The organism is Wenzhouxiangella sediminis (genome assembly GCF_003410055.1).
GTDB classification, from domain to species: domain Bacteria; phylum Pseudomonadota; class Gammaproteobacteria; order Xanthomonadales; family Wenzhouxiangellaceae; genus Wenzhouxiangella; species Wenzhouxiangella sediminis.
In genome coordinates this window covers 1-57,525 of record NZ_QUZK01000016.1, presented here as the reverse complement: position 1 = coordinate 57,525, position 57,525 = coordinate 1, and the positions used below count along the sequence as shown (strand labels likewise).

The window sequence follows — 57,525 nt, the reverse complement described above, 5'->3', positions numbered from 1 at the left end:
CCGCCGGCCGGGCCCATTTCGATCACCCACAGCTGCCCGTCGGCATCGAAGGCCATCCCGAGGGGATTGCGGTGGCCCAGGGTCCAGATCTCGTCGTAGGGTCCGACGCCGTCGACCAGGGGTTCTTCTTCGATGTAGTTCACGAAGGGATTGTCTGCCGGAATCGAACCGTCTTCATTGAGGCGCAGGATTTTTCCCATGTTGCTCTGCATGTCCTGCGCCGGCGTGAACTTCTGCCGGTCGCCCGACGAGATCCACAGATAGCCTTCGTCGTCGAAGGCCAGGCGATGGCCGTAGTGGCCATCGTCGAGTACCTTCGGGTACTGGCGCCAGATGACTTGCGCGTCGGAGAGCCGGCCGCCGCGCTCGCCGAGATCGAGTACGGCGCGCATGACCGCCGCACCCCGGGTGTCGCCGACGCCGCTCTCGGCGTAGCTCAGGTAGATGACGCCGTTGTCGGCATAGTCCGGGTGCAGGATCACGTCGCCCAGGCCGCCCTGGCCGCGGTAGTCGACGTCCGGCAGGCCTTCGATCGGACCCGACTGGGTCCCTTCCTGGGTGACCACCCGGAGATTGCCCTTCTTTTCGGTGACCAGCATCCGGCCGTCCGGCAGGAAGGTGAGCGTCCAGGGCTCGTCGAAGGAGGTGACGGGCTCCACCGAGAACGGCCGCTCGTCCTGGGCCTGGACGGTGAAGGCGAGCAGGAGTGCGAACAGTGCGGGCAGTGCGGATCGTTTGTGCATGGGGAGCCTGTCCTTGGTGGATGAATGTCCCACTCTAGCGGATCGGTGTGCACATGGAAAAAAGGCGGAAAACCTCATCCACGGATTGCGCGTAGTTCCAAGGCCCGTATTGGTTCTGAGGGTCGACCCAACCAATGGCACTGTCGGAGCCTGCGGCGTGGCGTTATTGTCGGACTCCCTGTTCATCGTAGTGAGAAAACCATGAAAGTGACGAAAAGGCAGAGACTTTGCGCGTTCGGCGTAGTGCTTGCATTCGGATTGACCGGGGCCGTCGCCCAGGCCGGTTCGGACGACGCGCTTCGTGACGAGATCCTGGCCAGGGATTCGGAGATGTTTACCGCTTTCAATGAGCGGGATGTGGCGGCCATGGGGGAGTTCTTCTCTGCCGATCTGGAGTTCTATCACGACAAGACGGGATTGACGGGCCGGGAGTACTCTCTCAACTCTCTCCGTTCGCTCGCGGAATCCGGCAGCGACCTGACCCGCGAGTTGCTCTCGACCGAGGTGTATCCCGTTCCGGAATTCGGCGCGATACAGACCGGGGAACACCGGTTCTGTCACACGGAAGGCGGCGAGCAGGACTGCGGGGTGTTCAAGTTCACCCACATCTGGCGGCAGGACGACCAGGGATGGAAAATCACTCGCGTGATCAGCTACGACCACTGAAGGACCGACGCGATGGCTGCAGCCCCTGGTTTTCGGTTAGCATGCTCGTAGAGCAGACAGTCGTCTTCACAACCCGTCATGACAGCCGTCCGGAGCGCGCAGCCGGGACCCAGCCAAGCCGCGACGGCTGGTAAGGATCCGCTTCCGCTACGCGCCAGGCCGATTCAGGTCCCTTCGGTAACTTACCCTCGCGACCGGGGCGTTGCGGCAGCGGCGGGGCGGTTTCCACGTCCATGACATCAGTCCACCGCGGTCGGTCCGACTGCGCAGCAGAGAGTTTCGCCAATGCATTTCAAGAACGTCGTCGTCCAGTCAGTGGCGGCCGTGGATCCGCCGATCAGCCTGAGTTCGAAGGAGATATCGCAGCGCCTCAAGCCCACCATGGATCGCCTGGGCGTTCGGGAAGACCTGCTGGAGGAAATTTCGGGCATCAAGTCCCGGAAGCTGTGGAAAGAGGGCACCCGGGTGTCCGATGCCGCCACGCTGGCGGCGGAGAAGGCCATCGAGGAAAGCGGCGTCGACCGATCGCGCATCGGTCTGGTCGTCAGCACCTCCGTGTCGCGCGATTTTCTCGAGCCTTCCACGGCCTGTGTCGTCCACTCCAACCTGGGCCTGGCGTCCGACTGCCTGAACTACGACGTGGCCAACGCCTGCCTGGGCTTTCTCAATGCCATGGACATCGCGGCGGGCATGCTCGAGCGCGAAGAGCTGGATTACGCCCTCATCGTCGATGGCGAATCCAGCAGGCAGCTCATCGACGCGACCTGCGAACGACTGCTGGGTCCCTCTGTGGATCAGCAGCAGTTCCGCGCCGAGTTCGCTTCCCTGACCCTCGGTTCGGGCGCTGCTGCCATGGTCATGTCGCGCGCCGACCTGGAACCGCAGGCTCACGGTTATCGGGGTAGCGTGACCCGCGCGGCGACCGCGTTCAATGAGCTCTGCCGGGGCGATATGGACCGCATGTTCACGGACACGCGCAGCCTGATGAGCGCGGGCCTGGAGCTTGCGACGAAGACCTTCGAGGCGGCCCGTTCCGCGTTCGGTTGGGATGCCAGCGAGTTGGATCAGTTCATCATTCACCAGGTCAGCAAGGTGCACACCGAGTCCCTGGTCCAGGTGCTGGGGCTCGATCCCGAAAAAGTCCATGTGATCTACCCGGAGATGGGGAATGTCGGCCCGGCTTCGGCGCCTATTGCGCTGGCCAAGGCGGCAGAAGAAGGGAAGCTCGGCAAGGGCGATCGGGTGGCCCTCCTGGGTATCGGTTCGGGGCTGAACTGCTCGATGGCCGAGGTGGTCTGGTAGCGGCCCATCGCCGGGAGAGAGAAGCAGGCTTGATTCCCGGTTGATTATTCCGGTGGCCGTGTCGTTGGGCGCCGGGAGGAGTCGCTCGGTCCCCGGCGCCTGGGAACAGCACCGGAATGCCATGTGCGAATGGTGTGGCCCGCCCACGCGGGCGGGCGCAGCATCAGTCGCAACCGTGTTAGTCCTGCGCTTCCATGGGCGAGGACTGGCAATCGATGATCTCGGCAGTTCGGCGGTTGGCGCTGGACAGGCCGTAGAAGACGATCGCGCCCCAGTCGTCATGATCGTGCAGGTTCGAGATCGTCGAGAAACACGCGTTATTGCCGTTGGGATTGATATCGGCCGTTACGCCGGTCTGGATCTGGCCGTCTTCGTTCCAGTCGATGGGCACATCGCCACAGATACCGGCATTTTCGTCCAGATTGCTTTCGTCCAGCGTAATGTAGGCGCCGCTGGAGTAATCCAGTACGCCGTCGCCGGCGACGGTGCAATTATCATCCACGCCTGGGAACTGATACCGGTAGTTCATGACCGAGTTGTAGTTGGGTTTGTAGTTACAGCTCACATTGCCACCGTGGAGCAAGCCGAGGTTGTGGCCCAACTCGTGCACGATGGTGTTGGAGATATACGTCACATTGTCGTAGTACTCGTACAGGGAAACGATCATGTCGTCGCCGATCAGTTCCGCCTGGCCTGAGCTGTTGCTATCGGTGTTGTATCGGTGCGGTAGAAGAACATAGTGAAAATATCCCCGGCGGTTGGTGGCAAAGTGATTGGACTTGTAGTCCTGGAACTCTGAATCAAGGACGCCTCCGACCAGTACCCCGTCGGAGTCGTCGATGAGGTTGCCTCCGGTAAAGACGCCGCCCTGGCCAAAATCCTGAATGACCACGATGCCCGTTGACCCGTCAGGGTTGGTGACCGGTGCTGCAGCAAATGCGGCCGCGACCTGATCGATCATTGCCTGGGTTGGTCGGTGCGCGTGGAGAGGCACGTCCAGGTCGTCTTCAAACCAGTCGTATTCGAGGAGGATGTTCTTCACCAGGGGATCGGCTCCCAGCGCGGGCAAGTCCAGTCCGTCCAGCGTACCCAGCACCTCATCGCCGTCGTTGATGGAATCGCCGTCGGTGTCGGCCAGAAACGGATCGGTGCCCAGTGCCCGCTCCAGACAGGCATCCAGGCGATCATTGTCCACATCGAGGCCCACCTCGCAGGGGTCGAATCCATCCTGGTAGATGATTCCCGTCGATCCGGCAGCGAAAGCGAGCCATGGGGTAAGCACAAAGGCGGCTAGTGCGAGACCGGATGCCAGAGATCGGTGTGATGCATTCATGAACAGTTCCAGAAGTGATTGAGGTACAGCAAAAGAGGCAGGCGGACGGTAGTCGAATGCCGGATAGTGTGTCGAAGGTCGGGCGAACGGGATGTCAAGCGTCTCATTGTGGAGCTCGCTCGCGAGGCGGGCAAGCCGAGTCCTTGGCATTTTGTGTCAGTGTGATGACCGGATGTTGCAATCCGCGCCTCAAAGCGCTCTCGCGCTTGAGTCTCCAGCATTCATGATCGTATCGTCGGCCGCCTCAATCTTTCCAGAAAGGGAGCAACGGAATGTTCAGGAACTGGATGCTGAAGGGGCTGCCGGCAATGCTGCTCACGGGTCTGCTGGCCGCGAATGCCGCTGCGCAGACGCTGACCTTCGATGCGCTGTCCACAGGCCAGCTCGCCGAGGGAGTCGTCAATAGCGAGGCCGGCTTCGAGTTCGAGAATATCAGTGGTGGCGCCTGGGGTATCGATGCGCAGGGCAACCCCGACCAGGCCCTTTGGGTCGGCTGGCAGGTCGCCATCGCGGTTGGTGACGAGTTCTCGATTCGCCGGGCCGACGGGGAACCGTTCTTCTTCGTCAGCGTGGACCACCGTTCCTCGGGTGCTGAAAGTGACGCCGTCGACCTGATCGGGTTGAACGGGGGTGCCGAGGTCGGTTCGGTCACCGGCTTGAGCCGGAGCGATCTGACCTGGCAGACCCTGGAACCCGGCTTCGGAGGGCCGATCGACGAGCTTCGCATCGTTGGTGCATCGGTCGGCAGCGCGGCGCTGGTGCTCGACAATTTCGTGTTTCGTCCAGCCACTGATGAGGTGTTCGGCGACCGGTTTGAAACACCCTGACTCGTAGTGCGCTTAATCACGCGTCCGGTAATCGCCCAGGTCGTCTGGTTCGGGCGCGTCGTTCAATCTCGCCAGCCGCTCTTTCTCCTCTTCGCGGGCGGCATCGATGATGGCCATTACCTCGTCCAGGTCCACGTCTTGCGTGGAGGGCTGGTAGATGCCCGTCAGCGATGTGTCGGCGTCCAGGGCGCCGCCGGCATAGCGTGACCACATTTCCTTGCCGTACTCGGATTCGAGCAGCTCCGGCTCGAAGCGTCCGAAGAAATGCCGCATTCGGTCCACGTCGCGCACGAGCATCATTGCCGCGCTGTTGTTGGCCGCGGCGTTGACCGCCTGGGGCAGGTCGATGATCACCGGTCCGCCGGCGTCAAGCAGCACGTTGAATTCCGACAGGTCACCGTGAATGAGTCCCGCTGCGAGCATCCTGACGATCTGGGTGATGATCAGGTCGTGATATTCGCGAGCTTCTTCGGCACTGAAGCTCAGTGCATCGAGCCTCGGTGCGACATCGCCTTGCGAATCGACGATCAGCTCCATCAGCAGCACGCCGTCGACGAAGCCGAAAGGTCGGGGAACGCGTACGCCGGCGGCCGACAGGTGATAGAGGGCGTCGACCTCGGCGCTGAGCCAGGCCTTTTCCTGTTCTTTCTGGCCGTACCGGGTGCGCTTGCTCATCGCCCGCGCCCGTCGGCTGTTGCGGACATTGCGGCCTTCCTGGTACTGGGCGGCCTGCTTGAAGCCGCGCAGGTTCGCTTCCTTGAAGACCTTGGCACAGCGCTTCTCGTTCCCGCAGCGCACGACAAAGACATCTGCCTCCTTGCCGCTCTTGAGCGGGCGCAGGACTTCGTCGATCAGGCCGTCTTCGGCCAGGGGTATCAAGCGAGCGGGTATCTTCATGGGCGGCGATTATGCCACTCATCGTGGGGTTTCGCCGGTGGCTCGGTTCAGTGCTCCGTCGACGGGCTGGTGCCCGGACGGTTCCGATCACTCGGAAACTCCGCTAAGGGGAGTGTTACCAGGGACCTGGCGGCTCCCATGGCTTCCAAGGCTCATGCGCAGCCTTTCGGTGGATGCCGCCAGACTCCTTCGTCGTGATTATCGTCCGTGAGTTACTGGCAAGGTTGTTCGACGCCTTTCCTAGCGGGATGAGGGCTTGCCTGCCAGTACGTTGTTGATGCTTTCGACCTTGTACGTGCCCGATCTCTTCGCTGCCTTGTCGGCGCGCTTTTCCTTGAGCGTCTTGATGGGCTTTTTCTTACCTTCCCGGTTCTGGGTGTCTCTGCCTTTGGTCATGGTTGTCTCCACGAGGTGCTGACCCCCCGGGATGAGCGGCCATGGCACCTTGAATTGTTAGACCGCTTGAAAGGGAAATGATTCGTTCGCCGGGCCCTGTTTCCTGCAAATCATGGGTGCGTGAATCTGTCGCTGAGATCCTCCTCCAGGTTCGCTCTCGCCGGCGATAGCGAGCCATACGTCGCGAGTTCTGTACCGTCTGGCCGGGTTTGGCCAGCGCCGCATAGCGTGCCGGTACTTGGGGTGCTAGGCTCGTTACCAACAACAACACGAACCGGCAAGGCGGGGCATCGGGAGTTTCATGCTGCAGCCGTCATTGCATCATGAGGGATTCCCGTGCGCACAATACCGTTTTTGGCCAAAGTGGCCGTCATTCCTACTATCGCCTTTCTAGTTGGTGGTCTCAGTGCCGGTGAAGTTCATGCCCAGGGCGTCGATCTGGTGGTCAACATCACCGGTGACCAGCCCGCCTACATGTCCCAGGACATGCAGTCGTTCACGGTGACCGTTTCCAACAACGGCCCGGATACCGCGACCAATGTTGAATTGGTTATCGAACATCCGATTGCCGACGCGCCGTTCGAAGACAGCGCCACCTGCCTGGCCGTGCCCGGTGCCAACCCGAACGGGCCGGCCGTGTGTCCGCCGGGCTCGGGCACTGCCCCTTCGGGGGCATTCGTGCGCAGCGGTCAGACTTTCAGCGTGACCTTGCCCGCGATTCCCGCCCTCAGCCAGGCGCAGATCGACTTTCAGACGCAGGTGCACTGTCCTTCACCGAATGTCGGTGAACCCGCCTGTTTCGGCGTTCCGACCGGTAATTTCCTCGTTTCCGCCGATGTCACGTCGGCCGAAACCGAAAGCAATGGCGTGACCAACTCCAGCACGACCAACGTCTTCCTCTTTCCGCCGGATGTACAGTTCGCCGTCGATATCGTCGAGGCGCCGACTACGGCAACGCCCGGATCGATGGTCGAATACGAATTCGAGCTCTACAGCTTCGGCCTGCAGCCTTCTGATCTATTGAATCTTGGTGTCGAGATCCGGGGCGAGGCCGGTACCATGTCGCCGCTGAGCGTTTCGAATCATCCCTTCGGTGCCAATGGTTCGACGCTGCCCAACACGGAGCTGTTGAGCATTGACTGTGTATCCGCTTCGCTCGGCAGCTATCCGCTGTCCTCGATTTTTCCGGCCTCGCCGGCGCCCTGGCAGACCTGCCCGACAACCGGGTTGATTCCGGTGCCGACGCCCACGAGTCCAGATAACAGCTCGCCGGTTTCAGGGTTCCCCACCGGTGATTTTCTGGCCAACCTGCCAGGCACGCTCGACGGCCCACCCGGCGGTGGCGTAATGCGTTTCCGGGCCGAGGTGCTCGTCGGCGATCCGGTCTGCGTCAATGCGCCGGAATCCGGTGTGCGCGACCTGGTCTTCGAGTTCAGCGTCCAGGGTCTTCAGGGTACGGATGTCGTGCCGCCGGGCCCGGCCGACAATACGGCGACGGTGACTACCGAAGTGCCCGGCACTTGCGAAGTGGCCGATATCGAATTCACGACCGAGTCGGTTCCGGCCACCCTGGCGCTGGACGGTAACGGCGAGGCCAGCTGGGTGCAAGAGGTCACGGTGACCAATCAGAGCACCGGGCCCTCGGCCGGGACGGCCACCGACGTGGCCTTCGAGTTCGAGCACCACAGCCTGGCATTCGCCCACAGCTTCGGAACGCTTGGCTGCAGTTCTTCGCCGAGCGGGCTTTGTCCTTCGGCCGCGGCGCTCAACAGCGGTATCGTATCGACGAGCAACAGCCACTTTCGTTTTGCATCGCTGATTGATTCACTGCCACCGGGCGCGTCGGTCACCGTTTCCCTGCCGGTCGATATTTCGCGCACGACCTGCTGGGGCAGCAATACCGCCGAGATCGATCTTCGCGGCCAGGCGTCGCCCTCGCCGGCGGTGTACGATCCGATCTACAGTGCGGTCACGCCACCGGAGCCACCACCGTTCGCAACGGGCGCCAGCTCCTTTTTCGGCAACAACGGGCTGCAGACCGTGACACCGGTCACCGGGCTGGACGTTTGCCCGGGCGGTTCACCCCAGTCGTTCATCGAGGTCGAGAAATCCGGTCCGTTTGCCAGTGCTGCCGACGCCGCGGCGGGCACGCCGTTGATCGGCCAGGCGCCGGTCGACTTCATCAGCGACGGCACCGAAGTGTTCTACAAGATCGTGGTGAGCAATCCGAATACGGTCAATGCCGTTCCACTCGGTGATCTCAACGATTTCAACTTCAATCTGCCCGGCCTGGCCGGTTCGCCGCCGAGCGGGTTCGTCCACAGCGGCAGCGACCTGTCGGACTGGGGGATTACCTGTACGCCCGTTCCGGCCGGCGCGGACTGCCACGATCTGGCCAGCACTTTCACGACGACGGGCTACACGAACTCGTTCACGCTCAGCTACGATCCGGGCCTGCACGGCGGTGACAGCGAGGTGCCGCTGGCGCCGGAGGGCAGCCTGACCTACATCGTGCCGTTCACCATGCCGGTCCACCTCGACCGCTGCCACGACCCCGAACTGACCAGCAACAACGTCACGGCGAGCTACGTCAACGCCGCCGGCAACCTGGTTTCGACACCGCAAAGCATCGTCGATCAATACATCGGCATGCCGCCGTGCACGTCGGGTGCCCTGGAAATCGAGAAAGCCATCCTGCCGCCGGCCAGTGGCACCAGTATTCCAGTCAGCGGCGAGATCAGCTGGAGCGTCACGCTGACCAACGCATCGACTACCGAAACCCTGGATATCCCGCGTTTCGTCGATGAGACCTTCGCCTTCGGAGTGAATGCTTCGATCACCAGCGTCGATTGCACGGTCCTTTCCGGCGGCGCCCAGTGTCCGCCCACGCCGGTCATTCCGGGGACGCAGACGCCGGCTTCGGGGCCGACTTCGCCGCTTTCCAATCCGCTGCACATCGACCACGAGTGGGGCGCGGTGGGTAACGATACCTTCCCGCCCGGGGGCAGCATCGAGTTCGTGATCACCGCTCAACTGGCCAACCCGACCAGCATGTTCGGTTGCGTCTTCAACCAGGCGAAGTTCAATGCTCCGAACGACCCCAACGGTTGGATACCGGCGGAAGATTCTGCCACCAGCTGTCCGCCGCCGGCGCCGGAGTTGAGCATCCAGAAGACCGTCTCGCCCCAGATTGCCGAGCCGGGCGATACCGTGACCTACACGGTAACCGTGGTCAATATCGGTTCGGCTTCCGCCGACGGCGCCGTCCTGGTCGACCCCTTGCCGCCCGCGCTGCTGCCCGCCAACCCCGGCGGTTACATCAACGTGAGTTGCACCGACATCAGCGCTTCCGCCTTCATTCCCAATCCGCAGGGCACGGCCGTGTGCCCGCCGATCACCAGTGACCCGACGGGGCTTCAGGCCACGATAGCCACCCTTGGACCCAACACCGCGCTGGAGTTCACCTACCAGGCCGTCATGCCGGCGTCCGTGGTTTCGGTTGACAATCAGGCGACGGTAACGGCGCCGTCCCCCGGTGGATTGAGTTTCGGTGCCGGTACGGCCCAGTCGCAGCAGAATGTCCAGGTCCAGAGCGGGACCACCGGCGAGCCGCCCATCGGGCCGCCCGGCGGCGCTGCGCCGGTTCCCACACTGAGCCCGTGGGCGGTGGTTTTGCTGGCGCTTGTGATGCTCATGGTGGCGAGTTGCGCCAACAGATTGTGGGTGTGGAGGTGATGCCGGAGGGATGTTCGAGACACGCGCGGGTTCCAGCACTGCAGATTCCTCTCGAGTGATCAAGCAGGCGCCCGAAGCGCGACATCTTCGAAGACGTCCGTCATCGATCTCTGGCGCCGATCGGCGGCGTCAAGGGTTAGCGCTTTCAATGCAGCGAGGGCCATCAGGCCAAGACATCCCTGCGCATGTGTCCGTGTCGAGCGCTCCATCGCCCGCTACAAATCTCTGAGATGTGCTGACGAGAAAATTGGGAGAAAATGAGGCTTGGGTGCGGACGAGCCGTGCAGAAACGAGCCACGGGCTGCCCCGACTGTGACAGACTGTTTGCCAGCCTGGGCGCCGAAAGGGACATCGAATGGCCGGAGCAAGCCTACTCAGCCTTCTCGACGACATCGCCACCTTGCTCGACGACGTCTCCGTGATGACCAAGGTTGCCGCCAAGAAGACCGCGACCCTGGTGGCCGACGACCTGGCGGTCAACGCCGATCAGGTCACCGGTATTTCCGCCAAGCGCGAGCTCGGCGTCATCTGGGCGGTCGCCAAGGGCGCAGCCCTCAACAAGGTCATCCTCATCCCGGCCGCGCTTCTGATCAGCGCGTTCATCCCGTGGGCGATTGTTCCCTTGCTGATGCTCGGTGGTTCCTTCCTCTGCTATGAGGGCGCCCATAAGGTCCATGAGAAGCTCTTTCACAGGGAAAGCGACAAGCGGGAGAAGGAAGAGCTGAAGAGGGCGTTTCGGGATCCCAAGGTCGACCTGGTGGCCTTCGAGAAGAAGAAGATCAAGGGGGCCATTCGCACGGACTTCATCCTCTCGGCCGAGATCATCGTCATCGCGCTGGGCGCGGTGGCCACTGCAACCCTGGGCGTGCAACTCGGCGTGCTGATCGCCATCGGCGCGTTGGTTGTCGTGGCCGTTTACGGCCTGGTTGCCGGCATCGTCAAGATCGACGACCTGGGCGTGAAGCTGTCGGAGCATGGCGGCACGGTCGGCCGCTTCGGAGAGTGGCTCATCGACGCCTCGCCGCTGGTGATGAAAGGCCTCGGGATCGTGGGCACGATCGCGATGTTCCTGGTCGGCGGCGGCATCTTCTCGCACAACATTCCTGTCATCGAGCACATCTTCAAGGGCTGGGCGGCACTGACCGGTCCGATCGAGACAGTCACGCTGCTGTTGCTCGACGGCTTTCTCGGTGTGGTGATCGGCGCTATCATCCTGGCGGTCTTGTCACTCGGGGCCATGCTCATAGGCCGGAACAAGCAGTCGGAGGCCGAACACTGAACGATTCGGTTAGACTGATCCACTCGCTTGCTGATCTTTGCGCGCTCAGCGCGGCTTGCGCAATGCTCTTGCGGCGCGCCTTCGGGTAGAATTCAGAAAGCGGGGCAAGATCGCGGGCACTCATGTGATCCGACCTCGCTCGGTGCATCAACTTGTGACGCTCGGATCATCAAAAAGGGAACTTATCGGATGGTATCGACAACGAAGCCGTTCAAAACGGCTGTGATTTCGCTCGTCTTTCTTCTTTCCGCATGGTCGGGTTATGCAGTTGCCCAGGCCGGAGTGAAGGCCACACCTTCGGCGCACGTGGGATCGGCTCTGCAATCGCCGCTTGCGGTCGTCCAGGCGGAGGGCCAACTGCGAGGTGTGGTCCAGGAGTGGCCGAATAATGGGTGGGAATCTCGCACGGTCATGGATTCCGCGCGTTGGGGGCACGCTGTGGTGTCTTACAGTACGGAGAGTGTCCCGGGCTTCGTCTACGTGATCGGAGGCAACAACTCGTCGGGAATCACAGTTAGTAATGTATCACGGTACGACGTGGATGCCGCGACCTGGTCGGATTTGACTCCCATGACCAATGCTGTGCAGCAAGTTTCCGCGGTCCGCATCGGTCAGCGCATTTTCGTGCCCGGTGGGTATACCACATCGTTCTTTCCTACGGCGCTCCTTCAGATCTACGACATCGTTGCGGATACATGGACGACCGGTGCCTCGCTTCCCCAGGCCGTGGGCGACTATGCCATTGGCGTTCATGACGATCGTTACATCTACGTTATCGGCGGGTATACCGGCTCTGCGGATACGGATGCTGTCCAGGTTTACGACACGGAAACCGATACCTGGGTGCAGGCAACGCCCAAACCGGGAACGCTGGTCGCGGGCCTCCGTGGCGGGATCGTCGAAGGGCGAATCGTGGTTACTGGGGGATACAACCAGGCTGGCAGCATCCAGATGAGCGAAACCTGGATTGGCGCGATCGACCCGAACGATCCGACCAGTATCACCTGGACGGCGGGGCCGAACTATCCTGCCGGTCCTGTCGGGCGACACGGCGCGGGAGTGCCATCCACGGTCAGCCCCGGAGGCGAATACTCTTCTCCCAGCGTAGTGGTCTTTACCGGCGGTGATCCGACTGGCGATGGCACCGAGTCACGGACCGAAACCTGGCTTTTCGAGGTGCCGACCGAATCCTGGCACAGTCTTCCGGCAAAACTCACCGCGGCCAGCAATATCAGCAGTTTGGTACCCATTCTTGCCGACGGCAGGGTGCACATGGTGGCACCGGGGGGATATGACGGCTCCAGTTTCCTGGCCGTCAATGAATGGCTGACGCTCCTGGGGCAGAGTGTGTTCAGCGATCGCTTCGAGCAGTAGCGGCGCCGAAGCCGGGGCCACCGATGGCCCCGATTGTTCGAAGCAGCTCCAGATGGGCCGTTGACACGGGTTCGACCGCTTCCATAGCCGGGAGCGGCTGTGTTCAACCCACGGCGTTCACCTCGACTCGATCCCGGCCGCGCCGCTTGGCCAGGAGCAGCGCGGCATCGGCGCGTTCGAACCAGCTGGCGAAATCGTCTTCGGGGACGGATTCGGTCAGCCCGACGCTGGCGGTCAGGTGCACGCCGGGAACGGCGGTGCTGGAGCGGACCTCGTCGAGCAGCGCTTCGAGTCGCTCGCGCGCATCATCGACCGTGGTATCGGGAAAGACGATCACGAACTCGTCGCCGCCGTAGCGCGCGACGACATCGGTGCTGCGGGTTTCCCGGCGCATGATGGTCGCCAGTTCGACCAGGGAGCGGTCGCCGCGGGTGTGGCCGTGGCGGTCGTTGATGTCCTTGAATCGGTCCAGGTCGACGACGGCCAGGCAGCTCGTGGCGCCGCGTCGGGCGCGGGCGAGTTCCTGGCCGGCCTGGAAGTACAGGAGATCGCGTGACGTTGCCCCGGTGAGCCGATCGAACATGAGCCGCTCGCGCAGTTGCTCATTGTCGGAGGCCAGCAGCGGAATGGCGATACCGAAGTAGGCCGTCGTCGCGACGATCGCGATTGCGAACTGGTAGATGAACACGAACTCCGCCAGGTCCAGAACGCCCAGCCACAGGATGATCAGGAAACTGATCGCAGCGAGGCTGACGGCGGTTCCCAGCGGCGACTCCGAGTGGGTCAGCCACATCTGGGGGATGAGCAGGAAGAAGATCAGGAACGCGCTTTCGACGGTTCCGATGGACGCGGTCGCGACCATCGCCGCGGTTCCGACGACTGCGGTGATCAGCAGCTTGAGCCCGAATGCGCCCGTCAGGCTGTCCTGTCTCACGACGTCCAGCGGTTCGATCCAGAACACCGGCGAGCGTTCCAGCTTGAGCAGAAGCGCCCCGCAAAGCGGCCCCAGCACGACCAGCGCGACGAAGTCCCCGATCCAGAAAGCAAGCCAGGTCTCGGCGACGGCCCGGGCCTCTAGCAGGCCGAAGATGACCAGGCTCGAGATGACCGTGATTGTCGCCGCCATGGACGCGCCGGTGGCGATGCCCAGAAAGGCGATGACGATGCGCGGAAGACTGTGCTTCTGTCGATCTGCGATGCGCTGCAGCAATGCTGCTCCGATGCCGTAGCAGCCGATGTGGGCGATGGCGTTGGCTATGCCGCCGGCGACAATTTCCGGCCCGCTCGCGCTGATGTCATAGATCCAGACCGACCAGAGGGTCGCGATGAAATTGGCGACGAACAGGTACGGTACGGAACGGAAACCGATGACCAGCAGGGCGGCAAAGGTCAGCGCGGACGGCGGATACCAGACGCTGGCGTGGGCCGTGAATTCGGCCAGGTGCCCGAGCCCCCAAACCGCCAGCCACGCAACGGCAAGCCCGGTGCCGCTGAGAAGGCGCTGTGTCTGGGTAAGATGGTTCACGGCTCTCTTGGCCCCCTTGGTTCCCTGGGATCAGTCCACCGCGCTAACGCCGGCCCGGATGCCGGCTGGCTCCGTCCGGGGGGAGGCCTTCGAGGTCATGGCTGTTCCGGCTAGGCAGACTCGCTCATTCTAGATTATCACCTTGCTGTCAGCCCGGGGTCGGGCTTCGAGGCCGGCGGTGTTCCAGGCTCAACGGGATGCATCCGGGTGGCCATTCTGATCTGGCTTTCAATGGCCTGGCAAGGCAGGTATGCTGGATAGCGACGAAGGGAAAAGGGAATGCGCGGCTGGGAGGCCGGGCTTTTCCAAGCGCACTTCACGGGCCGGAGCATCATCCGGCTCCCAGCAAGCGAGGGATTCTATGGATATCGGTGTCTGGATCAGTCTCATTGGGTACTTTGTCCTGATGATCGCCATCGGCATTTACGCGATGCGCACATCCACGTCTTCGTCCGAGGACTACATGCTGGGTGGCCGATCGCTCAGCCCGAAGGTGGCCGCACTGTCTGCCGGTGCCTCCGACATGAGTGGATGGCTGCTCCTTGGCCTGCCCGGGGCCGTTTATGCATCCGGTCTGGGGGCTGCCTGGATCGGGATCGGGCTCTTGGTCGGCGCGTTGTTCAACTGGATTCTGGTTGCGCCCCGCCTTCGCGAACAGACGGTTCACTACGGCAATGCCATCACCATCCCCGCTTTCCTTGCCAATCGGTTCCCGACAAGGGCGCTTTCCCTGCGCACCGTGTCTGCGGTGGTGATCGTGGTCTTCTTCGCGGTTTACACCGCTTCCGGCCTGGTTGCCGGCGGCAAGCTTTTCGAAAGCGCGTTTGCCGGGATCTTCAACTTCGGCGGGCTGAGTGATTACTCCACGGGGATCATCATTACACTGGGTGTCGTCCTGATCTATACGGTTGTCGGCGGCTTCCTGGCTGTCAGCATGACGGACTTCGTTCAGGGCTGCATCATGATGCTGGCGCTGGTGATCATGCCGGCCGTTGTTCTATGGGGCGAAGGTGGCGGGGGCTACCAGCAGGCTTCTCAAACGCTCAACGAAGTCGATGCCTCCTTGTTGTCGTGGACCCAGGGGCTGACTTTCATCGGCTGGCTGTCTGCCGTGACCTGGGGCCTTGGCTATTTCGGCCAACCGCATATCATCGTCCGCTTCATGGCGATTCGTACTGTGGAGGATGTTCCGACCGCACGGAACATCGGGATGGGATGGATGACGATCGCGCTGATCGGTGCGATCTCCCTGGGGATCTTCGGCCATGCCTACGTTGTTCGTAACGGCATGACACTGGAAGATCCGGAGACCATCTTCATTATCCTTTCCGACCTGCTGTTCCACCCGTTGGTGACCGGTTTCCTCTACGCGGCGCTGCTTGCGGCCGTCATGAGCACGATTTCCAGTCAACTGCTGGTTTCTTCTTCGTCGCTCACGGAAGACTTCTATCGTCTGTTCCTCCGCAGGGAGGCGTCGGAGGCCGAATGCGTTCTCGTGGGCCGTATCTGCGTCGCGCTTGTCGGCCTGGTTGCGCTGGCGATCGCCTCCGATCCGGATTCGCAGGTTCTGGCCCTGGTCAGCAACGCCTGGGCAGGCTTCGGCGCCGCCTTCGGGCCACTGATCATCCTGTCGCTGATGTGGCCGCGCACAAACGGCGCCGGTGCCATTGCCGGCATGGCGGTGGGTGCGCTGACCGTCATGATCTGGATTGCCATGGGCTGGAACAGCTCGTTCCTGGGTGGCCCCGGCGTCTACGAGATCATCCCGGGCTTCATTCTTTCCTGGGTTGCCATCATGGTGGTCAGCCTGGCCACCAGAGATGCCGGAGAGTATCAGCACATCGAACGCTGAGACGTGTCGCTGCCCCCCTGGTTGTCGCGAACCGGGGGGGTGAGGGTGCCGACATCGATCCATCAGGAAGACAACCGAACGTGCCTGTTGCTCGCGAGCCGGGTCGCCGGCTATCCCGGGGCTGAATCGATTGGTCATCGGTGGCAATGTGTGCTTACTTGAACACAAGCCGCAGGAGAATCGAGTCGATGGATTCCGAGATCAAGGTGATTCAGGGCGTGGCTTTCGGCCAGGTGGAATTGCTTCGGGAAGCGCACGAGGAAGGGCTGGACCTGGATGCCGTGCTAACGAATTCCGAGGGCCGCACGCCGATGACCGAAGCGATACTCGGAGGGATGGGCGAGCCGGAAGCCGTTCGTGCCCTGATCGAGCTGGGCGCCGATCCCAGCCGGCCGGATGATCGGGGCTGTACGCCATGGCTGGCGTGCATTTCGCGGGCCGATGATCGCGTCGTGGCCGAGGAGATGGCCGAGATTCGGGAGATCCTGGAGCAGGCCGGAGCGTCGAAGGCTCAACAGGGCGTGTTCGACCTCTGGGACCGGGCAAGGCGGGGCGATGTCGATGGTGTTCGAGCCATGCTGGATGCCGGCCAGAGTCCCGTCTCCCGTGAGCTCTGTCCGCTGGGAGCGGCCGTGGGAATGGGGCATGCCGAGGTCGCTGCGCTGCTTCTAGAACACGGCGCGCCGCCCGACGGCGCGGCTGTGGAGGACCACGGCACGGGCTGCCTCATGTCTGCCGCCGACAAGGGCCGATTCGACCTGGTGCAACTGCTGGTGCGTCACGGAGCCGATCTCGACCGCACGCAACCGCCGGATCCCGACTGGACGGCCGCTCGCATCGCTCGCGATGCCGGTCACGACGAGATTGCCGACTGGCTGGTCGAACAGGGCGCCGGAGCAGTCAAGGGCGGCATTCCGCCTGAAGCGCGCGAAGGCGGGCCGAAGGCCAAGTACCTGTCCCTCTACCAGAGCGGCGTCGATGCCGCCAATTACGATCTCGATACCGATGCCATCGTCGATCGATTGATGCAATGGGACGATCGATTCGGCATTCACCTGGTGGATGTCCGCACGGATGGGAGTTTCACTGTCCAGTTCGACCGCCTGGACGAGGATCTCGATGCCTTCGCGCGCGAGGTCTACGCGTTCTGCCCCGACATCGTCGACCAGGGCTTCGGGGAGATGACCGAAGCGGCCGAACAGTTCGAAGAGACCGGTCGCGGCCTGCCGGACGACATGAAACAGTTGCTCGACGGACTCGATCCGGACGACGAGGACTTCGGGCTGAAGGTGCTCGGCCGCTGGCTCCGGACCCATCGTGCCCTGGGGCTCTGGTGGGACTGAGGTCCTCGGCCTCAGAAGCCCCCGTACACTTCCACTTCCCGGATTTCCTCGAGTGCGAGCGGGCGGATGTAGAAGCCGCCGACGCCTTCGACGCGGATATGGACGTTGTCGGCATCGACTCTTTCCAGCCGGCCGGCGTAGCTGTCGCCGGAGCGCATCCGGATACGCACGCGGTCATTGCGGTAGGCGTCGAGTTCCGCAGGCTCGACCCTGACCCACCGCGAAGCCGGTTCGGCCGTCGCTTCTTCCGTTGTTCCGGTGTCGGCACTTTCGGCCCGGGCAGGCGTCGTTGCGTCGTCCGGTTTGGACGCCGCGGCCGTGTCTTGCGTATCGGTCGGCGCTTCAGCGGAGGCCGGTATCGGATCCGAGGCCGGTGTTGGAGCGGAGGCGATGCGTTGGCGTGGAGACTCCGGCGCCTTGATGTCCAGCGGCTGCGGGTCGCCGTAGTTAACCACAAGCCGTACGTTCATGCGCTCGAGCAGGCCGGACATGGTGTAGTTTTCGATGCCGTCGAAGGACACGCTGGTTTCGGCGTCGCTTCTCACGCTGATCTGTTTCGGGTCGTTCAGGAAGGATTCGTAGGCGGCGACCAGGTCCGGGCCGGCTTCTGCATTGAAGCGCGCCCACGCTTGCTTCCAGGCCTCGAGGTGATGGGCAAGGTACTCCGATCGGCTCATGTCCATTTCTTCGGCGCAGAAGGCCAGCATGCGTTCGTAGTAGCCGAGGTCCTCGTATTCCAGCGAAAACGAACTCAGTCGTGCGTTTTCCATCGAACGCGCCAGGTCGAGGGTCGACAGCGAGCCCGCCGCCAGGTCGATCGTGGCGTCCAGGTGGATTGCGCTGGCGTCGTAAGTGCGCGCGCTGGCATAGAAGCGCAGGCGATTGCCGTCGTCGATCAGCTGGTAGTGGACCTCGACGTCGGCGCGGATGTCGAAATAGTCCATGTGCATCAGGTCGTTTGCGCTGAACTGCGTGCGCCCGTCGCAGCCCGCGGCGTCGAACGGCACGCCCGAGGCGAATGTCGGCGATGTGCCGCCCGGCATCTGGCGCGACATGCTCGCGAGCGCGCCGTCGAGCGGAAACCGGACATCCTTGACGCTCACGCCCAGCGATTCGGGGAGTCGGCCGCTTTCGAGCTTGCCCTCGAGGGTGAACAGGGCCAGCAGGTTGGCGGTCTGCAGCGAGATTCGGCCCACGTCAACGCCGCCCCGGCCCTGGTGCAATTGAAACGAAAGGTCGTTGATGTTGACCGCGCCGCCCGGCGACAGGCGGACGCTGTCGTATGACAATGTGCCGAACATGCTGACCGCGTTGGCCATTTGATCGAGCTGGTCCCGAACCTGGCGGGTGTAGTACCAGTTGACGCCGACGGCCAGCAGGATCAAGCCGATCACGACGAGCAGCAGCAACCTTTTCATGTATCTCCCCGGGGCATGCTTTTTTTACGGATGGTCTTACCGAGGATAGCGGAGATCGGGCCCGGAAAGAAACCGGCACGTGTGGGTGACACGATTCAGCGGTCGCGGTGCTTCCAGCGGTTGTGGTACCAGAAGTACTGTTCGGGACAGTCCCGGATCGCCTCGCCCAGCGCCTGGTTCATGCGCTGGGCCACATGCAGGCGCATTTCGTCCCGATCGTCGAGTTCCTCGAGAGGGATCGGCGTGATGTCGACAACATGCCGGCCGCCGTCGATGCGCCGGCCCGTCATCCGGAACAGCGCCAGACCGTGCTTTTCGACCAGGGCGCCGGGCAGGGGCAGCGTGTAGGCGGGCTTGCCCATGAAATCGACACGCACTTTCTGGTCGGAGGAATAGTGGTCGGCGACCATGATCATCAACCGTCCCGATCGGATCGCCTCGAGCATGTGGCGCGGCGCCGAACGCCCCTTGGAAATGAAGGTCACCGCGGTGCCCGGCAGCTCCAGGATGAGCCGGTCGACGCCGGGGTTGGTCTGCTTGCCGACGAGCAGGGCGGGCCGCACGCCGCTGGCGGCGAGGGCGGCTACATAGAGCGCCCATGCGCCGAGGTGGCCGGTCACGAGGGCGGCGCTCTTGCCCTCGTCCCTGAGTCGAAGTAGCGGCTCGAGGCCACGGAATTCCACGAGTTCGCCTACCGCGGCCCGGTCTCCGCCGGGAAAGCGGAGGAACTCCGCGACGGTCCGACCGAAGTTCTCTGCCGATGCCCGGCCTATCCGCTTCCTTTCGTTGTCGTCGAGCTCTGGAAAGGCAATCGCCAGGTTCTCCAGAACACGCCGGCGGCGCACCCCAAGCAGCCAGGCGGTCCGGCCGATCCACCTGCCAAGCGCGAGGGCAGCCGACCGCGGGGCTGCATGAAGCACGACCGAGACTGCGCGCAGCGCGGCCAGCTCGACGGCGTGGCGGGCTCGGACGAGAATCGAGCGCTTCGGTCCGCTGGTCATATTCGGCGGTGCTCCAGAGTTGGGCAGCTGGGTCGCAACTTATCATGGGGGCGTCGGCCATGGACGCCGGGCTCGGCTCGACTTCCAGTGCCCGACCCGGCGATTGTCCGTCGACATGATCTATGCCGGCGTGCGAGGATGAGAGCCTCAACAGTGATCGCCCCTGCCATGCAAGACCTGGTCAAGACCCGAATTCTCTTCCGGTCCAAACGCCTCAACATCTACCTGGTTCGCTATTCTGCGGGTCACCGCATCGTGCGGCATGTCGACATGGTGGCCGAAGGCAAGCTCTACAAGTTCAACTGGGTGCTCGTCAAACCGAAGGCCGGGGGTCGGTTCATCTGCGACAAGAGCATTTTCAACCTGTTCGGTCGATTCATCCTGTTTCGGCCGGATTTGTACGAGCATGAGGTCTCGCGGATCGAACGCGGGAATCGCTGGCTGCTCAGTTTCGCGTTGAATCAGGCGGGGTGACCCAACTGGACTCCGAAAGTCGGGTGCCGCACCCCTACCGGCGTTTCTGGTAATCGGGGGAGGCGAGGTCTATACTTTCCCGAGGTGGATCCGAGAAAGGCAACCCCATGATTCGATATGCGTTTTTCCTTCTTTGCATCGCACTGACCCAGCCGCTCAGCGCTGCGGTTGCCTTGATCACCGTGGGCGGAACCGGCGATTGCGACTTCAGTTCGATTCAGGATGCGGTCGACGCCGTGCCCCTGAACGTTCCCGAAGGTGATCTCTACGTGATCCGGGTCGCCCGTTCGGGGACCTACAACGGCGTTTCGGTCGAAGCCTTCGAGAAGGCGTTCCTGATGGAGGGTGGATACGCCGAATGCAGTTCGGCGCTTCCGGACACCAACAACAACACCGTGATCGACGGCGGCGGGGCGAACACCCAGGTTATCGATGTTCGCAACACCATCGAACGCAAGCGCGTCACCCTGGCGAATCTCACGATCCAGAATGCATCCGGACTGACGGCTTCCGGGCTCTATGTGTCCGGCACGGACGTCAACCTGCGAAACGTAACCATCCAGAACGTAACCGGCGCCATCCGGGGCGCGGGAGTTCGGGTGGAAGGCGACAGCCTGGGCGCGACCCTGATTCTCGGCGAGAACGTTGCCGTCATCGACAATGCCGTGTCGCAGGAAGGCGGTGGAATCTATTGCGGAGACGGGGCGCGGCTGGAGATCTACTCGGCCACGGGCATTTCCAACAACACGGCGTCGCAAGGCGGCGGCATCTACGCCAACGGTTGTAGCGGCTTCATCAATTCGGGCGCTACCGGACTGGCCGGGCTTTTCTACAACGTCGGCTACAACACTGCGACCTTCGGCGGCGGTGGCATCTATCTCGACTCGACCCAGGGGCCGACCGACATCGTCATCGGTGAAGGCCTGACCGGTCTGGATCCTCGCCCGCTGATCATCGAGAACGAGGCGTCTGTCCAGGGTGGCGGCATCATGGCCGTGGGCGCGGATACCCGCTTGACCGTGCGCAACGCGTTGGTGGGATTCAATGTGTCGGGCTCTCTGGGTGGCGGTATCCAGGTCCGCAACGGGGCCGAGGTCATCGTGGAAGGCACACGGCCGCGCTGTGCCGGCGCGCAGGCCTGCTCGGCCATCGAGGCGAACGAGGCGCCGCTCGGCGGTGCGTTTTCGGTGGGCACGGCGACACTCTCGGTCGAACGCACGCGCGTTCTGGACAATATTGCGACGAGTCAGGGCAGTGTGTTGTTCCTGCAAAGCCAGGATGCCACGGCGCGCTTCGAGAACGCCCTGGTCGTCGGCAACGACGGCGCGAGCGTGTTCTACCAGTCCGATCCTTCCTCCAGTCCGCCACTCGACACCTCGCTGGAAGTGCTGGCCAGCACGATTGTCGACAACCCCAATGCCACGCGCGTTTTCGAGCTGAACTCGCTCGGCGAGGCGTTCATCGGTCGCAGCATCGTCCAGGCGCCGGGTGGAGTCCCTGTTGCCGATTTCGATGCCTCGAACGAACCCACTGTGGAGTGCGGCTTTATACACGAAGCGGCGAGCGTGAATGAAGACGTCGCGACGGCCGTTTCCACGACGCCGGGCTTCATCGATCCGGGGGCGGGGGACTATCGTCTTGATATCGCGGATCTGGCCGGCGCGGTGGATCGCTGCCCCGCCAACCCGATCTATGCGCCCCTCGACCTCCTTGGCGAGGAGCGCCCCTACGATACGCCGCTTCCGGACGTGGCGGGCCCGTTCGATCCGGGTGCCTTCGAGGGTAATGATCGCTTGTTCAGGGACGCATTCGACGCGCATTAGGTCACGCTCTTCCGGCCCGATCTCATCGGTATTCAGGTATGGCGGGCGCCGCGACGCCCGCTTGTTCCATACTGCTCGTCTCGATTTCCTTAGGACTTGATTCGGCTGGCAGCCAGGCCGGCAATCAGGGTCGCCGTGATCAGCAGCAGCAGGGTCATCCAGTTGAGTGCGGGAACCGGCAAGGTTCTGATCAGCTGCACTCCCGCCGCACTGTTGTTGTCGGCGGATACCGGGTCGGAGGCGTCCGAAGTAACCGTTGCGGTATTGGTGCTGGTGGTGTTTTCCGCAACTTCGCCGACCCGGACCTGGATGCTCACGGATGCGCTTTCGCCGCTGGCAAGCGAACTGATCGTGCACGTCGGGGCGCCGGCGGGATCTTCGGCACATCCATTGGTGGCAACCAGAGATTGTCCACCTGGCAGGTTGTCGGTGACGATCACGTTGGCAGCTTGCGAAGGGCCGTCGTTGTGCACCAGGATGGTGTAGGTCAGCAGCTGTCCCGCCGTGGCGATTTCGGTCTCAGCGGTTTTCTCGAGCGACAGGTTTGCGACACTCTCGACGGCTGTGGATACGCTGTCGGAGTCATTTCCGTTCGCGGGGTCAATGGTGTCACTGCTGACGCTCGCGGCGTTCTGGATGACGCCCTGCAGCTGTGATCCGATATCGAAAGTCACGTCGATGGAGACGCTGTCTCCGACATCGAGACTGCCGAGGTTGCAGGGAAAGCCGCCTGCGCAGGGGCTGGTTGCAGTGTCCAGCGACAGGCCGGTAGGGAAATTCTCCTCGAGCACGACATTTTCCGCCAGCGAGGGACCATTGTTGGAGACGGTCAACGTGTAGGTTGCGTTGTCGCCGGCCGTTGCGGTCGCTGGACCGGTCATGTCGAGCACGAGGTCAGCCTGCGCTTCCAGCGTTGTTTCCGTGGTGGCGCTGTTGTTGGCGGCGTTCGGGTCGGCGGTGTCGCTGGTGATCGATGCCGTGTTGGACACCGAGCCGCTGGCGTCCGATGGGATCAGGAAAGTGACATCGATCGAGGTCGATGCACCGCTGGCGAGATTGCCCAGACTGCATGGAAAGCCTCCGGAACAGGGTGCGCTGGCCGAGTCGAAGACCAGCCCCGCGGGGGTGGGGTCGTCGACCGATACGTTCTGTGCATCCGAAGGGCCGGCGTTGGAGACGTCCAGGGTATATGTGACGGAGTCCCCGGGCACGGCAGTAGCAGGTCCGCTCTTGAGGATGCCGAGGTCGGCGCTGGGCAACAGGCTGCGTCCCTCGATGTAGGAGTTGTTGCCGTCATTGGTGTCGCCCGGTGAACTCACTGCACCCCGGCTCACGAGAGTGCCGGTTGCACCCGGATTGATCAAGCAGGTGATGGCGTAGCTCACTTCGGATCCCGCGGGCAGGACGACGGAGTCCACGATATTGCCGCTGCCACTGGCCGCGCAGCTGGCCGATCCGGTGGCAGCGCAGGTCCATGTGACGTTGTCGCACTCCGACGGAAAACCATTGGTGACGAGGGCCTCGCTGAGGTCGGCCGGGCCCGGATTGGTCACGTTCAGCGTGTAGTCGAGGGGCGCGCCGGGTACCGCAGGCACGGCAGCACTGGTCAAGTCGCCCGACAAGTCCGATCCGATATTTTCCAGGTCGAATGTCGCGCTCAGATCGAGCGGGCCGCCTGTCAAATCGCTGCCGACCTGATAGCTGCCCGGACGATTGTTGGCAGACACCAGCGTGCTGACCTGGCCGCTTGCGTCGGTAGTCAGAGAAACCGGCCCTTGCGGCAGGGCGGTCGGGCCGCTCGATGGATAGTCGAATACGATCGTCGCTCCGACCACGGGTTCGGAAATGCCGTCAAGCAGGGTGATCTGTAGCGGATCGGAGAATTCTGTCTCCAGCGTTGTCGATTGCCCCGAGCCCGAGGTGGTGACTTGCAGAGGCTGCTGGAACTCGACTGCGCCCACATCAACCGAGGATCCTGAAATGCGGGCCTCCCCGCGCATATCCTGGGCGGCGGGCGCAAACGCATCGTCACCTGCGTCGATCGCCGGGCTGCTGGGGAGTAGCGCATGGGTTGCAAGTGCCCCCCCATTGCCCGCAAGCGGCCCCAACCGGGGATCGCCGGAAAGGATATTGTTCAGGTCGACGTCGATGGAACCCTGAATCTGATTGGTCACATCGTTGCCCGCAACGATGGAATTGCGCAGCGTCAAGGCGGCGTTGTCACCCACCTGAACGCCCGCGGTTGTGCCAATGATGCCCGTGTTGTTCGTGACCGTGGACTGATCCAGGATCGTTGATCCGCTGATCAGGTCAATGGCCGCCCCGAACCTCACTGAGGTATTTCCGGAGAAAGTCGATTGAAGCAGGGAAACGTCGCCCTGAATCCACAAGGCGCCGGCACCTTCCCTGGCCTGGTTGCCTTCGAACAGGCTGTTCTCGATCGATCCCGAGAAGAGTACCGCGGCCCCTGCATGTCTCGTGACGCTGTTGTCGCGGAACTCGCTCCCTCGAACGGTCAGATCGCCAATGGCGGAGAGCGCCCCGGCATCGGTTGCCGAGTTTCCGGAGAACTCAGTGTTTTCGATCAAGGTCTCGCCGCGGGAAATCAGCGCGCCAGCTCGATCGCCCGCTGAATTGCTGACGAAAGACGAATCCCGGATGGTTGCGGTGACGGCGGAGGTGTCCAGCTGCACCGCGCCGCCCCGCAAAGTGGTGGAATTGTTGAGAAAGGTCGAATTCTCCAGAGTGATCGTCCCGGTTCTGACGAGAATCGCGCCACCATTCGTCGACGAGCTGTTGTTGATGAACGTGCAATTTCGAAAGATCGCCGTCCCTCCGAGATAGACCGCGCCGCCGCCACTGAAGGTATCGGAGCCGGAGACTTCCCGGCCGTTCGCGAACGTCAGGTCATTGACTTCGAGCGGGTCGGGTCCGGACTTGAAGAGGAATCGGAAGTTGTCCGGAAACCCCTCCGGTCGGATGAATGTGGCGTTGTTGCCATTGATCACGATACCGGTCGTGATGGCCGGCAGCGCCGTCGTCTGGCCGATGGGCAGGGGGTTGGGCGTCACTTGCGTGAACTGATACACGCCGTTCGAGGCCAGGTTGATCGTATCGCTCTCGCCGTTGCTGTTTGCATCCAGGATTGCAAGCTGCAATGCGGCCAGGTCCCCGTCGGGCACGTTGAAAGTGGCAGCTTCGAGCGGGCCAGCGGACAGAGCGAGAATAAGGGCGCTGCCGATCCAGGCGAGAGCTCGTGGTATCCGGATCGAATCGCGATTTGACAAGTCTTGACTGGTATTGGACACAGATTTCCTCCGCGTGGTCAGGTGCGACCAGATTGAACTGGCGTGGCTACGGGGTTTCCGGGCAAAACTCGCCCCTGCCGCCAGGATCGATGAATCGATCTCCGGGCCGGCTATGGGCTGGCGAATGGTGACGTGACGCTAGGCAGCCCTGCTGCTCGCTCGAGCGTCGAGCGAGCTCCGGGGACGTGATTTTTCAGTAGTCCCGAGTCAGATCGTTCAGATCGACAAGATTGCTGGGCCCCAACGCTCGACGTTCTGGCCAGGTGTTCCGTGAGAGAGTGTTTTCACCGGTCGTCACTCGTCCACCCAGGTTCTCTCGATGGGGCTTTAGCGCCATGCATTTGTTGTTCCCGTAACCCTTGCCAAAAGACTACCCGTTTCCCCGAAGCAGGGCCATGTGAATAGGGCCTGCGAAGCCATGTTGCAACGTTTTGTCAACACGTTGAGACAAACTGCAAACAGGCGCCTTGGTGTATTCAGCACACTGATCCCCCGGTAGTCTTCTGCGCGGACGAGGGGGCGGGAAATGCGCGTGTATACTTTCTGCCAATTTGATATCCGGACAGGTTGCTGCTCATGAGAATCCTCCCGCTACGCATCGCCCTGGCAATCGTCGCCTGGTGTTTCCTGCTTGCTGCTGAATCGACTCGTGCCCAGGGTATCGCCCTGGATTTCGACGGCTTTGATGATGAGGTGGCTGCGGCGAGCCTCCCCAATGACTGGGCCGGGATGCTGGATAACGGATTCACCGTGAGCTTTCGCATTCGCCTGGGTGCAGTGAGTAGTGCACAGCGAGTTTTCTTCATCCAGCAGGATGCTGACAACTTTGCGTCTGTGCTGTTGAGCCAGAGCGGCGAGGTCTATTTCTATGTCACCAACGGAAGTGTTGCGGCCTCTGCGCAGACCACGGGCGCTCTGCCGGTCGGCACCTGGACGGACGTGTCCGTGCGATGGCAGCCGGGCGGTGACGGAACGTCGATTTGGATTGACGGCCAGGATGAATCGTTTGGTGGTGCGGGCAGCAGCTCGGTGGGCACCGACGGGAGGTTCACTTTGGGAGCCCGTACGGATGGGGCGCAACGGCTGACCGGAACTCTCGACGAATTCCGTATCTGGGGTGAGCCCCTGGATGCCGCGTCAATTTCCAGCATCAGCGAGAACCTTTGCGTTCTGGATGCACAATTGGTGCACGACTACCAGTTCGAAGTGGGAACGCCGGGTGCCGACAACACGGGCTTGACAACCTTGCCGGACTTGGCGGGTGCGAATCCCGGCACGCTGTGGGGCTTCAGTCTCATGGGTCCCACCTCGAACTGGGTTTCGGCAGCTCGTGACGCGTGTGTTTCATTCGACCTTGGTGTGACCGCTTCCGCGGCGCCGGATCCGGTGGCGCCGGGTGGGCAGGTCACCTGGTCGGCGACGCTGACCAGCTCCTCTCAGTTGCCGACCTTTGACGTGCCGACCGCGGAGATCGAGTTGCCGCTTCCGGCGGGGACCCGGTTCGTCTCGCTGTCGCAGGATCCTTCGTTCAACTGCGCCACGCCGCCTGTCGGCAGTGCCGGCACGGTTAGCTGCCAGGCCGCCGCATTGACCGGTCCCGACTCCCATCAGTTCAGCGTGACGACGGACGTGGATGCCGGCGTTGCGCCCAACTCGATTCTGCAAACCGATTGGCGCATTGTTCAGCCCAATAGTGACTCTGATTCCGGTAACGACGAGGCCACCACATCCGTTCAGGTCGGCAATGCGTTGGTGCTCGTCGACGATGCGGCGGTGACGAATCCGGGCGTGGCCGTTGCCGTCGACGTTCTGGCGAACGACGCCGATTCGCCCGGCGGTCCGGGAATCGACGCTGATACGCTCGGCGTGAGCACCCAGGCTTCCAACGGGACAGCTTCCTGCGCTGCCGGATCCTGCAGCTACTCTCCGGACGCCGGTTTCTCCGGAGTGGACAGTTTCCGCTACACGGTCTGTGACGCGGGAACGCCCCAGGTTTGCGACGAGGCCGAGGTTCGCATTGCCGTTGCGCCGTCGGCCGTCGATGACGCTTATGCGACGCAGTTCGACACGCCGGTCTCCGGAAACCTGCTGGATAACGATACCGCGCCAACCGGCGCCACGGTTTCCGCGGGAGCCGCCGCCAACGGCAACGCTTCCGTATCGCCGGACGGCAGCTTCAGCTATACGCCGGCTGTCGGTTTTGCGGGAACCGACGCATTCACCTACACGGTCTGCCTGGCTTCGCCCGACGATGCCGTGTGCGACAGCGCAACGGCGTCGATCTCGGTCGCTCCCGCCGAACAGACAATCGACTTCCCGAGTCCAGGGGATTTCCAGGGCTACATCGGTGAGAGCATCGAGCTCGATCCGACTGCCAGCAGCGGCCTGCCCGTCCAACTCACTTCCGAGTCGCCGGCCGTCTGCCGGGTGACGGGCACGGGTCCCTTCACCGTGACTTTCCTGCAAAGCGGCACCTGCGTACTTCGTGCCAGTCAGCCCGGAGACGGGACGACGCTTCCGGCCGACGACGTGGTGGTGACCTTCCAGCTCGGTCTGGTGTCAGCGCTGGCCGTTCCCGTGGGCGGTCCGCTGGGCTGGCTTGTGTTGGTGCTGCTGATGCTCGGTCTCGGGATGACCGGCCTGCACGCCCGTCGCGCCTGATTTGGACCTCGATGGGCTGAGCCGTCAGGGTCGTCCATGCCACACGCAGCCTGGCGTCGCCATTCCCGGATGCCCGAGGGATAGCGGCGCCAGGCAGCTGAATTCAGCCGGGTAGCCAACTCCGATCGAAGCCCGGCGACCTCGGCGAGCTCGCCGACGTTCGATCCGTGGAGCCACCTGCCGCAAGGGTCTAGGGTGAGCGCTCTAAATTGCGCGGATAGCGTTAATCGGAAATCCATGCCCAGGGGAGTTCCGAGATGGCTCGATCGCTCAAGCCGCTTTTCATAGTCGCCATCCTTTCGTCTTTTTCCCTTGTGGCCGCAGTGCAGGGGAGCGATCAGCGGACGTTTCGCGTTCCCGACGAGTCGATCGGGATCGACGATCTGGGGCTGGAGCACCGGGTAAGGTCGGCCACGCAGCTGGTCGGTTCCGGCGAAGAGTCGGGCAATCAGTACCGAGCTGAGCTGATCCATCGCCTGCAGTGCTGGATCGACGGTCTCGAGCACTGTTCGCCTGCGGATCTCAACGACTCGCGGGTTCGGGAGATCCGCAGTTTTCTGGGGACCGGCCCCAAGGACCGCGACGGGGCGGTCGTCATCCGGTTTCCCGACGAGACGCGCATCCAGGTGCGGCTGCAGCGCGTTCCGGAACCGGATCCCCAGGACTGGGACCGGAAAACCTACGAGGCAATCATTGTCGAGGAAGCCGGCGAAGCACCCTGAAGCCCGGCCGACCCAACAACCTATCGACTGTCCCGTTCCCGGTCATTCGGCTCGTGTTTTCGCGACCGCGCAATCGTGCGGCAAGGCAGGAGTGCAGGCTCAGGGCCGGCGTTCGCGCCGCGCGGCCTGACGGCGTTCCTCGCGGGCCTTGTGGCGGCGGCGGTGCCAGACTTCCGATATGCCCAGGGAAGCGAAGTAGCCGATCAGCGCGATGGGAATGGCGATCAGGGCCGTGCCCAGCGCTGTGCTCAGCAGGGCAATCAGCGCATCGTCGACGGCGTCCGATCCTTCGAACAGGGTCTGCGCCCAGGAGCCGAACAGCCATTTCCCGAGCTGGTGGTAGGCGTAGACCATCGGCGGCAGGGTGAACGGGTTGCTGACCCAGGAGATGGCGAAGGCGGCCGGGAAATTGCCGCGCACCAGCAGGCAGCCCGCCAGCATCATGACGGTCTGCAGCCCCACCGTCGGCGTCAGGCCGACAAGGAGGCCGATTCCGATGCCGCGCGCGATGGGCTCGCGCCTGAAAGTCAGGCAGCCGGAGCGCTGCAGCCAGGCGCGCACGCGCTGGCTGGTGCCGCCGGGGCCTTCGCCGGCGGCCATCCGGCGGCGGTGATTGAGGACGAATTTCTTGAACACGGCCTGTCGGGTGCATGGCCCTGGATTCAGCGAGGGGCGTAGTGTAACCAATCCCCCGCCGCCGTCCCCGGTCTTGCTGTCCAGTCAGGCGTTCCGGCGAAGATCGCGGTGAGTCGGCCCGGACTCTCGCGGGCCGGATCCTGCAGTGCTTGCGCTACGCATGGGATGTCGGTAAACATTCCCGATACCTGAATCGAATGCTTGCCGGTTGACGCAAGGAAGTGCAAGAGACCGTCGTGACGAACCTACTCCGAGTCGGGCAGGGCAGGCGCTCCTTCCGGATTGCTCCGGTGCTGGCCTTGGCGCTGCTGGTCTCGTTGGCGCTCGGCTGGCAACCCGTGTCGGCCGATGTGCCCGATGCCTGGGTGACGAAGGATTCCGAGGGGCAGGTTCAGGTGCAGCTTTGGTTCTTCTGGTCTCGGCAATGCCCCCACTGCCTGGAAGCGCGGCGCTACCTGCTCGATCGGGCTCCGGACATTCACTGGCTGCAGTTCCATGACCTCGAGCTCACTGGTCATCCCGACAACATCCGGCTCTACCAGGAGATGGCCGCAGGACTGGGCCGGGAGGCGCAATCGGTGCCTGCGCTGCTTTTCTGCGGGCAGATGGAGGTGGGCTGGCACTCGGCGCACACGACCGGTACGCGGCTGCTCGAGCGCCTGCAGGCCTGCCGGCAGCAGGCCATGGTCGACGGTCAACTGTCGACGGGCGCCGCGAAAGAAGAAAGCCTGTCCCTGCCGTTCGTGGGCGAAATGGACACGGAGTCGCTTTCCCTTCCGGTCCTGACGGTGACGCTCGCCGCGGTCGATGCCTTCAACCCTTGCGCATTCTTCGTGTTGCTGTTCCTGCTTTCGCTGCTGGTGCATCTCCAGAGCCGGGGCCGCATGTTGTTGATCGGCGGTGTCTACGTCTTCATTTCGGGAGCCATGTATTTCGCCTTCATGGCGGCCTGGCTCAACCTCTTCCGCATGCTCGGCAGTCTGCCCTGGGTGACCGTGGCTGCCGGTGCAGTGGCACTGGTGCTCGGAGCGATCAACGTCAAGGATTTCGTCGCCTTCGGGCGTGGCGTGTCCCTGTCCATGACGGAATCACGGCGGGCCGACATATTCCGCCGCGGGCGCCGCTTGCTCGCGGCCGGCAGCTTGCCGATCATGGTCGGTGCCGCAATCGTCATGGCCATTGCCGCCAATCTCTACGAGCTGCTCTGCACTGCGGGATTCCCTATGGTCTATACGCGGGTTCTGACGCTTAGAGTCGAAAGTGCCACACAGCACTATGCCTGGCTGGCCTTGTATAACCTGATCTACGTTCTGCCCATGGCGGTGATCGTGCTGGTCTTCGTGCGCAGCATGGGTGGACGAAAGCTCGGGGAGCGCCAGGGGAGGCTCCTCAAGCTGTTGTCGGGCCTGATGATGCTGGGCCTGGGCGCGATGCTTGTGATCGCGCCTGAAAGCCTTGGAAACCCGGCGGTGGCCATCGGACTCGTGGGGGTCGCGATCTTCCTGACCGGCGTAGCAGCATGGTGGATGCAACCTTCGGCAGGCAGGTGACTGGTCGGTCTGCAGGCTTACCGGCTCACTGCGGCCGCCACTCTGGATGGCCCCGGTCGGCACAAAGAATTATTCGCTGATCACGTCCATCTGGCTTAGACTTCACCACAGCGGTTCGGGCCGAGCTCCCCGCGGGCCATGATCCGGTGGTCACCGGGACTCCTCCCACACCCATGGAACAGCAGTTCCACTTGTTTTTCATTTGCTTCGAGAGTTGAGTTAGTCATGCCTGATACCACTGGCTCCGAGCCGGGTTTCGACGCCCTCGGGCTGCCTCCGGAATTGCTCGCCACGCTGGAAGAGCTCGGCTACGAGGCCCCCTCGCCGATCCAGGCCGCGACGATTCCGGCCTTGCTGGCCGGGCGCGACGTGCTCGGGCAGGCCCAGACGGGCACGGGCAAGACGGCAGCGTTCGCCTTGCCTGTCCTGGCCCGGCTCGAACCGGGACAGGCGCGCCCGGCGGCCCTCGTTTTGGCTCCCACCCGCGAGCTTGCGATCCAGGTCGCGGAAGCCTTTCATCGTTATGCCCGCGGCATGCACGGATTTCACGTGCTGCCGATCTACGGCGGTCAGGCTTATGCGCCGCAGCTGAACGGGCTCAAGCGGGGCCCGGATGTCGTCGTGGGCACGCCGGGGCGGATCATCGATCACCTCGGCAAGGGCACGCTCAGGATCGATCAGCTCCAGACCCTGGTGCTCGACGAGGCCGATGAGATGCTGCGCATGGGCTTTATCGACGATGTGCGCGATGTCATGGAGCGCATTCCGGCGACATGCCAGAAGGCGCTATTCTCCGCGACCATGCCGGATGCCATCCGGCGCATTGCCGAGCGCCACATGACCGGTGCCGAGCACATCACGATCCGTTCCAGGACCACCACGGCGGCCAACATCCGGCAGCGCTACTGGGTGGTCAGCGGCCTGCACAAGCTCGATGCCTTGACGCGCATCCTGGAAGTCGAGGAATTCGACGCGATGATCGTGTTTGCCCGCACGCGAGTTGCGACCGAACAGCTGGCCCAGCGCCTCGAAGCACGCGGATTTTCCGCTGCCGCGCTCAACGGCGACGTGCCGCAGAAGCAGCGCGAGCAGATCGTCGAGCGCCTGAAGCGGGGCGAGATCGACATCCTGACAGCCACCGATGTCGCGGCTCGCGGCCTGGATGTCGAGCGCATCAGCCACGTCGTCAACTACGACATTCCCTACGATACGGAAGCCTACGTTCACCGGATCGGTCGAACGGGCCGCGCCGGTCGTTCGGGCGAAGCGATCCTGTTCGTCGCCCCACGCGAGCGCGGGATGCTGCGTGCCATCGAGCGCGCAACGCGCCAGCCGATCGAAGCCATGAGCCTGCCGACGATCGGTGATGTCAACGCCCAGCGCCTGGTTCGCTTTCAGGCGAGGATCAAGGCCGCACTCGAAAGCGATGACCTGGATTCGGGGCGACAGACCGTTCAGCAGTCCATGGAAACCCTGGACGTGTCCATGGACGATCTTGCCGCGGCGCTGGCGCTGATGGCGCGCGGCAGCGCCCCGAAACTGAGCGAGGAGCGCGCGCCAGCAGAGTCTGCCGAGCCCGGGTTCGAGGGACGAGCCGACAGCCGCGGTGACCGGCGGCGGCCCTCGTCGGACAAGCGCGGTGCGGGGGCGGTTTCCGAGCGTGATCAGAACCTGGTGAGCTATCGCATCGAGGTGGGTGCCCGGCACGGCGTCAAGCCCGGCAACATCGTCGGCGCCATTGCCAACGAGGCGGACCTGGACGCCGGCCAGATCGGTCGCATCAATATCCGCCAGGACTTCAGCATCGTCGGCCTTCCCGCGAACCTGGCCGCCGAGACCATCGAACACCTTCGTGGGGTGCGCGTGGCCGGCCAGCCCTTGCTGCTCAGGCTCGACAGCGGCGCCCCCGATCAGGGCGATTCAAGCCCGCGGCGAAAGGCGCAGGGCAGGCCTGCTGGAGAGAAGCCGCCGCGCCGTGAAACCGGCAAGGGCGCGGGCAAGAGCAAGGGCCGTCCTACCCGGCCGGGGTCGAAGCGACCGCCCCGAACGCGGGCCGAGCGCAAGGCCAGCTTCAAGTCGCGCAAGAAGACCTGATTGACCGCATGCCCCATCAAGGGGCCATCAGCGCTTTCCAGGCATTCCAGCCGAGCTCGCGCATGGTCCTGATGTTGCGCTCGTAGATTGCGTCCGGATCGGCCATGCTGGCCGTGGCTGCTTCGATGCTGGCTTCCCGCAGCAGGTGGAGCATGGGGTAAGGGGATCGGTTGGTTGCATTGGCCGGGTCGTCCGCCTGGCTGTCGGCGAACCGGTAATCCGGGTGAAAGCTGGCGACCTGCAAGACGCCGTCCAGTTGCAGGCTTTCGACAAGCCGGTCGGCGATTTCGAGAAAGTCGTTGTAGTCGAGGAAGTCGCCGAGCAGGTGCGGATGAATCAGCAGCGTGGTTTCACGCTCGGCCGGATCCAAGGCCTTTAGCGCCAGCAGTTCCTCGGCCAGATCTTCTGCTAGTTGCTGCTGAGTGCTCGCTTCACTGACACGGAAATGTACCCGGCCCTGGCGCCAGGGTCGTGCAGCGAACGGACACAGGTTCAGCCCGATCACGACATTCTCGATCCACCTCGTCGTGGCCTGGATGACCGATTGCTTGTCGGCGGGCTGATGCATGCCGGCATTCTAGCCGGAATCCGTTGCTCCCGAAGCCTCCCGTTTGTGGGAACGGGTCTTCGCTGGTCAGGGTGCAGGAGGCCCGTCGCCGGGCCTGTCCGGCATCTCTTTTGCTGCCTGCTTACGGGCTTTCCTTGCGGCGCGGCGCCGCTTCTCGGGCGATTCGGCCATCGTGCGCAGGGTTTCGAGAACATCGACTTCACCCTCGCGCAGCAGCCTGGCGAAGCTCCTCCGGCAGGCCGTCCAGGTGCCGCCGATGATGGCCAGGTAGATTGTCGTCATCAGTAAGGCATAGGTCAGCTGGTCGGCGAAGTCGCCCAGCCAGTCGGGGAGCTCGATGCCCAGCAGGCCCTCGACCAGTGCGCCGAGGATCGGGCCGACGATGCCGATTTCGACGAAGAACAGCACCATCAGCCAGACCATGATCTTGAAAGCGATCAATCGCCGCACGAGCGCCTTGAAGGCTTCGCGCCAGGCTTTGCTGTAGCACAGGGCGGCGACGGCAATGGTCAGTCCGGCCGCTACGGCGAGGGAGTCGGCGAGCGCATCAAGAAATCCGCCGATCGCCGTCCACCCCGGCGCTCCGGGCAGTGTTTCGAGGCCGTCCATCCATCGACCCGCGAAAGTCACCAGGACCAAAGCGGCCGCCGGCGGGATCAGTGCGGCGGCCAGCCAGGGAAAATCGTCTTCGCCGGCCGCCGGATCGTGGAACAGGTAATGTCGATAAACCAGCGCGTAGCCGGCGCCGAACAACACCGCGGCGACGTTGATGTACTCGAAGACGGTGAAATCGGCCAGCGCGCCCTGGATGGCATACCCAAGCAGCAGGCCGACGACGGTGACGATGAGTACGGTCAGGCGCGGCCACGGGCCGAATACGCGATCGAGGCGATCGTCCTCGCGGCTGTCGTTGAATGCCTGCTGGAGCGCCGGCAGCATGTCGGTCAGGCCGCGACGCGCGACGCGAAACAGGTGGCGCGGGCTGTACATGGCGGGTTTTCCGCGTTCGAATGCGCAAGATCATCGCCTCGCAGGTCGGTCCGGTCAATGGTTGAGGCGTCGTGCCCGCCGGGTCGCCTTACTGACCGTTTCTTCGCCGGAGCGTAGAATCCCGGAACAGGCAATCGTCCGGCATGGTCCATAGGCGGGAGATGTCGAGAGTCCTGGCGACGTTGATGTTTCTTTCCTTGCCGCTCGCGTTGGGAGCGGTGGAAGATTCGTGCCGGTTCGACGAGGTGACGTTCAGTTCCGAATTCGAGGGGGCGCGCTTGAGCGAATGCCGGCGCCTGGGCGATTCGGCCTTTGAACTTCTGATCGAGCCGGAATCGGTTCCGATCAACGACAGCCCCTGGTACGCGTTTCGTCTCGAGTTCGGCGAAGGAGCGCCGCTTCGGCCGCTCGAATTGCACCTGCGATACGGCGATGGTACGCATCGTTACCGTCCGAAAGTTCTGCTAGAAGGCGAGAGCGAAGAGGCGCAATGGCAGGGCGTGGCTCCGGGTCGACTGGAAACGGGTGAGGCTGGAAGGACTTCGGTTTTCGAGGTGACGCCTTCTTCGCGATCGTTCATGGTCTCCGCCCAGCCGCTGCTGACCAACGCCGACCATCGCGGCTTCGTGCGCTCGCTTGCGCGGCATGAAGACGCTTCCTCCGAAATCCTGGGGCGAAGCGCCGAAGGCCGCCCCATTGAAGGAGTCAGGATCGGCGAGGCCGCCGAAAGCGGGCCCTGGATCGTGTTGCTGGGGCGGCAGCATCCGCCAGAGGTGCCGGGCGCCCTGGCGCTGCAGACGTTCATGCGCCAGCTGCTCGAAGACACCGAACTGGCAAGGCGTTTCCGATCGGCGTTTCGGGTGCTGGCCATTCCCAATCTCAATCCGGACGGTGTCGCGCGCGGCCACTGGCGCCTGAACGCCAATCATGTGGACCTGAATCGCGATTGGGGGCCATTCTCCCAACCGGCAACCCGGACCGTTGGTTCAACCCTCGAGAAACTGGGGTCGCCGCATCCTGGAGGGGGCGTTTGGCTTCTGCTCGATTTCCATTCGACCCATCGCGACGTGTTCTATACCCAGCTCGAGCCTCCGAAACTCTCCTTGCCGTCGTTCACGAGTTGCTGGCTGGACGGCGTCGATGAAGCGCTGCCCGAATATGATGTTGCCCGGGCGCCCCGACACCTCGCGGAAGGGACAACCGCCAAGGCGTGGGCAACCCGGGTTCTCGGCGCGCCGGCAATCACCTATGAGGTTGGTGATGCGACTGACCGTGCGGTGGTCGAACGAGTGGCCCGGACGGCCGCTCGCGAACTGATGGCAACGCTGCTGTCGGTGCAGCGCCAGGCGCGTGGTCCCTGCGATTCCGCCTGTTTGCCCTGCCTGATCCCCCAAAGCCTGCAGCCGGCTGGGCCGGAATGAGCCGGGTTACTCTGTCTGGCAATGAAGCGGTCTTGCCCCGGTCAGTTGTCCGTGTCTGCCGTTGACGAAGCGGTCGGCGCGGCAGGGCCCGTAAACTCGGGGCCGGCCACATCCTCGACTCGCCAGTTCCGGTCGGTGTCTCTCCCCGTGATCTGCCAATCATGGGCGTGGATGCGGATCGGGCCGCGCACGCGCTCCTCGAACCGGCTCGGGAACCAGTATCCGCCCATCTGGACGTAGTCCGAAAAGGTGGTGTCGACGTGGGCGCCCTGCGTCGTCCGGAAGCCGTTGAGCGTGATGTGCACTCGGAAGAGTCGGTGAGTTCCCGGATCGATCCAGGCGACGACGCGGTCCGACTCGGCTTCGCCGAAGCCCGGTCGAATCTCGACCAGGATTCGCGGATAGCTCCGCCCGTCTTCCCGGCCTTCGGCCAGCCGGGTCATGTCGACAGCGCGACGTGCCAGGAAGGACGGTCCGAAGTGGAACAGTTCGAAGGCGTCGGTGGTCATGGCGGTGGCCGCCAGCACTCGCGCGTCGGTTTCCGGTTCGCCGTCGTACCAGACCCGGATTTCCTGTCCGCGACGCCACACCGTCTTGATGCCCTGGGGTCCGCGGTGACGGGTCACGTACAGGTTGTCGGAAGGTCGATATCGTTCCTCGGCCGATATCCGGTAGCCGCTGTCGGTGACCAGCGGCTGGATTCGCTGGATCAGCCCCGACCATTCACCGGTCATGGCCAGGTTGAAGTCCCTGGGGTCGCTCGAGATGTCACCGCCATGGGCCTGCAGCATTCGCTCGAACCACTGCTCGGCACTGAGGCCGTCCTCGAACGACAGACCTTCTCGCGGTTCGGGAAAGCCGGCGCAACCGACCGTGAGCAGGCAGCTGGTCAGCAGCACGGCGATGATCAACTCGCGAGAAGAGTGCATTGGCTTGCTCCGGTTTACCGAACCGAAGTCTAGCCTTGCACCGTCAAGGCGGGAGCAAGGCGCCGCCTGGTGACGGCTTGCACGAGATGGTAGTTTCGAATGGCTCGGGCGTCTGTCGGGAGAGGAATCATGGCTACGGAAATCGAACGCAAGTTCCTGGTTGTCGACGATGCCTGGCGAGAGCAGGCCGACGCCGGCACGGAGATGGTTCAGGGTTATCTTGCAGCGCAAGAGCACTGCACGGTTCGGGTGCGCCTGGCCGGAAGTGGAGCAAAGCTGACGATCAAGGGTGCGAGCGCTGGGATCTCGCGCAGTGAGTACGAATACGACATTCCGGAAGTCGATGCGCGCACAATGCTCGGGGAACTGTGCGAGGGCACGCCGATCGTCAAGCGGCGTTACCGTGTTCCCCATGCCGGTCACGTCTGGGAGGTGGATGTCTTCGAAGGCGCCAATGCCGGACTGGTGCTCGCGGAAGTCGAACTCGACCGCGCCGACGAAGCCCTCGAGCGGCCGAGCTGGGCAGGTGAAGAAGTCAGCGGCGACCATCGCTACTACAATGCCTGCCTGAGCCGATATCCTTACGCCAGCTGGCCGGCTTAAGCGGATATCCCGGCGCTTTCGGGCGGGCTGATAGGCTTCGACCCATGCTTGCAAACGCTCGCCATGCCAAGGAAGAAATCCAGGCAATGACCATCACGACGTCAGGGGGTGACCGCCAACGTCGCACCGTACTGCGGGCGATGATGGTCGTCACCGCCCTGGGCGGATTGCTCTTCGCGGTTCTCAACCTCTATCGCGGTCTCTGGCCGGCGGCGGTGGTCGAGTTCGCGTTCGTCGCCTACTCGCTGATCCTGTTGCCCATCATCGGTCGCACCCCGCGGTTCCGGGCCTGGGCCGTGGCCTACGTGATTCCCTGGACCGGGGCCATGCTGTCGATCCTCGCCATGCCGGGGGCCTCGCCCTCGGTCTTCGTCTGGCCGATTCTGCTCCCGCTGGTCCTGCATTTTCTTCTCGGAAGCCGGCTGGGACTGGCCGTCTCCCTGGCAAGCTTCGCGGGCGCGGCCTTGCTGGCCTGGTATCGCTTCGGCATGCCGGCCGAAAGCTCGTCATTCACGGGGGCGGCCAACTTCTCGCTGGCGGGGATGCTCGGATTGGCCCTGGCGCACGTCTATGAACGCGGCCGTGAGCGCAGCGAGCGTCGCCTGCGCGAGATGGCCGCCACGGACACGCTGACGGGGTTGCCCAACCGCAATCTCCTCGAAGAGACCTTCGAACGCTTGCGGGCCGCGGCCAGTCACGACGGCCGGGCGCTGTCGATCCTGTTGATGGATCTTGACCACTTCAAGGACATCAACGACGCTCATGGGCACGCGGCGGGCGACCGGGCGCTGGTGGCATTCGCGCACCGACTCCGCTCGGAACTTCGCGACGAGGATTTCCTGTGCCGATTCGGCGGCGAGGAGTTTCTTGCCTTGCTGCCGGGGACCACCAAGGAGGTGGCCAGGCAGGTGGCCGAACGGCTCCGCCTGGCCTGGCGCGAGCAGCCCGCGCGGTGGTGCGAGGAGGCGGCAGACAGCCCGCATACGGTGAGCGTGGGCATCGCCACCGTGGGCGGCGACGGTGCCGATCTCGACACCTTGCTTCGATCGGCCGACCAGCGGCTCTACCGGGCCAAGGCGGAAGGTCGCGACCGGATCGTTTCGGATTGAATAGGGCCGGCCCCGCTGCCGGGGCCGGCCGTCAAGCAATTTCGCGGACGGCTTGTCCGCCGGTGTCTCGGTCAGTCGGCGCGCCGGATGGTGAGGCTGCCGCTGAAGGTCTGGGCTTCGACCTCCACCGCGCCCGATCCGCCGTCGACCCGAAGCGAGGCGCCCGGGCCGAAACCGGCGTCCTCGACTTCGCCGAAATCGCTTTCGATCCGGCCAGAGTAGGTTTCGGCGCGGATGCGGGGCGTGTCGCTCACGGCCAGGAGCAGCTCGAGCGAGCCGCTGTGGCTCGACAGGCTCAGCGTCGCCCCCGGCCTCGGCGACAGGCGGGCCTTCAGGTCGCCTGAGACCGTTTCGCTCTCGAAGTCGCTGACCTCGGTGGCCTCGAGATCGACGTGGCCGCTGACGGCCTCGACATCGATGCGGCCGCGCGCCCCCCGGATGCTGAGGTCGCCGCTGACCGACTCGTAGTCACTTTCCTCGCCGGTGACCGCCTCGGTCGTGACGTCGCCGCTGACGGTCTGGATGTCGATTTCAGCCGAGTCGATCGCGCTCAGTTCGAGGTCGCCGCTGACCGATTCCACCTCGAGCGCGGGACCGGACAGGTCGCGGACGGTCATGTCACCGCTGACGGTCTGGAGTTCGAGGTCGCTGCCGCGCGGCACATACAGGGTCAATTCCGAGGAGCGATGGTTCGATCCCCATTCGAAATTGCCTTCGACCGGTTCGAGTTCGATGCGCCAGTTATCCGAGTCGCCCTCGATCACCAGCTCTTCGACATCGTCGCCGAGTCGGCCCTCGAGGACGAATTCTGCGGCTTCGTGGCCGATGACGGTGAAGTCGCCGGTCACGGCCGAGAACTCGATGCGCGCATCGGGTGCGGCGTCGCGGACTTCCCGGACGTCCTCGGCCCATGTCGGGCCGGCGGCCGCCAGCAAGCCGGCGGCAAGAAATGTGGTTGCGATGGTTTTCATGGTCATATGCTCCTTTCCGGTGGGAATAGCCCTCGTTGAATCAGGCGCGCCTGCCTGAGGCGCGCCTCGCTGAGAAATTCGAGCAGCAGCGTGTTGTCGGGGTCGCTCTGGAGCGCTTGCTCGAGCTGTTCGATGGCGGCCTGGTTGTCCTGCCAGGCCCGCTCGAGCGGTGCAGCGGCCTCTGCCCGCGAAACCGCGAAGCTCTGCGCCGCCGCGCTGCGCATGGCTTCGGTGTCGTCCTGGACGAATCGCGGGCCGTCGGACGTTTCGCGGTCGAACAGTGCAAGCGAGGCGAGCATCACCCCGAAGACAACCGCGGCCACGGCGGCCGAGATCGCCGGCCAGCGGCGGGTCGGCCGCAGGCGCCGCTCGATACCCGGCCACAGGGCCTCGTCCGCGTCGACCTCGCGCGTGAGCGCCTCGAGGCGGCGATCCAGTTCGCGGTCGTCGATGGTCATTGCAGTGCCTCCTTGATGAGCTTTCGGGCGCGGTGGAGTTGCGCCTTCGAGGTGCCGATGTCCACGCCCAGCAGCTCGGCGATCTCGGCATGGCCGAGGTCGGAGAGGTGAAACAGCACCAGCACCTGGCGAGCCCGGTCGGGCAGGGCGGCGATGGCGCGTTCCAGGTCCAGGTCGGCCGCCGGCCAGGGCGGTTCCGGCGCGCCGGGATCGACCTCGGCGTCGACCGTGGCCAGGCGACCGCGCCGGCGGTCGGCCAGGGCCACGTTGGCGGCCAGCCGCCTCAGCCAGCCGGCGAAGGCCTTCCGGTCGCGCAGCTGGTCCAAGCGGCGCCAGGCTTGCACGAAGGCGTCCTGGAGCCAGTCCTCGGCCAGCGGCCGGTCGCCGCCCGACAGGCGCCAGAGCATCGGCATCAGTGCGCCGGCGTGACGGCGATAGAGCGCGGCGAACGCTTCCGTATCGCCGGACTGCGCGGCATCCACCAGGGGCGCGTCGTCGTCGGCTTCGCTGTCGATGGCCATGGCTGCGGTCTGCATGTGGGAAAGGATGCGCCCGCGCTCCAAAAGGTTGGAACGGCCCGGGCGATTGTTCGGATTGTGCGCAAAAAGATCGGGGTTTGTTTGTATGGTTTGGCTATACATTGACGGGGCCGGGTGTTCGGCGCCATAATTTGTACATGGTTAATGTACAAGCGCCTGCACTGGCCGTCGACGTCGATTCCGACGTGCCCATCGTCCAGCAGATCGTCAACGGCCTGCGCCGGCTGCTGGTCAGCGGCGAGTTGTCGCCGGGAAACGCCCTTCCGTCTTCGAGGGCGCTGGCGAGGGATCTCGGCGTGCACTTCAACACCGTCGCCCAGGCGTATCGCACGCTCGAGGCCGAGGGCTGGCTGGCGCTGAAGCGGCGTGCCGGAACCGTGGTACTGGAACGGTCGACACCGGAGCTGGACGCCCGCCACGCAGAGGCGCTGGCGCGGCAATTCACCGAGGAACTGCGTAATCTGCGGGCCCGCTACGAGGCACTGGGCGTGGAACGTCGCGCGCTGGATGCATCCATCGAGGCAATGATCGACGACCGGAGGAATTCTTCATGACCCCTTTTGATGTCCTCTTCGCCATCGCCATATCGCTGGATTACGGGCCCGGTCGGCCTGGCCGTCAACATCGGCAGCCTCGTTGCCGTGCTGCTGTTGCCCGTGTGGATGCTGGCAACCGGCCGCTTCGCCCGGCCCGGCGAGCCGGCCCAGGGCGACCGCTCACCCGACTCGGCCTGGAAGCTCGGGCTGATTTACTTCAACCCCGCCGATCCCGCCATGTGGGTGGAAAAAAGATTCGGCGTCGGCTTCACGCTCAACTTCGCGCGGCCCTCGGCCTGGTTCCTGCTGACCGCCATCCTGGCCGCGACGGCGGCGCTGGTGGTCTGGTCGCTCGGCGCCGGTTGAGTTTGGGGGGTCAGGGCAGCACTTCGAATCGATCCCGGAAGACCGGCTCGAGAGCCGGCGTCAGCGCGCCGATGTCCATCGGGGCGCTGGTGTCGCGGGGGATGGACTGCAGGTGCCGTCGGTACTGGCGGTCGACCGGATGGCCGCCGGCTTCGGCGTGCAGGCCCACGGCGCCGTCCAGCAGCGGTGATCCGTTTGCCGGCTGGTAGTCCTCGGCGTTGAAATCGACGAAGCCGGGATCCGTGCCGTCGATGTTGCCGGCGCCGAGGCTGACGCTGCCCGAAAGGGCGCCGTGCGAGTCCTGCCATCCCTGCTTGAGCCAGTTGCCCGACAGGTCGGCCGCGCCAGTGTCGTCGAGCAGCGCCAGGTGGGAGCCGGCGACCGTGACGAACACGGCGTTGTTGCGCAGCTCGGCGCTCTCGTCGTTGGTCGAAAGCCGCATCAGGGTGGTGTTGCCCGTACGCGCGGAGACGACGGTGTTGTGGAAGAAGTGCAATCGTCCTTTCCGGTAGTTCGCCGTGTTGCCGCTGTCGCCGCCGTAGTGGAGCACCTGGCTGTTGCCTTCACCGTCGCGTTCGATCAGCAAGTTGCCGTAGACGAACGTGCGGTCGTAGCCGGGATCGCCGGCGACCGCGTTGCCGCCGTCGACCAGGTCGAGTTGCCGGTTGCCGCTGTCGATCCAGTTGTAGCGCACGACCAGGCCCGCCGAGCGGTCCTTCAGGTTATTGCCGCCGGCGCCCGCTCGTAAGGGACCGAACCGGTTGAATTCGTAGGTGATGTCGATGGCCTCGGTATAGGTGTTGTGCTCGAAGATGCTGCCCTCGATGCCGTTGTCGTGAATGTGATTGCCGGCGATCAGGATGTTTCGGGTCTCGCCGTTGAAGGCGCCGACGAAGATGCCGTTGCCGGAGTCGTGGATGACGCAGTCGCGGATGGTCAGGTCGTTGGCCTTCTCCACGTAAATGGAAGCGGCGTTGTCCGTGTAGGTGCCCGGCTGGCCCGAATCGTCGGTGAAGGAGTGGTCGGGATGGGCGGAGCGGATCTCCAGGCCCTCGATCACGATATGGCTCGGCGTGTTGTCCGGCGGCACGCTGGAGCCGCCCACCTTGATCACGCCGCGCTCTTCGCCCCAGTAGTCGAGCGCCTGGCGCGTGGTGGCATTGCGACCGTCGATCACCGGCCGTTCGCCGTTCGGGCCCGGCAGGCCGCGCACGATGATCGGGTCGGCCGGGCTGCCGCTGACGCCGATGAGGATTTTTTCCGCGTAGGGTGCCGGGCGGTGGTGGATCAGCACGCGATCACCGGCGCCCAGGCTTTCCCAGGGCACGTCGGAAATCGAGGTGTAGGCCTGCCCGGGGCCGACCGGGTAGTCGGCGGCGTGTACCTGCGGGCCGATCAAGCCCAGCGCGGCGATCAGGATTCTCGTCGGCGGCATGGTTCGATGCCCCATCGTCGTAACCCCTTGTCGGCAAAACCAATCTAAACCGGCCGCGATGCCGCGGCAAGTCCTGCAGCGGGCCTTTGGCCGACCACCCACAACCTGTTAGATTGGTTTCGTGCCCGCCCGTCAGCGAGGGAGTGATCATGCCGGAAGTCATCGTCGTCATCGGATCGGGATCGATAGGCCAGGCCATCGCCCGCCGCGTGAGCGCCGGCAAAAGGATCCTGCTGGCCGACCTGCAGCAGGACAACGCCGAGGCCGTCGCAACGGTACTGGGCGATGCCGGTTTCGAGGTGGAGCCCACCACGGTGGATGTGAGTTCTCGGTCCTCGGTCGAATCCCTGGCGCAACAGGCAACGGGTCTCGGCGAGGTGACCGGCGTGATTCACTCCGCCGGAGTGTCGCCGTCGAACGCTCCCCCGGAGATCATCTTCAAGGTGGATCTCTACGGTACGGCGGTTGTGCTCGATGTCTTTGGCACCGTGATCGCCGACGGCGGCTCGGGTTTGGTTGTGTCTTCACAGGCGGGGCATCGCCTCGCGCCCCTGGCGCCTGAAGAGACCGAAGCGCTGGCCACGACGCCCGCCGACGAGCTGCTCGACCTGCCCGTGCTGCAGTCCGAGCGCGTGACCGACTCGCTGCTCGCCTACCAGATTGCCAAGCGGGGGAGTTCGCTTCGTGTCCAGGCCGAATCGGTTCGCTGGGCGCGCCGGGGCGCGCGCGTCAATGCGGTCAGTCCGGGCATCGTGGTCACGCCGCTTTCCCGACGTGAATTGAGCGGCCCGCACAGCCACCAATACCAGCGCATGATCGATGCCTGTGCCGCCGGCCGCGCCGGCACGCCGGACGAAATCGGTTCGCTGGGGGCCTTCCTGATGGGGCCGGAGGCGCAGTTCATCTCGGGCAGCGATTTCCTGGCTGACGGCGGGGTTACCGCGGCCTACTGGTGGGGCGACCTGGCGTCCGGGTCGTAGTGCCGGCATGAAGTCGCTTTCGAGCACGCGATTCGCTCTGTTCGGGGCCGCCCTGGTGGCCATCAGCTACGGTCTGGCGCGATTCGCTTTCGGCCTGTTCGTCCCGCCCATCCGCGCCGAACTGGGGCTCACGCCATATGTCATCGGTATGATCGGCGCCCTGCCGCTGATCAGCTTCTTGCTGGCGACACTGGTGGCGCCGCTGGCAGCCGACCGTCTGGGCGCGCGCTACACCGCGGTTTTGTCCGGTGTTTTTGGTACAGCGGGCCTGCTGCTGATCAGCCTGGCGAGCGGACCCATGTCTCTGGGAGCGGGCGTGTTCGCCTGCGGTATCTGCACGGGTCTGATGATGCCGGCGCTGACGGCGGCCATGCAGGCGCTGGTCAAGCGCACGCTGCACGGGCGCGTCAGCTCGGTGATGAATGCGGGCACCAGCATCGGCGTGGCGGTGGCTGTGCCGGCTGTCCTGTTCATGGCCGGCGCCTGGCGTTTCGCCTACGCGTCTTTTGCGGTCCTCGCGGGTGTCGGGGTGGTGGGCGCCTGGTTCCTGATTCCGTCGGTGTCGCGGGTCATGCCGGCGAATGCGGCGCCGCCGCCGCCCATCAGCAAGCTGCAGTGGTCGCGGTTGTTCCAGCTTTCACTGTTTGCCTTCGTGATGGGTTTCGTCTCTTCGGCTTACTGGATCTTCGCGCCGGACCTGGTGGTCAGTCTGGGCGGATTGCCGCCCGGCGCCACCGGCTGGCTGTGGCTGGCGGTCGGCATCGCCGGCCTGGGCGGCGCCCTGGTGGCCGACCTGGCCGATCGCAACAATCCGCCGATCACGCACGCGCTGATGCTGATGATGCTCGCGGCCAGCCTGGCGTTGCTTGCCGCCAGCCCCGCCCAGATCGTGCTCGCGAGTTTTTCGGCGCTGGTATTCGGCCTGGCCTACATGAGCCTGACCGGCCTGTACCTGATGACAGGGATTCGTCTCCTGCCCGGGCGGATGTCGATGGGGCCGGTGCTGCCGTTCATGGCCTGTGCACTCGGCCAGGCAGCGGGTTCTCCGGTTGTGGGGCGCCTGGTCGACGATTTCGGCTATGCCGACGCTTTCGCCATGTTCGCGGCAACCGGCATTCTCGTAGCCATTCTGTCGCCCCTGTACCCCCGCAACATCGAGCACGAGGCCGAGGAGGAGGCCGAGGAGGATACCGGGCTGCAGGCGGCCTACGACTACCAGCTGCAGAACGAGGAGGGTGAGCCGTACAGCTTTGCCGAGGCCGCAGAAGCGGCCGAGTTCGACGATGCTCCGGAGCAACCCGACCAGGTCCGGGAGGGCGAATCACGCGTCTGATGGTACGGGGGAAGCGCCGCCCAACGGCTCAGGGCCGCGACGGCATTCGGCAAGCGCGTGCCGGGGTTGCCGTGAGCCCGGCAGCGGCCATTGAATGCGGATCGTGATACATTCCGATGATTTACCGCAAAGCGCCGGCGGGGGGTGCCGTTGACGTCTCATTCCGAGAAGGGTTTCGCGAACGGCTCCAAAGCCGTCGGTGCCATCGGCAGCATAGACAGCCTGGCCGACCACGACCTGCAGGAGCTTCTCGACGCCGTGCCGGACGCCATGATCGTGGTGGATCGGGACGGGCGCATCCGGCTGGCCAACCGGCAGGCCGAGCAGCTCTTCGCCTACGAGCGCAAGGAACTGACCGGTCGGCCGGTGGAGGTGCTGGTGCCCGAGAAGCTGGCCGGCGGTCACTCGGCGCACCGACGCAGCTACTTCGATCAGCCGGCGGTGCGGCCGATGGGCGAGCCGCTGGATTTGCTCGCCCGTCGTCGCGATGGCACGGAGTTCCCCGTGGAAATCAGCCTCAGCCCGGTTGCGTCGGATCAGGGCATGCTGGCCGTGGCATCGGTTCGAGACGTGACCGAGCGGCGCCGCATCGCCGCCGAACAGCGCTGGCAGGCGGATTTTTCCCGCGGTATCGTCAACAGCCTGCCGGGCATCTTCTACCTGGTGGACAAGACCGGCCGCATGCGCCAGTGGAACGCCAACCTCGAGTCGCTGACCGGGTACTCAGCCGAAGAGCTCGATGCCATGACGGTTTGGGACTTCTTCGAGCCTGCTGAGCATCCGAAGGCCGATGAGGCCATGCGCGCGGTGTTCGAGGACGGCAAGGCCTTGCTCAAGGCGCCTTTGCTGCTCAAGGACGGCACCACCCGCGACTATCACTTCCAGGGCCGTCGCATCACCCTGGGCGGCGAGGAGTTCCTGACCGGCCTGGGCATCGACATGACCGATGTCTATCGCACCGAAGCGGCCCTGGATTACCTGTCGGGGCTGCAGCGCACGCTGGTGGATGCCTCCAAGCGCTTCATCGCCCTGGACGCGGCGGACCTCGACGACGTCATCACCGAAGTCCTCGGTCGCGTCGGGTCGTACTGCAGCGTCGATCGCAGCTACCTGTTCTGTTTCCGGCAGGGTCGGTCCTTGATGGACAACACGCACGAATGGTGCGCCCCCGGCATCAAACCCGAGATCGAGAATCTTCAGGGCCTGCCGCGCGAGGCCGTTCCCCGGGTCGTGGAGATGATGGAGCGTCGCGAGGTCATGCACGTGCCGCGCGTCGCCGACCTGCCGCCGGAATGGGACAGCGATCGGGTCGTGTTCGAGGAAGAGGACATTCAGTCGCTTGTCGTCGTGCCCATCGTCGTCAGCGGCGAGCTGCACGGTTTCGTGGGCTTCGATTCGGTGCGGCGGGAGCGTTCCTGGGGCGAGGAAGAGATTCGCCTGCTCGAGGTGCTGGCCGACCTTTTCGGGGCGGTGATCCAGCGCGAGCGCACCGCCCGGGCCCTGCGCGACAGCGAAACGCTTCGCACGCACGCCGAGCGCCTGGGGCACCTGGGCAGCTGGGAGTGGGATTTCGAGCAAGATGCTTTCCTGCCGTCCGAGGAGTGGCGTCGCGTCACCGGTTTGCGCGCCGAGCGGATCAGCCTGGAGGAAGCCCTGGCGCTGGCCCATCCGGAAGAGATCGAAGACATCCGGCGACAGGTACGACTGACCCGGGACACGGGCGTGCCGTACGATCTAGAGCACCGGATCATTCGGCCCGACGACGGTCGGGTGCGCTGGATCAAGGTGCATGCAGAGATCGAGGGTACGCCTGAGAACGCCCGCCGCATGGTCGGTTTCATCCAGGACATCACCGAGCGCAAGCGCATCGAGGCGGCCATTGCCGAAAGCGAAGCGCAATATCGCTCGGTCGTCGACAATATCCGCGAGGTCGTCTTCCAGGCCGACGCCGAGGGCCGCTGGACTTTCCTGAATCCCGCCTGGGAGGAGATCACCGGATATCCCGTGGCCGAGAGCATGGCCCAGCGCTATATCGAGTTCGTCCACCCCAGGGACCGCAAGGGCAGCGAACGTGAATTTCGCGAACTGATGGCGGGCCGCCAGTCGGCGGCGCGCTCGGAAGTGCGCTACCTGACGCAACGGGGCGACTTCCGCTGGTTCGAAGTCAACGTTCGCGCCACCAGCGACGCAGACGGCCGCATTGTCGGATGTGCCGGCACGCTGCGCGACATTACCCAGCAGCGGGAGGCCGAGCAGAAGATGCGCCAGCTCGCGCACTACGACCCGGTCACCGGATTGCCCAACCGCATCCTCGCGCTCGATCGCCTGGACCAGTTGCTCAAGGCCGCCGATCGCAAGGGCGAGTACGTGGCCGTGCTGTTCCTGGATCTGGACCACTTCAAGAAGGCCAATGACACCCTGGGGCACGGGGCCGGCGACCAGTTGCTGAAGGAAGCCGCCCAGCGCCTCCTCGCCGACGTGCGCGAGCAGGATACGGTCGCCCGCTTCGGCGGCGACGAGTTCCTGATCATGGCCGGCGGACTGGACCGTCCCACCGCGGCCCAGCCGGTGGCCGAAAAGCTGTTGAAGAGCTTTCGGGATTCGTTTCACATCCAGGGCCGCGAGTTCGTGCTCACCGCCAGCCTGGGGATCGCCATAGCGCCCGACGACGGCACCACTTCGCAGGACCTGCTGCGCAACGCCGACATCGCGATGTACCAGTCCAAGGGCGAGGGGCGCAATACCTTTCACTACTTCACGCAGGCGATGAACCGGGACGTGGAACGGCGCCAGAGCGTGGAAGAGCAGCTGCGCGGTGCCCTGTCGCGCGACGAGTTGTCGCTGGTCTTCCAGCCCATCGTGGACCTGCGCAACGCCCGCGTGGTCGGCGCCGAGGCCCTGCTGCGCTGGCACAACCCGACGCTCGGCCCGGTCACGCCCGACGAGTTCATTCCCATCGCCGAGCAGACCGGGCTGATCGACGCCATGGGGCAGTACGTACTCGAACGGGCGCTCGAGCAGGCCGCCCGCTGGCGCATCGACCGGGATCCGGAATTCTGGGTTTCGGTGAATGTCTCGCCCCAGCAGTTTCGCGATCCCGGCCTCGTCGGCATCGTCGACCGGGCGCTCTCGAGCCGGGACTTGCCGGGCCAGGCGCTGCAGGTGGAAGTCACCGAGAGCGTGCTGCTCGACGAGCGCGGCCAGGCCGCCTCGACGCTGGCCGAGTTCAAGGCGCGCGGCATCGACGTCGCCATGGACGACTTCGGCACCGGCTACGCATCGCTCAGCTACCTGCGGCACTTCCCCTTCGACACGCTCAAGATCGATCGCAGCTTCGTCGGCGACATCACCGAAGATCCCAAGGATGCCGAACTGGTCATCGCTTCGCTGTCGCTGGCCCGCAGTCTCAAGCTCAAGGTGCTCGCCGAGGGGGTCGAAACCGAAGCCCAGCTCGCTCTCCTGCGCGAACATGGTTGCGACCTTGCCCAGGGCTACCTGTTCGCCAGGCCCTTGCCCGCTGCCGATTTCGACGAGTTCCCCGAAAGATCGCTCCGATGAGTCAGCGCAAACGACCGCTTATCGGGGTCGATTCAAGGGGTGAAGCGTCGTTTCGGGCAAGGTGGGCTCACCCCGAGGCCGGCGGCACGTCCGGGGCGAAGTCGAAGGAATCGTAGAACAGGCGGTCTTCGGGCACGCCGGCGGTGATGAAAGCCGGGCGGGCGGCGTGGATCATGGCCGGGGGGCCGGACATGTAGACGTCCCAGCCGGACAGGTCGGGGTGATGGCGCAGGACAGCCTCGTGGACGAAGCCGGTCTCGCCGGTCCAGTCTTCGCCCGGTTCGCTCACCACCGGCACGAAGTTCAGGGCGGGGTGTTCGGCCTGCCAGCTCCGGATCAGCTCGGCGGCATACAGATCGGCCTCGCTGCGGGTGCCCCAGAACAACTCCAGCGGCCGCTCGTCGCGGGCGTGCATCAGTTCCTCGACCATGGCCTTGAGCGGCGCGAAGCCGGTGCCGCCGCCGACCAGGACGGCCGGGCGGTCGGAGCTGCGGCGGAAGAAGAAGGTACCCAGCGGACCTTCGAAGCGCAGGATCTCCTTGAGCTTCATGTCGCCGAAGACATGGCCGGTGAAGCCGCCGCCGTCGACGTGCTTGACGTGGAGCTCGATGAACTCCTTTTCCGACGGGGGCGAGGCCAGCGAAAAGGCGCGGCGCTTGCCGTCGGGCAGCAGGATGTCGATGTACTGGCCGGCCAGGAACTGCAGCCGGGCGGCGGCTGGCAGCTTCAGGCGCAGGCGCATGGTGTCGTCCGTGAAACGGTCCATGGTTTCCACGCGCGCCGGCAGCAGGCGCACGGGAATATCTTCGACCTGTTCGATCTCGCGCGCCTCGATGACGACGTCGCCGGCGGCCACGGCCTGGCAGCTGAGCATCTGGCCGTCGTGCAGCTCGGTTTGCTCGAGCGCGGCGGGCGGATTGTAGGGATAGCGGATTTCGCCTTCGACCAGGCGGCACTTGCAGCTGGCGCAGGTGCCGTTGCGGCAGGAGTAGGGCAGCACGATGCCCTGGCGCAGGGCCGCGGTCAGGATGGTCTCGTCTTCGCGTGCGCTGAACTCGCGGCCGGTGGAGGCGATTCGAATCTGGGCGTTGTGGGAGGTGGACACCGAAAATGCGACTGGTTTACAGCAAGTGCTACATGATGCCAGATTGCGGGTGAGTGGGCGGCACGACCCTGTGCTAACCTGCGCGCCCACCGAACCCGCCCGATGAGGGCTCGACCCACGTGAGCGACTGGACCCAACTGATTACGGCCGACGATCCGATCGAGGCGGGCTTCCTGCGGGGCCTGCTGGAGTCGGCCGGGCTCGAGGTCCAGGTGCGCAGCATGGAGCTGTGGACGGCGGCGGTGGAAATCTACTATTCCGAGGGCGCTCGGCCGTCGATCTGGGTGCATGAGCGCGATCTCGAGCGGGCGAAGGGAATTCTCGCGCGGCGCGAGGAGGCCGGCGACGGCGAGCCCTGGACCTGCCCGGACTGCGACGAGCGCCTCGAGGGCCAGTTCACCACCTGCTGGCGCTGCGGTCACACCCGCGGGACGCGAGGATGATCGATCCGGTCCGGCAGCGCCCCCCGTTTCGCACGCCCTGGCGACTGGCCTGGCGCGTGCCCCTGTTCCTGCTGCACGCCTTCGTCGGCCTGCCGCTGACCCTGTTGTGCTTCCTGCCCGGCATCAATCGGATTCCGGTGGCCGGCATGCCGCTGCGTAAGCGTGCGCACCGCACCTGGCAACGCATCACCCTGCGCCTGTTCGGCGTGCGCCTGGATGTCTCCGGGCGCTTGCCCGAGGGCGGTTGCCTGGTCGTGGCCAACCACATCAGCTGGCTCGACATCGTCCTGTTGCAGGCGCTGTGGCCGATGTGGCTGGTCGCCAAGGCCGAGATCCGCGCCTGGCCCCTGATCGGCTGGCTTGCGCACGTCGGCGGTACGCTTTTCATCGTGCGCGGCAAGCTCGAGTCGCGGCAGAAGATCGGGCGCCGCATGGCCGCGCTGCTTCGGCGCGGCGACCGGGTCGGTATCTTTCCCGAGGGCGGTATTCGCCCCGACCGCGGGGTCAATCGCTTTCACGCGCCGCTGTTCGCACCGGCGATTCGCACGCGATTGCCGGTGGTGCCGGTCGCCATCCGTTACGAGCGCGAGGACGACCTGCACGAGGAGTTCGTGTTCGGTCCCAACGAGAGTTTCCTCCGCAACTTCTTTCGCCTGATGGCCGAGCCTCCGCTGACCGGGCGCATCATGATCGGCGAGCCCATCCTGGATTACGATAACGGCCGGCGCCGCCTGGCCGAGAAGGCCGGCGCCGTGGTCAAGGATTTCTACGACAATGCCTGAATCGTCGCTGCCCGAATTCGCCCCGCGCGGCCTGCTGGCCAGTCCGCACGTCCAGTCGATTCTCACCTCCGGACCGCTGCGCCGGCGCAAGGTGCAAAAACGCGCGGGCGAGTACCTGGCCCGACGGACCGAGCGAATCGTCACCGCGCGCGACGGCACGCGGCTGCTGGGTTTTTCCAATCGCGCCGAGAAGGGCCGACGTGACGCGCTCGTGATCATGCTTCACGGCTGGGAAGGCAGTGTCGATTCCAACTACCTGCTGTCGACGGCGGTCACCCTCGACGAGGCGGGTTTCGACACGTTCCGGCTGAACTTTCGCGACCACGGCGGCTCGCACCACCTCAACGAGGGGCTGTTCCATTCCTGCCTGCTCGAGGAAGTGCTCGACGCCGTGGCAACCGTGGCCGGCGAGTACGACGGTCCGGTGTTCCTGGCCGGGTTCTCGCTGGGCGGCAACTTCACGCTCAGGATCGCGCGCCACGCGCCGGAGCGGGGGCTCGACATCCGTCGGGCGATCGCGGTCAGCCCCGTGATCCGTCCGCACAACGTGCTCGACGCCATGGAGGGCGGTCTGCCCATCTACGAGCGCTACTTCGTGCACAAGTGGCGCAAGTCGCTCAAGCACAAGCAATCACTCTTCCCCGAGCGGTACAATCTGCACCCCTGGTTTCGCCTGGGACGGGTGAGGGCCCAGACCGAGTGGCTGGTCGAGCGCCTCACCGAGTTCGAGAACATCGACGCCTACCTGGAAGGGTATTCGGTGGCCGGCGACTACCTGGCCGGCCTGGAAACGTCGACCCTGATCATTACCGCCGCGGACGACCCGATCATTCCGATCGAGGATATCCGGGCGCTGCCGAGACCGGCGGCCCTGGATATCGAAGTGCACGAGCACGGCGGCCACTGCGGCTTCCTGGCCAACTGGCGGCTGGAGAGCTGGATAGAACAGAGAGTGAAGAGTGAATTATGCAGACTGACGGAGAACTGATCCGGCAGGCGCGCCGCCTGTTCGAGAGCGGCGATTTCGCGGGCGCCGAACAGGCCTATCGCGACCTGGTCGGGCAACTGCCCGAGGACAAGCGCATCGACGCGACCCTGATCATCGGCGCCTGCCAGCAAGCGCAGGGCCGCGATGATGACGCCCTCGAGACGCTGCAGCAGGCCGTGGCCTCGGACGATTCGCGCGCGGAGTCCTGGTTCCAGCTCGGCCGGGCCCGACGCCAGGCCGGCGACGAGAAGGGCGCGACCGAGGCGCTGGACAAGGCCATCCTGCTCGACCCCAACCACGCCCTGGCGCGCGTCGAGCTGGGCCACCAGGCCCTGGCCGCCGGCGACGGCGAGCGGGCCGAGAGCCACTACCGGACGGCTCTGCGCGCGCACCCGGACTGCGTACCCGCGCTGGTGGGCCTGTCGGAGCGGCTGCTCGAGGCCGGCCAGGTCGACCAGGCCTATGAGCTGTCGACCCGGGCCGTCCAGATGCGGCCCAACAGCATCGAAGCGCAGCTGGCCGCCGCGCGCGTGTTCAAGCGCAGCGGTCACCCGGATTTCGCCGAGCGCTGTCTCAACAACGCCCTGGCCGCGGCCCCGAACAACGGCGAAATCCATCGCGCCATGGGCCAGCTGCTGCTCGAGCGCGGACGACCCGACGAGGCCCTGGCCGCGGCCGCCGAGGCGCGTCGCTGCGGCGCCACCGACCATCGCCTGGCGCTGCTGGAGATTCACGCCCTGCGCCAGCTCGGCTACCTGCCCGAGGCGCGTCGCCGGCTCGAGGCGCTGTCGCGCCAGCAGCTGCTGGACGCCGCCAGCCTGCTGATGCTGGCCGAGCTTCGCCTGGCCGACGGCGAAGCCGCCGGTGCCCGGGAACTGCTCGAACAGATCGAAGCCGACTGGCCGGCGGCCGCGCAGCTGATTCGCGCGCAGCTGGCCGAACTGGAGGGCGATCGTGCCCGAGCGGCCGAACTGGCCGCCGGTCTCCACAACGATGCCAGCCCCCGTCTCAAGCGCCAGTCCCGGCTGCTGAGCGCGAGACTGGCCCTGGCCGACGACCGGCCGGAAGCCTGCATCGACGCGCTTCGCCCGCTGGCGGCCGAGGGCGACGACGATCCTTACATGCGCTGGATGCTGGCGCGTGCGCTCGATCAGGCGGATCAGCATGCCGAGGCCGCCGAACACCTGCGCCGCACCGGTTGGCGTTCGCCGGCCCTGCTGCAGGCTGCCGAAGAGGAATTGCCGGAAGATCTCTACGAAGCGCTTTCCGCTTTCGACGGCGCTGACTGGCCGTCGCAACCGCCGGCCGACGAGCGAGCTCAGCCGGTGTTCATCCTCGGCTGGCCGGGCAGTGGACGCGACCAGCTGCTGGCCGCGCTGGCAGAGCACGAAGGCACGAGCGTTCTCGGTCGCGAGGATGCGCGGCAGCGGCGCGAAGCGCTGGGCCTGCCGGCCTGGCCGGAGGATCTCTCCTCGGCCGACGAGGGCCAGGTGCGGCTGGCGCGCAAGCGCTACCTGCGCCAGGCCGACCGCAAGGCCGAGCGCGTGCTCGAGCCGATGTGGCTGCCGATGGCCGCACTTCCGGCCCTCGCCCGCTATTTTCCCGGCAGTGCCGTGGTGCTGGCCGACGCCGACCTGCGCGATCTGGAGCTGGACTGGCGCCTTTCGGGCTATCGCGGCATCGAGGACTTGCGCGCCCTTTGGCAGCGCGAACAGGACGTGCTCGAAACGCTGCTCGAGCGCCTGCCGCTGGAGTTCCTGGTGTTCTCGCGCAGCGATCTCGAGCGCGATACCGGCGAAGTGGCCGCCGAGCTGGCCCGCCTGCTGGATCTGGAAGACCGCGCTGCCCTGGCCGAGTCCATCGGTCGCCGGCTGACGGCCCTGAAGCCGACCGGACACTGGCGACACTACGGCGATCTGTTCGCGGATCCTTCGGCCGACTGAGGCCGCAGGGGGCGTCACGGGAGCGTCATGTTCGGTCGCGACAAATCCGATAACATGGCGCCAGTTTCACAAGGGCGGACCCGTTGCGAGCTGCATTCCTGACACTGCTGGCGGTATCCCTGGCGGCGTGCTGCCCGGGCGACCAGGTCGACGAGCGCGGCTGGCCGAAGGAGCTGGTGCTGGGCCTCGTGCCGTCTCTGGAAGCCGAGGCCATGGTCGACAATCTCGGACCGCTCGCCGACTTCCTCAGCGAGGAGCTCGGCATGCCGGTCACCAGCTTCGTGCCGCAGGACTACACCGGCCTGGTCGAGGCCCTGGGCACCGGGCGGGCCGACATCGGCATGCTGCCGCCGTTTGCCGCCATGCTCGGCCAGCGTCGCTACGACATCGAGACCATCCTGATTTCGGTGCGCAACGGCGAGACCGGCTACCGCTCGCAGTTCATGACCAACGATCCTTCGGTGTGCAACACGCCGGTGGTCCGGAACGAGCGCGGCTACAAGACCTGCGAGGGCGATGTCCGCGTGCTGGCCGGGGAGACCGTGGCCTTTACCGATCCGAACAGCACCTCGGGCTTCCTGTTTCCCTCCGTGCACCTGATGCAGCACGGCATCGATCCGCAGAAGGACGTCGACGGCCTGTTCGTGGGCGGTCACGATTCGGCGGCGCTTGCGGTCTACTCCGGCGACGTGCGCTTCGCCGTGGCCTACGACGACGTTCGCCTGTTCGTCGAGCCGCAGTATCCCGACATCGGCGAGGAGGTGATCACCTTCGCGCACACCGAGATGATTCCCAACGACGGTGTGCAGGTTCGCCCGGGCCTGCCCGACGACCTGCAGCAGGCCATCAAGGACGCCTTCGTCAAGCTCACCGAAGAACAGGCCGACCTGCCGCGCGAGGAGAAGGTGCTGTGGGTGCTCTACGAAATCGACGGCTTCGTGCCGGCCACCGAGGGGCTCTACGACCCCGTGCGCGATGCCTACGAACTGCTGCGCGAATGACGAGAACAAGCGAGATGGGGAGAAGACATGACTGAACAGCGCGGCCGCATCCGCTTTTCCGGCGCCGGCGTGACCTATCCCAACGGCACGGTCGGGATGAAGAATCTCGACCTGGCAATCGAGCCGGGCGAATTCGTCGTCATCGTGGGCTCCTCCGGGGCAGGCAAGTCGACCCTGCTGCGGGCGGTCAACGGTCTCAACCGTCTGACCGCCGGCTCGGTCGAGATCGATGGCCGGGCGGTGCCGCAGCGGGAGGGCCGAGAGCTGAGGGAGCTGCGCAAGGGCATCGGCATGATTTTCCAGGACTTTCGCCTGGTCAAGCGCCTCAACGTGCTCTCCAACGTGCTCATCGGCCGCCTGGCGCACGTGCCCGCCTGGCGGTCCATGTTCAATTTCTGGCCGCAGGCCGATCGCGACATCGCGCTCGACGCCCTCCAGCGCGTCGGCATTCCCGAGAAGGCCTGGACCCGCGCCAGCTCCCTGTCGGGTGGGCAGCAGCAGCGCGTGGGCATCGCCCGCGCCCTGGCCCAGCAGCCGGCCATCATCCTGGCCGACGAGCCGGTGGCCTCGCTCGATCCGGTGACCACCCACCAGATCATGCGCGACCTGGTGCGCATCAACCGCGAACTGGGCATCACCACCCTGGTCAACCTGCATTTCCTGGACCTGGCCCGCGAGTACGGCGAGCGCATCATCGGCCTTCGCCACGGCGAGCTGGTCTACGACGGCTCGGCCAAGAAGGTGACTGACGAGGATTTCCGCGACATCTACGGGCGGGACTTTACCGAGGACGACGTGCTCAACGAGGACGCCATCTGATGGCCCGCGGCGCGCTGCCCACGAAACCGCCGAAGAACTGGTGGCTGATCGGCGGCGTGACGGCCTTCCTCCTGGCCATGACCTGGTGGTCGGCTGAGGGGATCGGGTTTTCGCTCATCGAGTTGATGTGCAACATCACCGGCGGCGGGCGCTTGCTGGCCGAGTCCTGGCCGCCGGATTTCAGCTACCTGCCGCGCCTGGCCGAGCCGTTTCTCGAGACGCTCAACATCGCCATCATCGGCACCGTGGTGGGCGGCGTCCTGTCGGTGCCGGTGTCGGTGCTGGCCGCGCGCAACCTCACCCTGGGCCGGGTGATCTGGTTCGGCGACCGCAATTTCATGAACATCCTGCGCACCCTGCCGGACCTGTTCTGGGCCATGCTCTTCGCCACGGCGGTGGGTTTCGGGCCGGTGGCCGGCGCCCTGGCCTTGTCGGTGTTCACGATCGCGGTGATTTCCAAGCTCTGGTCGGAGTCGCTGGAGTCGATCGACATGGGCCTGCCCGAGGCGGTGCGCGCCGTCGGCGGTACCTGGCTGCAGATGCTCAAGTTCGGCGCCATTCCGCAGGCCATGCAAACTTACGTTTCCTATGCGCTCTACGCCTTCGAGCTCAACGTGCGCGCCTCGATGGTTCTGGGCCTGGTCGGCGCCGGCGGTATCGGCATGATTCTCGAGACCCAGCGCGCCAACTTCGAATACGAGCGCGTGGCCCTGATCGTGCTGGTCGTGCTGGTTGCGGTGCTGATCATCGAAGAAATCTCCGAAGCCATCCGGAGGCGCCTGGCATGAAAGATCCGGCGCTCAAGGGGTACAAACGGATCGGCGGCGCCACCTGGGCGACCTTCATCATCGGCGCGCTCTTCCTCTGGTCGATGTGGGCTATCGGCTTCTCGCCCGACCGGCTGGGCAAGCTGCCGGCGCAGATGGCGGAGGTCCTGAGCTTCTTCTGGCCGGCCGACATGGCCTACGGCTGGGAGAAGGTGCTGCCGGCGATCGCCGAGTCGATCCAGATCGCCTGGATCGGCACCATCGTCGGGGCGATCTTCTCCCTGCCGCTGGCCCTGCTCGGCGCACGCACCCTGTTTCCGAAGTTCGCCCGGGTGGTCAAGCTCATCTCGGCGACCACGCGCGCTTTCCCCGAGATCCTGCTGGCGATCTACTTCGTCCCGATCGTCGGCCTGGGTGCCTTCGCGGGTGCGCTGGCCATCGGGATCTCGTCGATCGGCATGCTGACCAAGCTCGGCTCGGAAGTGGTCGACGCGATCGATTTCGGTCCTGTCGAGGCCGTCGAAGCTGCCGGCGGCTCGCGGCTGCTGGCGCTGCGCTATGCGGTACTGCCGCAAGTGCTGCCGGAGATCATTGCCCACTGGCTGTTCCGCTTCGAACTCAACATCCGCGCCTCGGCCATCCTCGGCGTGGTCGGCGCCGGCGGGGTCGGCGGCGTGCTGCTCAATACCCTGCGCTACCGCCACTTCGACAAGGCCGCGGCGGTGCTGGTGCTCACCATCCTGATCGTGCTGGCCATCGACATGGTCTCCGGCGAGATCCGGCGGCGGATCATCCGGGGTTGATGGACCAAGGGATTCCGGGTTCGGGGTTCCGGGGATCTGGTGGGGTGTTTGGGTTTTGGGGGAAGAGGTTTCAGGAAAGGCTAAGGGGTTCCGGGTTCGGGGTTCGGGGTTCGGGGTTC

Annotated in this window: 47 protein-coding genes (1 of these 47 only partly in view); 30 read left to right on the top strand and 17 right to left on the bottom strand. The window is 64.7% G+C overall.

Going from position 1 to position 57,525, the window contains the following annotated elements; all coding sequences use genetic code 11:
- Positions 1-743, bottom strand: partial view of a PQQ-dependent sugar dehydrogenase gene (locus DZC52_RS03665; protein ID WP_116649768.1) — the 5' portion only. The gene continues 400 nt to the left of window position 1, outside the view; 743 of the gene's 1,143 nt are visible here — the first part of the coding sequence; the start codon lies at positions 741-743; its stop codon lies beyond the left edge, outside the window.
- 201 nt (positions 744-944) lie between these two features.
- On the opposite strand from DZC52_RS03665, the gene DZC52_RS03660 reads away from it, so the two are divergent.
- On the top strand, positions 945-1,409 hold the full coding sequence (locus tag DZC52_RS03660; protein ID WP_181918757.1) for a nuclear transport factor 2 family protein: 465 nt from the start codon (positions 945-947) through the stop codon (positions 1,407-1,409).
- Positions 1,410-1,694: 285 nt separating this feature from the next.
- Positions 1,695-2,711, top strand: coding sequence for a 3-oxoacyl-ACP synthase III (locus DZC52_RS03655; RefSeq protein WP_116649766.1), 1,017 nt, complete (start codon positions 1,695-1,697; stop codon positions 2,709-2,711).
- Positions 2,712-2,889: 178 nt separating this feature from the next.
- On the opposite strand, the gene DZC52_RS03650 is transcribed toward DZC52_RS03655, so the two are convergent.
- The gene (locus DZC52_RS03650; protein ID WP_181918756.1) at positions 2,890-4,044 is read right to left on the bottom strand and encodes a zinc metalloprotease; all 1,155 of its coding nucleotides are present in this window, start codon (positions 4,042-4,044) and stop codon (positions 2,890-2,892) included.
- Between the two features lie 272 nt (positions 4,045-4,316).
- Here DZC52_RS03650 and DZC52_RS03645 point away from each other — a divergent pair, with 272 nt between their 5' ends.
- On the top strand, positions 4,317-4,871 hold the full coding sequence (locus tag DZC52_RS03645; RefSeq protein ID WP_116649764.1) for a hypothetical protein: 555 nt from the start codon (positions 4,317-4,319) through the stop codon (positions 4,869-4,871).
- Between the two features lie 12 nt (positions 4,872-4,883).
- Here DZC52_RS03645 and DZC52_RS03640 read toward each other — a convergent pair whose 3' ends face one another.
- Both DZC52_RS03640 and DZC52_RS15460 read right to left on the bottom strand, forming a co-directional pair.
- Positions 4,884-5,768 carry a PA4780 family RIO1-like protein kinase gene (locus DZC52_RS03640; RefSeq protein WP_116649763.1) on the bottom strand — a complete coding sequence of 295 codons (885 nt, stop codon included), beginning with the start codon at positions 5,766-5,768 and terminating at the stop codon, positions 4,884-4,886.
- Positions 5,769-6,008: 240 nt separating this feature from the next.
- Positions 6,009-6,164: a hypothetical protein gene (locus DZC52_RS15460; protein WP_181918755.1), complete on the bottom strand. Its 156-nt coding sequence runs from the start codon at positions 6,162-6,164 to the stop codon at positions 6,009-6,011.
- A gap of 363 nt (positions 6,165-6,527) precedes the next feature.
- Between DZC52_RS15460 and DZC52_RS03630 the strand changes: the two genes are divergently transcribed.
- From DZC52_RS03630 to DZC52_RS03620, 3 genes are all read left to right on the top strand, one after another.
- A complete protein-coding gene (locus DZC52_RS03630; protein ID WP_245960752.1) occupies positions 6,528-9,899 on the top strand; it encodes a hypothetical protein in 3,372 nt (1,123 codons plus the stop codon).
- Positions 9,900-10,254: 355 nt separating this feature from the next.
- Positions 10,255-11,178 (top strand): DUF808 domain-containing protein, encoded by a 924-nt coding sequence (locus DZC52_RS03625; protein WP_116649760.1) that lies wholly within the window; start codon positions 10,255-10,257, stop codon positions 11,176-11,178.
- 189 nt (positions 11,179-11,367) lie between these two features.
- Positions 11,368-12,552 (top strand): Kelch repeat-containing protein, encoded by a 1,185-nt coding sequence (locus DZC52_RS03620; protein ID WP_116649759.1) that lies wholly within the window; start codon positions 11,368-11,370, stop codon positions 12,550-12,552.
- 103 nt (positions 12,553-12,655) lie between these two features.
- On the opposite strand, the gene DZC52_RS03615 is transcribed toward DZC52_RS03620, so the two are convergent.
- Positions 12,656-14,077: a GGDEF domain-containing protein gene (locus tag DZC52_RS03615; protein WP_116649758.1), complete on the bottom strand. Its 1,422-nt coding sequence runs from the start codon at positions 14,075-14,077 to the stop codon at positions 12,656-12,658.
- Positions 14,078-14,438: 361 nt separating this feature from the next.
- Between DZC52_RS03615 and putP the strand changes: the two genes are divergently transcribed.
- Together putP and DZC52_RS03605 are read left to right on the top strand one after the other, a co-directional pair.
- Positions 14,439-15,929 (top strand): sodium/proline symporter PutP, encoded by a 1,491-nt coding sequence (gene putP, locus DZC52_RS03610; RefSeq protein WP_116649757.1) that lies wholly within the window; start codon positions 14,439-14,441, stop codon positions 15,927-15,929.
- A 188-nt stretch (positions 15,930-16,117) separates the two neighbouring features.
- Positions 16,118-17,272 carry an ankyrin repeat domain-containing protein gene (locus DZC52_RS03605; protein WP_181918754.1) on the top strand — a complete coding sequence of 385 codons (1,155 nt, stop codon included), beginning with the start codon at positions 16,118-16,120 and terminating at the stop codon, positions 17,270-17,272.
- 11 nt (positions 17,273-17,283) lie between these two features.
- On the opposite strand, the gene DZC52_RS03600 is transcribed toward DZC52_RS03605, so the two are convergent.
- Complete coding sequence (locus DZC52_RS03600; protein ID WP_116649755.1) at positions 17,284-18,690, bottom strand: hypothetical protein; 1,407 nt, start codon at positions 18,688-18,690, stop codon at positions 17,284-17,286.
- A gap of 95 nt (positions 18,691-18,785) precedes the next feature.
- Complete coding sequence (locus DZC52_RS03595; protein WP_116649754.1) at positions 18,786-19,691, bottom strand: lysophospholipid acyltransferase family protein; 906 nt, start codon at positions 19,689-19,691, stop codon at positions 18,786-18,788.
- Positions 19,692-19,829: 138 nt separating this feature from the next.
- On the opposite strand from DZC52_RS03595, the gene DZC52_RS03590 reads away from it, so the two are divergent.
- The gene (locus DZC52_RS03590; protein ID WP_220338257.1) at positions 19,830-20,165 is read left to right on the top strand and encodes a 2OG-Fe(II) oxygenase; all 336 of its coding nucleotides are present in this window, start codon (positions 19,830-19,832) and stop codon (positions 20,163-20,165) included.
- 107 nt (positions 20,166-20,272) lie between these two features.
- The gene (locus DZC52_RS03585) at positions 20,273-21,988 is read left to right on the top strand and encodes a hypothetical protein (RefSeq protein ID WP_116649752.1); all 1,716 of its coding nucleotides are present in this window, start codon (positions 20,273-20,275) and stop codon (positions 21,986-21,988) included.
- An 89-nt stretch (positions 21,989-22,077) separates the two neighbouring features.
- Here DZC52_RS03585 and DZC52_RS03580 read toward each other — a convergent pair whose 3' ends face one another.
- Complete coding sequence (locus tag DZC52_RS03580) at positions 22,078-25,296, bottom strand: choice-of-anchor Q domain-containing protein (protein WP_116649751.1); 3,219 nt, start codon at positions 25,294-25,296, stop codon at positions 22,078-22,080.
- A 576-nt stretch (positions 25,297-25,872) separates the two neighbouring features.
- Here DZC52_RS03580 and DZC52_RS03575 point away from each other — a divergent pair.
- Both DZC52_RS03575 and DZC52_RS03570 read left to right on the top strand, forming a co-directional pair.
- Positions 25,873-27,957, top strand: coding sequence for an Ig-like domain-containing protein (locus tag DZC52_RS03575; protein ID WP_147307592.1), 2,085 nt, complete (start codon positions 25,873-25,875; stop codon positions 27,955-27,957).
- Positions 27,958-28,214: 257 nt separating this feature from the next.
- Positions 28,215-28,679: a hypothetical protein gene (locus DZC52_RS03570; RefSeq protein WP_116649749.1), complete on the top strand. Its 465-nt coding sequence runs from the start codon at positions 28,215-28,217 to the stop codon at positions 28,677-28,679.
- Positions 28,680-28,778: 99 nt separating this feature from the next.
- Here the strand turns inward: DZC52_RS03570 and DZC52_RS03565 are convergent, their stop codons facing one another.
- Complete coding sequence (locus DZC52_RS03565) at positions 28,779-29,315, bottom strand: DUF2062 domain-containing protein (RefSeq protein ID WP_245960751.1); 537 nt, start codon at positions 29,313-29,315, stop codon at positions 28,779-28,781.
- Between the two features lie 236 nt (positions 29,316-29,551).
- Here DZC52_RS03565 and DZC52_RS03560 point away from each other — a divergent pair, with 236 nt between their 5' ends.
- Together DZC52_RS03560 and DZC52_RS03555 are read left to right on the top strand one after the other, a co-directional pair.
- Positions 29,552-30,865 carry a hypothetical protein gene (locus DZC52_RS03560; RefSeq protein ID WP_245960750.1) on the top strand — a complete coding sequence of 438 codons (1,314 nt, stop codon included), beginning with the start codon at positions 29,552-29,554 and terminating at the stop codon, positions 30,863-30,865.
- A 225-nt stretch (positions 30,866-31,090) separates the two neighbouring features.
- Complete coding sequence (locus tag DZC52_RS03555; RefSeq protein ID WP_116649748.1) at positions 31,091-32,959, top strand: DEAD/DEAH box helicase; 1,869 nt, start codon at positions 31,091-31,093, stop codon at positions 32,957-32,959.
- 16 nt (positions 32,960-32,975) lie between these two features.
- Here DZC52_RS03555 and DZC52_RS03550 read toward each other — a convergent pair whose 3' ends face one another.
- On the bottom strand, positions 32,976-33,527 hold the full coding sequence (locus DZC52_RS03550) for a DUF1415 domain-containing protein (RefSeq protein WP_116649747.1): 552 nt from the start codon (positions 33,525-33,527) through the stop codon (positions 32,976-32,978).
- 66 nt (positions 33,528-33,593) lie between these two features.
- Positions 33,594-34,517: a hypothetical protein gene (locus DZC52_RS03545; protein ID WP_116649746.1), complete on the bottom strand. Its 924-nt coding sequence runs from the start codon at positions 34,515-34,517 to the stop codon at positions 33,594-33,596.
- Between the two features lie 245 nt (positions 34,518-34,762).
- Between DZC52_RS03545 and DZC52_RS03540 the strand changes: the two genes are divergently transcribed.
- Positions 34,763-35,938: a M14 family metallopeptidase gene (locus DZC52_RS03540; RefSeq protein WP_181918753.1), complete on the top strand. Its 1,176-nt coding sequence runs from the start codon at positions 34,763-34,765 to the stop codon at positions 35,936-35,938.
- Between the two features lie 41 nt (positions 35,939-35,979).
- Here DZC52_RS03540 and DZC52_RS03535 read toward each other — a convergent pair whose 3' ends face one another.
- Positions 35,980-36,867, bottom strand: coding sequence for a hypothetical protein (locus DZC52_RS03535; RefSeq protein WP_181918752.1), 888 nt, complete (start codon positions 36,865-36,867; stop codon positions 35,980-35,982).
- Between the two features lie 129 nt (positions 36,868-36,996).
- Between DZC52_RS03535 and DZC52_RS03530 the strand changes: the two genes are divergently transcribed.
- Together DZC52_RS03530 and DZC52_RS03525 are read left to right on the top strand one after the other, a co-directional pair.
- On the top strand, positions 36,997-37,470 hold the full coding sequence (locus DZC52_RS03530; protein WP_116649744.1) for a CYTH domain-containing protein: 474 nt from the start codon (positions 36,997-36,999) through the stop codon (positions 37,468-37,470).
- Positions 37,471-37,514: 44 nt separating this feature from the next.
- Entirely contained in the window at positions 37,515-38,579 is a 1,065-nt protein-coding gene (locus tag DZC52_RS03525; protein WP_116649743.1) for a GGDEF domain-containing protein, read from the top strand.
- Positions 38,580-38,650: 71 nt separating this feature from the next.
- On the opposite strand, the gene DZC52_RS15455 is transcribed toward DZC52_RS03525, so the two are convergent.
- Genes DZC52_RS15455 through DZC52_RS03515 form a run of 3 tightly spaced genes read right to left on the bottom strand, consistent with a single transcriptional unit; the run spans position 38,651 to position 40,544 of the window.
- Entirely contained in the window at positions 38,651-39,550 is a 900-nt protein-coding gene (locus DZC52_RS15455; RefSeq protein WP_181918751.1) for a DUF4097 family beta strand repeat-containing protein, read from the bottom strand.
- A 2-nt stretch (positions 39,551-39,552) separates the two neighbouring features.
- Positions 39,553-40,008, bottom strand: a complete 456-nt coding sequence (locus DZC52_RS15450) for a hypothetical protein (RefSeq protein WP_181918750.1) — start codon at positions 40,006-40,008, stop codon at positions 39,553-39,555.
- Positions 40,005-40,544: an RNA polymerase sigma factor gene (locus tag DZC52_RS03515; RefSeq protein ID WP_116649784.1), complete on the bottom strand. Its 540-nt coding sequence runs from the start codon at positions 40,542-40,544 to the stop codon at positions 40,005-40,007. Before DZC52_RS03515 ends, DZC52_RS15450 begins: the two co-directional genes overlap by 4 nt.
- Positions 40,545-40,684: 140 nt before the next feature.
- Between DZC52_RS03515 and DZC52_RS03510 the strand changes: the two genes are divergently transcribed.
- Both DZC52_RS03510 and DZC52_RS03505 read left to right on the top strand, forming a co-directional pair.
- Positions 40,685-41,101, top strand: a complete 417-nt coding sequence (locus DZC52_RS03510; RefSeq protein ID WP_116649741.1) for a GntR family transcriptional regulator — start codon at positions 40,685-40,687, stop codon at positions 41,099-41,101.
- A 9-nt stretch (positions 41,102-41,110) separates the two neighbouring features.
- The gene (locus DZC52_RS03505) at positions 41,111-41,449 is read left to right on the top strand and encodes a DUF5808 domain-containing protein (RefSeq protein ID WP_116649740.1); all 339 of its coding nucleotides are present in this window, start codon (positions 41,111-41,113) and stop codon (positions 41,447-41,449) included.
- A 10-nt stretch (positions 41,450-41,459) separates the two neighbouring features.
- Here DZC52_RS03505 and DZC52_RS03500 read toward each other — a convergent pair whose 3' ends face one another.
- The gene (locus DZC52_RS03500; protein ID WP_181918749.1) at positions 41,460-42,884 is read right to left on the bottom strand and encodes a right-handed parallel beta-helix repeat-containing protein; all 1,425 of its coding nucleotides are present in this window, start codon (positions 42,882-42,884) and stop codon (positions 41,460-41,462) included.
- Between the two features lie 149 nt (positions 42,885-43,033).
- On the opposite strand from DZC52_RS03500, the gene DZC52_RS03495 reads away from it, so the two are divergent.
- From DZC52_RS03495 to DZC52_RS03485, 3 genes are all read left to right on the top strand, one after another.
- Positions 43,034-43,864 (top strand): SDR family oxidoreductase, encoded by an 831-nt coding sequence (locus DZC52_RS03495; RefSeq protein ID WP_116649783.1) that lies wholly within the window; start codon positions 43,034-43,036, stop codon positions 43,862-43,864.
- Between the two features lie 7 nt (positions 43,865-43,871).
- Positions 43,872-45,197: an MFS transporter gene (locus tag DZC52_RS03490; RefSeq protein ID WP_116649738.1), complete on the top strand. Its 1,326-nt coding sequence runs from the start codon at positions 43,872-43,874 to the stop codon at positions 45,195-45,197.
- A gap of 150 nt (positions 45,198-45,347) precedes the next feature.
- Positions 45,348-48,755 carry a bifunctional diguanylate cyclase/phosphodiesterase gene (locus DZC52_RS03485; protein WP_116649737.1) on the top strand — a complete coding sequence of 1,136 codons (3,408 nt, stop codon included), beginning with the start codon at positions 45,348-45,350 and terminating at the stop codon, positions 48,753-48,755.
- Between the two features lie 67 nt (positions 48,756-48,822).
- Here the strand turns inward: DZC52_RS03485 and DZC52_RS03480 are convergent, their stop codons facing one another.
- Entirely contained in the window at positions 48,823-49,860 is a 1,038-nt protein-coding gene (locus DZC52_RS03480) for a CDP-6-deoxy-delta-3,4-glucoseen reductase (RefSeq protein ID WP_116649736.1), read from the bottom strand.
- Positions 49,861-49,979: 119 nt separating this feature from the next.
- Here DZC52_RS03480 and DZC52_RS03475 point away from each other — a divergent pair, with 119 nt between their 5' ends.
- The 8 genes from DZC52_RS03475 to phnE (DZC52_RS03440) all read left to right on the top strand — a co-directional run bounded on the left by DZC52_RS03475 (position 49,980) and on the right by phnE (DZC52_RS03440) (position 57,406).
- The gene (locus DZC52_RS03475; RefSeq protein ID WP_116649735.1) at positions 49,980-50,303 is read left to right on the top strand and encodes a putative signal transducing protein; all 324 of its coding nucleotides are present in this window, start codon (positions 49,980-49,982) and stop codon (positions 50,301-50,303) included.
- Entirely contained in the window at positions 50,300-51,085 is a 786-nt protein-coding gene (locus tag DZC52_RS03470) for a lysophospholipid acyltransferase family protein (protein WP_116649734.1), read from the top strand. Before DZC52_RS03475 ends, DZC52_RS03470 begins: the two co-directional genes overlap by 4 nt.
- Complete coding sequence (locus DZC52_RS03465) at positions 51,078-52,073, top strand: YheT family hydrolase (RefSeq protein WP_116649733.1); 996 nt, start codon at positions 51,078-51,080, stop codon at positions 52,071-52,073. The genes DZC52_RS03470 and DZC52_RS03465 overlap by 8 nt, the downstream gene beginning before the upstream one ends.
- Entirely contained in the window at positions 52,052-54,016 is a 1,965-nt protein-coding gene (locus DZC52_RS03460; RefSeq protein WP_116649732.1) for a tetratricopeptide repeat protein, read from the top strand. Before DZC52_RS03465 ends, DZC52_RS03460 begins: the two co-directional genes overlap by 22 nt.
- Before the next feature lie 83 nt (positions 54,017-54,099).
- Positions 54,100-55,017 (top strand): phosphate/phosphite/phosphonate ABC transporter substrate-binding protein, encoded by a 918-nt coding sequence (locus DZC52_RS03455; RefSeq protein ID WP_116649731.1) that lies wholly within the window; start codon positions 54,100-54,102, stop codon positions 55,015-55,017.
- Positions 55,018-55,044: 27 nt separating this feature from the next.
- Entirely contained in the window at positions 55,045-55,836 is a 792-nt protein-coding gene (gene phnC, locus DZC52_RS03450) for a phosphonate ABC transporter ATP-binding protein (RefSeq protein ID WP_116649730.1), read from the top strand.
- Complete coding sequence (gene phnE, locus DZC52_RS03445) at positions 55,836-56,624, top strand: phosphonate ABC transporter, permease protein PhnE (protein WP_116649729.1); 789 nt, start codon at positions 55,836-55,838, stop codon at positions 56,622-56,624. The genes phnC and phnE (DZC52_RS03445) overlap by 1 nt, the downstream gene beginning before the upstream one ends.
- Positions 56,621-57,406 carry a phosphonate ABC transporter, permease protein PhnE gene (phnE, locus tag DZC52_RS03440; protein WP_116649728.1) on the top strand — a complete coding sequence of 262 codons (786 nt, stop codon included), beginning with the start codon at positions 56,621-56,623 and terminating at the stop codon, positions 57,404-57,406. Before phnE (DZC52_RS03445) ends, phnE (DZC52_RS03440) begins: the two co-directional genes overlap by 4 nt.
- Positions 57,407-57,525 lie beyond the last annotated feature (119 nt).

Excerpts from the sequence above, each read along its gene's own strand:
- DZC52_RS03460 (WP_116649732.1), top strand. The coding sequence starts at position 52,052 with ATGCAGACTGACGGAGAACTGATCCGGCAGGCGCGCCGCCTGTTCGAG.
- DZC52_RS03575 (WP_147307592.1), top strand. The coding sequence starts at position 25,873 with ATGAGAATCCTCCCGCTACGCATCGCCCTGGCAATCGTCGCCTGGTGT.
- DZC52_RS03490 (WP_116649738.1), top strand. The coding sequence starts at position 43,872 with ATGAAGTCGCTTTCGAGCACGCGATTCGCTCTGTTCGGGGCCGCCCTG.
- DZC52_RS03660 (WP_181918757.1), top strand. The coding sequence starts at position 945 with ATGAAAGTGACGAAAAGGCAGAGACTTTGCGCGTTCGGCGTAGTGCTT.
- DZC52_RS03505 (WP_116649740.1), top strand. The coding sequence starts at position 41,111 with ATGTCCTCTTCGCCATCGCCATATCGCTGGATTACGGGCCCGGTCGGC.
- DZC52_RS03640 (WP_116649763.1), bottom strand. The coding sequence starts at position 5,768 with ATGAAGATACCCGCTCGCTTGATACCCCTGGCCGAAGACGGCCTGATC.
- DZC52_RS03600 (WP_116649755.1), bottom strand. The coding sequence starts at position 18,690 with ATGAAAAGGTTGCTGCTGCTCGTCGTGATCGGCTTGATCCTGCTGGCC.
- phnE (WP_116649728.1), top strand. The coding sequence starts at position 56,621 with ATGAAAGATCCGGCGCTCAAGGGGTACAAACGGATCGGCGGCGCCACC.
- DZC52_RS03570 (WP_116649749.1), top strand. The coding sequence starts at position 28,215 with ATGGCTCGATCGCTCAAGCCGCTTTTCATAGTCGCCATCCTTTCGTCT.
- DZC52_RS03530 (WP_116649744.1), top strand. The coding sequence starts at position 36,997 with ATGGCTACGGAAATCGAACGCAAGTTCCTGGTTGTCGACGATGCCTGG.
- DZC52_RS03595 (WP_116649754.1), bottom strand. The coding sequence starts at position 19,691 with ATGACCAGCGGACCGAAGCGCTCGATTCTCGTCCGAGCCCGCCACGCC.
- phnE (WP_116649729.1), top strand. The coding sequence starts at position 55,836 with ATGGCCCGCGGCGCGCTGCCCACGAAACCGCCGAAGAACTGGTGGCTG.
- DZC52_RS03525 (WP_116649743.1), top strand. The coding sequence starts at position 37,515 with ATGCTTGCAAACGCTCGCCATGCCAAGGAAGAAATCCAGGCAATGACC.
- DZC52_RS03625 (WP_116649760.1), top strand. The coding sequence starts at position 10,255 with ATGGCCGGAGCAAGCCTACTCAGCCTTCTCGACGACATCGCCACCTTG.
- DZC52_RS03645 (WP_116649764.1), top strand. The coding sequence starts at position 4,317 with ATGTTCAGGAACTGGATGCTGAAGGGGCTGCCGGCAATGCTGCTCACG.
- DZC52_RS03590 (WP_220338257.1), top strand. The coding sequence starts at position 19,830 with ATGAGAGCCTCAACAGTGATCGCCCCTGCCATGCAAGACCTGGTCAAG.
- DZC52_RS03605 (WP_181918754.1), top strand. The coding sequence starts at position 16,118 with ATGGATTCCGAGATCAAGGTGATTCAGGGCGTGGCTTTCGGCCAGGTG.
- DZC52_RS03545 (WP_116649746.1), bottom strand. The coding sequence starts at position 34,517 with ATGTACAGCCCGCGCCACCTGTTTCGCGTCGCGCGTCGCGGCCTGACC.
- DZC52_RS03655 (WP_116649766.1), top strand. The coding sequence starts at position 1,695 with ATGCATTTCAAGAACGTCGTCGTCCAGTCAGTGGCGGCCGTGGATCCG.
- DZC52_RS03550 (WP_116649747.1), bottom strand. The coding sequence starts at position 33,527 with ATGCATCAGCCCGCCGACAAGCAATCGGTCATCCAGGCCACGACGAGG.
- DZC52_RS03495 (WP_116649783.1), top strand. The coding sequence starts at position 43,034 with ATGCCGGAAGTCATCGTCGTCATCGGATCGGGATCGATAGGCCAGGCC.
- DZC52_RS03470 (WP_116649734.1), top strand. The coding sequence starts at position 50,300 with ATGATCGATCCGGTCCGGCAGCGCCCCCCGTTTCGCACGCCCTGGCGA.
- DZC52_RS03650 (WP_181918756.1), bottom strand. The coding sequence starts at position 4,044 with ATGAATGCATCACACCGATCTCTGGCATCCGGTCTCGCACTAGCCGCC.
- DZC52_RS03585 (WP_116649752.1), top strand. The coding sequence starts at position 20,273 with ATGATTCGATATGCGTTTTTCCTTCTTTGCATCGCACTGACCCAGCCG.
- DZC52_RS03535 (WP_181918752.1), bottom strand. The coding sequence starts at position 36,867 with ATGCACTCTTCTCGCGAGTTGATCATCGCCGTGCTGCTGACCAGCTGC.
- DZC52_RS15455 (WP_181918751.1), bottom strand. The coding sequence starts at position 39,550 with ATGAAAACCATCGCAACCACATTTCTTGCCGCCGGCTTGCTGGCGGCC.
- DZC52_RS03510 (WP_116649741.1), top strand. The coding sequence starts at position 40,685 with ATGGTTAATGTACAAGCGCCTGCACTGGCCGTCGACGTCGATTCCGAC.
- DZC52_RS03515 (WP_116649784.1), bottom strand. The coding sequence starts at position 40,544 with ATGCAGACCGCAGCCATGGCCATCGACAGCGAAGCCGACGACGACGCG.
- DZC52_RS03620 (WP_116649759.1), top strand. The coding sequence starts at position 11,368 with ATGGTATCGACAACGAAGCCGTTCAAAACGGCTGTGATTTCGCTCGTC.
- DZC52_RS03465 (WP_116649733.1), top strand. The coding sequence starts at position 51,078 with ATGCCTGAATCGTCGCTGCCCGAATTCGCCCCGCGCGGCCTGCTGGCC.
- putP (WP_116649757.1), top strand. The coding sequence starts at position 14,439 with ATGGATATCGGTGTCTGGATCAGTCTCATTGGGTACTTTGTCCTGATG.
- DZC52_RS15460 (WP_181918755.1), bottom strand. The coding sequence starts at position 6,164 with ATGACCAAAGGCAGAGACACCCAGAACCGGGAAGGTAAGAAAAAGCCC.
- phnC (WP_116649730.1), top strand. The coding sequence starts at position 55,045 with ATGACTGAACAGCGCGGCCGCATCCGCTTTTCCGGCGCCGGCGTGACC.
- DZC52_RS03555 (WP_116649748.1), top strand. The coding sequence starts at position 31,091 with ATGCCTGATACCACTGGCTCCGAGCCGGGTTTCGACGCCCTCGGGCTG.
- DZC52_RS03500 (WP_181918749.1), bottom strand. The coding sequence starts at position 42,884 with ATGCCGCCGACGAGAATCCTGATCGCCGCGCTGGGCTTGATCGGCCCG.
- DZC52_RS15450 (WP_181918750.1), bottom strand. The coding sequence starts at position 40,008 with ATGACCATCGACGACCGCGAACTGGATCGCCGCCTCGAGGCGCTCACG.